The 57671-nt window shown below is 72.0% G+C and carries 49 protein-coding genes (2 of these 49 only partly in view); 30 read left to right on the forward strand and 19 right to left on the reverse strand.

What is annotated here, in order from left to right:
• Positions 1-544 carry the final stretch of a hypothetical protein gene (locus ABUW04_RS23510; RefSeq protein WP_051725596.1) on the forward strand. It extends 683 nt beyond the left edge of the window, so only the last 544 of its 1227 coding nucleotides appear in the window; its start codon lies beyond the left edge, outside the window; the stop codon is at positions 542-544.
• On the forward strand, positions 544-1689 hold the full coding sequence (locus tag ABUW04_RS23515; protein ID WP_380566487.1) for a phosphotransferase family protein: 1146 nt from the start codon (positions 544-546) through the stop codon (positions 1687-1689). The genes ABUW04_RS23510 and ABUW04_RS23515 overlap by 1 nt, the downstream gene beginning before the upstream one ends.
• Here the strand turns inward: ABUW04_RS23515 and ABUW04_RS23520 are convergent.
• The 4 genes from ABUW04_RS23520 to ABUW04_RS23535 form a co-directional block, all read right to left on the reverse strand.
• Positions 1669-3288: a mucoidy inhibitor MuiA family protein gene (locus tag ABUW04_RS23520; protein ID WP_380566488.1), complete on the reverse strand. Its 1620-nt coding sequence runs from the start codon at positions 3286-3288 to the stop codon at positions 1669-1671. The two genes, ABUW04_RS23515 and ABUW04_RS23520, sit on opposite strands and share 21 nt — an antisense overlap.
• A gap of 41 nt (positions 3289-3329) precedes the next feature.
• Positions 3330-5471 carry a DUF4139 domain-containing protein gene (locus tag ABUW04_RS23525; protein WP_380566489.1) on the reverse strand — a complete coding sequence of 714 codons (2142 nt, stop codon included), beginning with the start codon at positions 5469-5471 and terminating at the stop codon, positions 3330-3332.
• A 140-nt stretch (positions 5472-5611) separates the two neighbouring features.
• A complete protein-coding gene (locus ABUW04_RS23530) occupies positions 5612-7306 on the reverse strand; it encodes a DUF885 domain-containing protein (RefSeq protein ID WP_380566490.1) in 1695 nt (564 codons plus the stop codon).
• 4 nt (positions 7307-7310) lie between these two features.
• Complete coding sequence (locus ABUW04_RS23535; protein ID WP_051725599.1) at positions 7311-8045, reverse strand: rhomboid-like protein; 735 nt, start codon at positions 8043-8045, stop codon at positions 7311-7313.
• Between the two features lie 130 nt (positions 8046-8175).
• Between ABUW04_RS23535 and ABUW04_RS23540 the strand changes: the two genes are divergently transcribed.
• Positions 8176-9087: an AurF N-oxygenase family protein gene (locus ABUW04_RS23540; RefSeq protein ID WP_380566491.1), complete on the forward strand. Its 912-nt coding sequence runs from the start codon at positions 8176-8178 to the stop codon at positions 9085-9087.
• A gap of 57 nt (positions 9088-9144) precedes the next feature.
• A complete protein-coding gene (locus tag ABUW04_RS23545; RefSeq protein WP_380566492.1) occupies positions 9145-9906 on the forward strand; it encodes a TetR/AcrR family transcriptional regulator in 762 nt (253 codons plus the stop codon).
• 132 nt (positions 9907-10038) lie between these two features.
• On the opposite strand, the gene ABUW04_RS23550 is transcribed toward ABUW04_RS23545, so the two are convergent.
• From ABUW04_RS23550 to ABUW04_RS23560, 3 genes are all read right to left on the reverse strand, one after another.
• On the reverse strand, positions 10039-10902 hold the full coding sequence (locus ABUW04_RS23550; RefSeq protein ID WP_030257339.1) for a fumarylacetoacetate hydrolase family protein: 864 nt from the start codon (positions 10900-10902) through the stop codon (positions 10039-10041).
• Positions 10903-11029: 127 nt separating this feature from the next.
• A complete protein-coding gene (locus ABUW04_RS23555; protein ID WP_030257342.1) occupies positions 11030-11611 on the reverse strand; it encodes a GNAT family N-acetyltransferase in 582 nt (193 codons plus the stop codon).
• A gap of 29 nt (positions 11612-11640) precedes the next feature.
• Positions 11641-12438, reverse strand: coding sequence for a DUF1684 domain-containing protein (locus ABUW04_RS23560; protein ID WP_380566493.1), 798 nt, complete (start codon positions 12436-12438; stop codon positions 11641-11643).
• Between the two features lie 241 nt (positions 12439-12679).
• Here ABUW04_RS23560 and ABUW04_RS23565 point away from each other — a divergent pair, with 241 nt between their 5' ends.
• The 3 genes from ABUW04_RS23565 to ABUW04_RS23575 all read left to right on the forward strand — a co-directional run bounded on the left by ABUW04_RS23565 (position 12680) and on the right by ABUW04_RS23575 (position 16237).
• On the forward strand, positions 12680-13066 hold the full coding sequence (locus ABUW04_RS23565; protein WP_380566494.1) for a PASTA domain-containing protein: 387 nt from the start codon (positions 12680-12682) through the stop codon (positions 13064-13066).
• 52 nt (positions 13067-13118) lie between these two features.
• Positions 13119-13838, forward strand: a complete 720-nt coding sequence (locus tag ABUW04_RS23570) for an HAD family hydrolase (RefSeq protein ID WP_380566495.1) — start codon at positions 13119-13121, stop codon at positions 13836-13838.
• Between the two features lie 86 nt (positions 13839-13924).
• On the forward strand, positions 13925-16237 hold the full coding sequence (locus ABUW04_RS23575) for an FdhF/YdeP family oxidoreductase (RefSeq protein ID WP_380566496.1): 2313 nt from the start codon (positions 13925-13927) through the stop codon (positions 16235-16237).
• A 13-nt stretch (positions 16238-16250) separates the two neighbouring features.
• Here ABUW04_RS23575 and ABUW04_RS23580 read toward each other — a convergent pair whose 3' ends face one another.
• On the reverse strand, positions 16251-17849 hold the full coding sequence (locus tag ABUW04_RS23580) for a C40 family peptidase (RefSeq protein ID WP_380566497.1): 1599 nt from the start codon (positions 17847-17849) through the stop codon (positions 16251-16253).
• A gap of 345 nt (positions 17850-18194) precedes the next feature.
• Between ABUW04_RS23580 and ABUW04_RS23585 the strand changes: the two genes are divergently transcribed.
• Together ABUW04_RS23585 and ABUW04_RS23590 are read left to right on the forward strand one after the other, a co-directional pair.
• Positions 18195-19367 carry an inorganic phosphate transporter gene (locus ABUW04_RS23585; RefSeq protein ID WP_380566498.1) on the forward strand — a complete coding sequence of 391 codons (1173 nt, stop codon included), beginning with the start codon at positions 18195-18197 and terminating at the stop codon, positions 19365-19367.
• A 13-nt stretch (positions 19368-19380) separates the two neighbouring features.
• A complete protein-coding gene (locus ABUW04_RS23590) occupies positions 19381-19614 on the forward strand; it encodes a hypothetical protein (RefSeq protein ID WP_380566499.1) in 234 nt (77 codons plus the stop codon).
• Positions 19615-19759: 145 nt separating this feature from the next.
• On the opposite strand, the gene ABUW04_RS23595 is transcribed toward ABUW04_RS23590, so the two are convergent.
• The 3 genes from ABUW04_RS23595 to xylB form a co-directional block, all read right to left on the reverse strand.
• Complete coding sequence (locus ABUW04_RS23595) at positions 19760-20797, reverse strand: DUF3533 domain-containing protein (RefSeq protein ID WP_380566500.1); 1038 nt, start codon at positions 20795-20797, stop codon at positions 19760-19762.
• Positions 20798-20891: 94 nt separating this feature from the next.
• Entirely contained in the window at positions 20892-22124 is a 1233-nt protein-coding gene (locus ABUW04_RS23600) for an ROK family transcriptional regulator (protein WP_030257365.1), read from the reverse strand.
• A gap of 55 nt (positions 22125-22179) precedes the next feature.
• Positions 22180-23616, reverse strand: a complete 1437-nt coding sequence (gene xylB / locus ABUW04_RS23605) for a xylulokinase (protein WP_380566501.1) — start codon at positions 23614-23616, stop codon at positions 22180-22182.
• Positions 23617-23726: 110 nt separating this feature from the next.
• Here xylB and xylA point away from each other — a divergent pair, with 110 nt between their 5' ends.
• Entirely contained in the window at positions 23727-24899 is a 1173-nt protein-coding gene (gene xylA / locus ABUW04_RS23610; RefSeq protein ID WP_030257371.1) for a xylose isomerase, read from the forward strand.
• Between the two features lie 93 nt (positions 24900-24992).
• Here the strand turns inward: xylA and ABUW04_RS23615 are convergent, their stop codons facing one another.
• Positions 24993-28733, reverse strand: coding sequence for a S8 family serine peptidase (locus ABUW04_RS23615; protein ID WP_380566502.1), 3741 nt, complete (start codon positions 28731-28733; stop codon positions 24993-24995).
• A 144-nt stretch (positions 28734-28877) separates the two neighbouring features.
• Complete coding sequence (locus ABUW04_RS23620; RefSeq protein ID WP_380566503.1) at positions 28878-29672, reverse strand: enoyl-CoA hydratase/isomerase family protein; 795 nt, start codon at positions 29670-29672, stop codon at positions 28878-28880.
• A gap of 127 nt (positions 29673-29799) precedes the next feature.
• Here ABUW04_RS23620 and ABUW04_RS23625 point away from each other — a divergent pair, with 127 nt between their 5' ends.
• Positions 29800-30618, forward strand: coding sequence for a polysaccharide deacetylase family protein (locus tag ABUW04_RS23625; RefSeq protein WP_380566504.1), 819 nt, complete (start codon positions 29800-29802; stop codon positions 30616-30618).
• Positions 30618-31835, forward strand: coding sequence for a YVTN family beta-propeller repeat protein (locus ABUW04_RS23630; protein WP_380566505.1), 1218 nt, complete (start codon positions 30618-30620; stop codon positions 31833-31835). Before ABUW04_RS23625 ends, ABUW04_RS23630 begins: the two co-directional genes overlap by 1 nt.
• A 151-nt stretch (positions 31836-31986) precedes the next feature.
• On the opposite strand, the gene ABUW04_RS23635 is transcribed toward ABUW04_RS23630, so the two are convergent.
• Entirely contained in the window at positions 31987-33465 is a 1479-nt protein-coding gene (locus tag ABUW04_RS23635) for an FtsW/RodA/SpoVE family cell cycle protein (protein ID WP_051725604.1), read from the reverse strand.
• A gap of 128 nt (positions 33466-33593) precedes the next feature.
• Positions 33594-36038 (reverse strand): endopeptidase La, encoded by a 2445-nt coding sequence (gene lon, locus ABUW04_RS23640; RefSeq protein ID WP_030257384.1) that lies wholly within the window; start codon positions 36036-36038, stop codon positions 33594-33596.
• Between the two features lie 154 nt (positions 36039-36192).
• On the opposite strand from lon, the gene ABUW04_RS23645 reads away from it, so the two are divergent.
• The 11 genes from ABUW04_RS23645 (at position 36193) to ABUW04_RS23695 (ending at position 47905) form a co-directional block, all read left to right on the forward strand.
• The gene (locus ABUW04_RS23645) at positions 36193-36909 is read left to right on the forward strand and encodes a spermine/spermidine synthase domain-containing protein (RefSeq protein WP_380566506.1); all 717 of its coding nucleotides are present in this window, start codon (positions 36193-36195) and stop codon (positions 36907-36909) included.
• A 189-nt stretch (positions 36910-37098) separates the two neighbouring features.
• Positions 37099-37827, forward strand: coding sequence for a response regulator transcription factor (locus tag ABUW04_RS23650; protein WP_030257395.1), 729 nt, complete (start codon positions 37099-37101; stop codon positions 37825-37827).
• Positions 37824-38984 (forward strand): sensor histidine kinase, encoded by a 1161-nt coding sequence (locus ABUW04_RS23655; RefSeq protein WP_051725605.1) that lies wholly within the window; start codon positions 37824-37826, stop codon positions 38982-38984. Before ABUW04_RS23650 ends, ABUW04_RS23655 begins: the two co-directional genes overlap by 4 nt.
• A 260-nt stretch (positions 38985-39244) precedes the next feature.
• A complete protein-coding gene (locus tag ABUW04_RS23660; protein ID WP_030257401.1) occupies positions 39245-43096 on the forward strand; it encodes a multifunctional oxoglutarate decarboxylase/oxoglutarate dehydrogenase thiamine pyrophosphate-binding subunit/dihydrolipoyllysine-residue succinyltransferase subunit in 3852 nt (1283 codons plus the stop codon).
• Positions 43097-43192: 96 nt separating this feature from the next.
• Positions 43193-43549: an SAV_915 family protein gene (locus ABUW04_RS23665; protein ID WP_380566507.1), complete on the forward strand. Its 357-nt coding sequence runs from the start codon at positions 43193-43195 to the stop codon at positions 43547-43549.
• A complete protein-coding gene (locus ABUW04_RS23670) occupies positions 43549-43845 on the forward strand; it encodes a DUF6317 family protein (RefSeq protein WP_380566508.1) in 297 nt (98 codons plus the stop codon). Before ABUW04_RS23665 ends, ABUW04_RS23670 begins: the two co-directional genes overlap by 1 nt.
• Before the next feature lie 12 nt (positions 43846-43857).
• Complete coding sequence (locus ABUW04_RS23675) at positions 43858-45144, forward strand: WXG100 family type VII secretion target (protein ID WP_380566509.1); 1287 nt, start codon at positions 43858-43860, stop codon at positions 45142-45144.
• 142 nt (positions 45145-45286) lie between these two features.
• Positions 45287-45679, forward strand: a complete 393-nt coding sequence (locus tag ABUW04_RS23680; protein ID WP_380566510.1) for a hypothetical protein — start codon at positions 45287-45289, stop codon at positions 45677-45679.
• 78 nt (positions 45680-45757) lie between these two features.
• Positions 45758-45937, forward strand: coding sequence for a DUF6104 family protein (locus ABUW04_RS23685; protein ID WP_030257414.1), 180 nt, complete (start codon positions 45758-45760; stop codon positions 45935-45937).
• 91 nt (positions 45938-46028) lie between these two features.
• Complete coding sequence (locus tag ABUW04_RS23690; protein ID WP_380566511.1) at positions 46029-46919, forward strand: DUF4097 family beta strand repeat-containing protein; 891 nt, start codon at positions 46029-46031, stop codon at positions 46917-46919.
• Complete coding sequence (locus ABUW04_RS23695; RefSeq protein ID WP_380566512.1) at positions 46916-47905, forward strand: helix-turn-helix transcriptional regulator; 990 nt, start codon at positions 46916-46918, stop codon at positions 47903-47905. Before ABUW04_RS23690 ends, ABUW04_RS23695 begins: the two co-directional genes overlap by 4 nt.
• A 76-nt stretch (positions 47906-47981) precedes the next feature.
• On the opposite strand, the gene ABUW04_RS23700 is transcribed toward ABUW04_RS23695, so the two are convergent.
• Complete coding sequence (locus ABUW04_RS23700) at positions 47982-48941, reverse strand: zinc-binding dehydrogenase (protein WP_380566513.1); 960 nt, start codon at positions 48939-48941, stop codon at positions 47982-47984.
• A 116-nt stretch (positions 48942-49057) separates the two neighbouring features.
• A complete protein-coding gene (locus ABUW04_RS23705; protein ID WP_030257423.1) occupies positions 49058-50284 on the reverse strand; it encodes an NAD(P)-dependent malic enzyme in 1227 nt (408 codons plus the stop codon).
• 545 nt (positions 50285-50829) lie between these two features.
• Between ABUW04_RS23705 and ABUW04_RS23710 the strand changes: the two genes are divergently transcribed.
• From ABUW04_RS23710 to ABUW04_RS23725, 4 genes are all read left to right on the forward strand, one after another.
• Positions 50830-51771: an ABC transporter substrate-binding protein gene (locus ABUW04_RS23710; RefSeq protein ID WP_051725608.1), complete on the forward strand. Its 942-nt coding sequence runs from the start codon at positions 50830-50832 to the stop codon at positions 51769-51771.
• A 51-nt stretch (positions 51772-51822) separates the two neighbouring features.
• The gene (locus ABUW04_RS23715) at positions 51823-52791 is read left to right on the forward strand and encodes an amino acid ABC transporter permease (RefSeq protein WP_380566514.1); all 969 of its coding nucleotides are present in this window, start codon (positions 51823-51825) and stop codon (positions 52789-52791) included.
• Between the two features lie 17 nt (positions 52792-52808).
• Positions 52809-53561 (forward strand): amino acid ABC transporter ATP-binding protein, encoded by a 753-nt coding sequence (locus ABUW04_RS23720; protein ID WP_030257428.1) that lies wholly within the window; start codon positions 52809-52811, stop codon positions 53559-53561.
• 131 nt (positions 53562-53692) lie between these two features.
• Positions 53693-54271 carry a CGNR zinc finger domain-containing protein gene (locus ABUW04_RS23725; protein WP_030257430.1) on the forward strand — a complete coding sequence of 193 codons (579 nt, stop codon included), beginning with the start codon at positions 53693-53695 and terminating at the stop codon, positions 54269-54271.
• A 108-nt stretch (positions 54272-54379) separates the two neighbouring features.
• Here ABUW04_RS23725 and sodX read toward each other — a convergent pair whose 3' ends face one another.
• A complete protein-coding gene (sodX, locus tag ABUW04_RS23730) occupies positions 54380-54844 on the reverse strand; it encodes a nickel-type superoxide dismutase maturation protease (protein WP_051725610.1) in 465 nt (154 codons plus the stop codon).
• 191 nt (positions 54845-55035) lie between these two features.
• Between sodX and sodN the strand changes: the two genes are divergently transcribed.
• Positions 55036-55431: a superoxide dismutase, Ni gene (gene sodN, locus ABUW04_RS23735; protein ID WP_030257434.1), complete on the forward strand. Its 396-nt coding sequence runs from the start codon at positions 55036-55038 to the stop codon at positions 55429-55431.
• A gap of 78 nt (positions 55432-55509) precedes the next feature.
• On the opposite strand, the gene ABUW04_RS23740 is transcribed toward sodN, so the two are convergent.
• Positions 55510-57108: a Na+/H+ antiporter gene (locus tag ABUW04_RS23740; protein WP_030257436.1), complete on the reverse strand. Its 1599-nt coding sequence runs from the start codon at positions 57106-57108 to the stop codon at positions 55510-55512.
• 238 nt (positions 57109-57346) lie between these two features.
• Between ABUW04_RS23740 and ABUW04_RS23745 the strand changes: the two genes are divergently transcribed.
• Entirely contained in the window at positions 57347-57607 is a 261-nt protein-coding gene (locus tag ABUW04_RS23745) for a UBP-type zinc finger domain-containing protein (protein WP_380566561.1), read from the forward strand.
• Between the two features lie 38 nt (positions 57608-57645).
• Positions 57646-57671: the 5' end (the start) of a GNAT family N-acetyltransferase gene (locus tag ABUW04_RS23750; RefSeq protein WP_380566515.1), read on the forward strand. The gene runs 457 nt beyond the window's last position; only the first 26 of its 483 coding nucleotides appear in the window; the start codon lies at positions 57646-57648; the stop codon falls past the right edge of the window.

Here is a 57671-nt window from a genome sequence, read left to right on the forward strand (position 1 = left end):
GTTCCGGGACCGGATGCTGATGGTGGTGCTCCAGGAGGACGCCGACGGCTACCGCACCCTGAACGACGCGGTCGCGGTGTACCGGGACGGCAGCGGGCGCAGGGACGAGCAGTTGGGCTGGCCCTACGTCGACATCGCCTACGCGCCCGGCGGCCGGGAGCCGCGCTCGGCGGTGATCCACCTCACCGACGCCGCCCGCAAGCCGCTGGAGGTCCGGGCCGAGGTGCTGCTCGGCAGCCCGCTGGCGGTCGGCGCCGGCTACCCGCCGGCACCGGACTGGCAGCACGGCACCTGGCAGGGCCGGGGCTGGAGCGAGCGCATGGTGTACAACCTCGGCGATCCGAAGGGGTTGGGCCCGGCCGCCTACGGGGTCACCGACCATGCGGCCCGGTTCACCCTGGACGGCGAGGTCGGCCACGGGATCTTCGAGCACGGCAGCTTCGGCCGCCACGACCCCAGCGGCTTCACCGACTTCGGCAGCGTCACGCGCAGCCGCGTCTCCAGCAGCGGCGTCCCGGGCACCCCGGACGGAGGTCCCCGCTGATGCCGGCCGCCCCGCAGGCCCCGCGCCCGCGCACCACCACCCGCGACCCCGCCGAGCTGCAGCGCCGCCTCGCCGCCTGGGTGGCCGGCTGGCTGCCCGGGGCGACCGTGGGCGGGCTGACCGTACCGCCCTCCAACGGGATGTCCAGCGAGACGGTGCTGTTCGACCTGCGGCGGCCGGACGGCACGGTCCAGCCCTGCGTGCTGCGGCTGGCCGCCGACACCAACGCCTACGCGGTGTTCCCGCGCTACGACATGGAGCGGCAGTACCGGGCGATCCGGCTGGTCGCCGAGCGGACCAAGGTGCCGGTGCCCCGGCTGCTGCGACTGGAGACCGACCCGGCCCCGCTGGGCGCCACCGGATTCGTGATGGAACGGCTGGAGGGCCGGGTGCCCCCCGATGTGATGCCCTACACCTACGGCGGCAACTGGCTGTTCGACGCCGCCCCGGCCGAGCGGGCGCATCTGGAGCAGGCCACCCTGGAGGTGCTGGCCGGGCTGCACGCCGTCCCGGCGGAGGACGCCGCCTTCCTGGCTCCGGTTGCCGCGCACGGCTCGTTCCGCAGCCCGCTGCGCCGGCACGTGGACGAACAACGCGAGTACTACGCCTGGGTGGTGGAAGGCCGGCCGCGCTCCCCGCTGATCGAGCGGGCCTTCGCCCGGCTGGAGCAGCTCTGGCCGCAGGACGAGGGCCCGACCGTGCTGAGCTGGGGCGACGCCAGGGTCGGCAACATCGTCTACCAGGGCTTCGACCCGGTCGGGGTGCTCGACTGGGAGATGGCCTCGGTCGGTCCGCGCGAGCTGGACCTGGCCTGGCTGATCTTCCTGCACCGCTTCTTCCAGGACCTGACCGAGGGTTCCGGCCTGCCCGGGATGCCGGACTTCCTGGAACCGGACCGGATCTGCGCCCGCTACGCCGAACTCACCGGCCACACCCCGCGGGACATGGAGTTCCACCTGCTCTACGCGGCGCTGCGGCACGCCGTGGTGATGCTGCGGATCGGCTACCGGCAACTGCACTTCGGCGAGGCCGAGGCCCCGGCCGACCCGGACCGGCTGATCATGCACCGGGCCAGGCTGGAGCAGCTGGTGGAGGCGGCGCAGCCCGGCAGGCGGGAACCCGGTTCAGACGGCCACCGACCGTGACGCCGTGATCTCGTAACCCAGTGTCAGGGTGCGGCGGTCGTCGGCGGCCAGGGTGAGGTCGTAGCGGACGATGCCGTCGGCGTCCACCCCCTCCGGCTGCGGCGAGCTGCGCTCCTTGTCCAGCCGGACGTCGACCGCGGTGATCTCCGAGACCGGGATGCGCTCGCGCACCACCACCGCCAGCGGCGCGGCGTCCGCGGGCGCGAAGCGGGACAGCGCTAGCCGGACGGTACGGGTGATGACGGTCCGTCCGGTGACCGCCGTGGTGTCCCGGGACTCCTCGACCGAGCGGGTCACCCGGAAGGTGTCCTCGCTGCCGAAGGACAGCTCGGCGGGGGCGCCCTCGGCGGTGAAGCGCAGCTCGCCGCGGCCGACGAAGCCGCTGCCCCGGATCAGGTCGACCGGGCCGGAGAGCAGTACCTGGCCGGTGCTGTTGCGGAACCGGGCGACCTGGGTGACCAGGGCGGACAGCTCCGGGGCGGAGCTGTACTCGGCCGTGGCCGGCAGCGTCGCGGAGGCCAGCCCGATCCGGTGCGGCCGACCGTCCGAGGGCAGGTCCACCGGCGCCGGCGCGACCAGCAGCCGGGCCTCGCCGCCGTCGTCCACCCCGGGCAGGGCGAGCGCGGCGGCCGAGGCGGCGGACGGCCCGGCCGGGCCGTCGCCCGCGGGGCCCACGGTCTGGATGTCGACCTCCCGCAGGTCCACCTCGATGGTCTTCCGCTCCTCCGGGGTGCGGTCCACCAGCAGCAGCACGTCCTCGCCCAGCAGCGGCGGTTCGGCGGCCAGCGTGGTCCGGGCGGTGGAGAAGGACAGCGCCGCGCCGGTCCAGTCCTCACCGGTGCGCTGCCAGGCGACCGCGTCGCACTGCAGCGCCAGCGAGGTCCCGTCGGCGGACAGTTCGGCGCGGTAGGCGGGCCGCCAGAGCGCGCAGGGGCTGAGGTGCACCAGCTGCAGCCGGGCCCCCTCCGGCAACGGCTCGCCGGCTTCGATCACCACGTCCACGAAGGCGGACAGCACCAGCGGTTGCTCCTCGGCCGCGTCCAGCGCCTCCCGGGCGCTGCCGAGCTCGGTACGGGTCCTGGCGATGCGGCGCAGCAGCAGCCGCTGCGCCTCGCCGTGCCGGGTGTGCTCGTCGTAGGCCCGGTCCAGCTCGGCCGTCCAGCGCTGCGGGTCGGCCGCACCGGCGCCCGCGCTCTCGGCGATGTCCCGGCGCAGCTCGTCCAGCAGCTGTTCCAGCACCGCGACCCGAGCCCCGGTGCGGTCCCGGTCCGCCTCCAACCGGCGCATCAGCTCGCCGAGTTCGTGCACCCGGTGGCGCAGCGCCGAGGCGTCCGGGCCCGGGGCGCCCTCCGGCGGAGGGGTGTAGAGCCGGACCAGGCGCACGTCGCGGATGTCCGCCCCGGCCCCCGGCGCCTCCAGTTCGGCGCGCAGCGACCGGTCCACGGCCAGCGGGCCCACCGGGCCCAGCCGCAGCCGGTGGGTGCCGGCCGGCAGCCCGCCGTCGAGCACGGCGGTGCGCGAGAGCTCGGCCCGGTCCTCCAGCAGGGTCACCGCGGTGACCGGGCAGGGGATCGCACCGTCCTCGGTCTTCTCGGCCATGCTCCTCAGCTCCTCCTGTCGGCCGTTCCTCCTGTCGGCCACTAGAGCCTCCGGTTGCCGTCGACCACGGCCTTGGCCGCCGGGATCCTGACCGCGTAGCCGCCGTTCAACTGCTGCTTGGCGTGCGGCTCCAGGGTGACCCGCCAGACCCTCATCCCGCGCTGGTGCTGCTCGTCCTGCTCCGGTGGGACCACCGTCCAGGGCGGGTTCGCCTGCTGCTCCTCGACCTTGACGTCCTTGTCGCCGCCGACCGGGACCCGCTCGCGGACCTCCACGGTGACCGGACGCCCGAGCCGGTTGACGAGTTCGATCTCGACCGAGTGCTCCAGCACGACGGTGCCGCCGCGCAGCCCGGCGGTCGACTCCCGCATCCGGGTGTGCCGGGCCACCTGCACGCTCTCGACCACCCCGATGCCGACCCGGCGGTGCTGCCCGGGGGCGAGCGTCGGCAGCTGAACCGTCATCAGATAGGCCCCGTCCACGGTGACCTCGGCCGCGCCGGCCAGCAGCGCGTGCGGACTGGTGTTGCCCAGCCGCACGGCCGCGTAGACCCGGGGGTCGACGGCCGGGACGCAGATGTGCTCGGCGGCCAGTTCCACCGGGAACTCCAGCACCGGCACCGTGTGCCAGGCGCCGTCGGCGGGGACGTCCACGGTGGCCGCGGTGTCGTAGCGGTGGTCGAAGGATCCGGCGGAGCTGCGGACCGGCACGGAGCGCGGCGGCAGCGCCAGCCGCGCGACGGACTCGGCGCGCCGGCGGTACTCGGTCGCCACCGCGCCGGAGCCGGCCGCGCCGGGGCGCAGCAGCCCGCGCTCGGCGGCCGGTTCGTCCGGTCCGGCCAGGGCGAGCTGGACGAGGTCGCGCAGGGCCTGGTCGGGCTCGGGCTGCTGGGCGGCCGCCGCCCCGAAGGCCTTCTTGGCCTCGCGCGGCGGTCCGCCGTAGCCGCCGGAGGGGGCCATGGGAGCGCGCATGGCCTGCATCGGCTGCGCGTACGCCGGCCCGCCGGGCGCGGGCGCCGGGGGCGCCGCCATGGCCGGCGGGAAGGGCACCGGGCCGCCGGTGGGGCCGGCCGAGCCCACCGACCGGGTCCGCACCGACTTCACGCTGAAGGTGTCCATGGCCAGGTCCGCGTCCTCCTCCAGCAGGCCCGCCGCGGCTCCGCCCGCCATCGCCGCGGAGGCCTGCGCCTCGGCGGCGGCCGGCTTGGGGAAGGCGTCGTACCCGGTGAACAGCTCGGCGAGGCCGGACGGGGGCTCGCGCCGGAACATCGGTGCCACCTCGGCCTGCCGGCGGCCCAGCCGCAGCGAGCGGAGCTCGGGCAGTTCGGTGCGGCGGCGCAGGTCGGCGGTGGACAGGCCGAGCCGGACGCCGGTCCAGTCCTCGCCGGTGCGCTGGGCGACCACGGCGCGCATCGCCAGGCTGCCGCCGGGGGTGTCGCTGTGGATGCCGTCCAGCCGCAGGTGGTAGGTCGGCGTCCAGGTCGCGCCCGGGACCCCGTACTCCAGCTCCAGCTCGATCTCCGGTTCCGGCTGGTCCGGCTGCCCTGACGGCCCCTCCTCGGGCCCGGCGGTCCCGGCCTGATCGAGCGTCAGCACCACCGTGGTGCTCGGGCTGACCTGCTCGGTCGGCAGCGCCCCCGAGGCGGCGCGCAGCCGGCGCCGGGCGATCTCGGCCTCGCGCCGGGCCTCGCGCTCGGCGTCCTCGGCCGCGAGCAGCCGCTGCTGCAGCTCCCCCAGCCGGGTGTCGACGAAGTCGGCCAGCGCCAGCAGCGCGTCCGCCGGCGCGTGCCGAGGCGGGTCGCCCCGGCGCGGGGCGGGCGGGACGGCACGCAACGCGGCGGTGTGCTCCACCTGGGCGGCCAGCGCCGCCCGGGCCGCCCCGGCCGCGTCCGCCGCCTCCTCCGCCTCGTCGCAGGCGCTCTTCAGCGGCGACAGGTCCTCGACCGAGGGCAGCGCTGCCTCGACCTCCCGCCGCACATCGAGCACCCGCAGCCGCTGCGGACCGCTGACCACAGCGGCCCGCAGACTGTGCGGGTCCAGCGCGAGCGGCAGCCCGCCGAGGGCGATCCGGAACGGACCCGGGCCGCTCCGGGCCCGGATCAGGGCACGGCGACGGCAGACCGCGCCCGAGGCGTACACCACCACGGAGACGAGTCGACTGTCCTCGGAAGAGATGTCGGACATCGTGCATGACCTCCTCGCCGGAACCTGCGTGCGAGCCACGTTAGAGGCTGGCACCGACAAAGTCCGCGCTGTCCCCGAAATGGGACCGGCTCCGGAGGCCGGCTCCGCAGACCGGGTCCGGACGAGCGGGTCCGGACGGATCAGAGCCCGGACAGTTGCTCCGTCAGGTCGGCCAGCCCGAACGCCCCCTGGGACAGCGCCTCCATGTGCCAGGCCTTCAGGTCGAAGCCGGCCCCGTGCCGGGCCCTGGCCTGCTCCCGGCCGGCCCGCCAGGCGCGCTCGCCGAGCTTGTACCCGATGGCCTGGCCCGGCCAGCCCAGGTAGCGGACGATCTCGCTCTCCCGCATCTCGGCCGGGCTGCCGTTGTAGGCCGCGAAGAAGGCCGCGCCCAGCTCCGGCGTCCAGCGCTCGCCGGGGTGGAACGGGGAGTCGGCCGGGATCACCAGCTCCAGGTGCATCCCGATGTCGATGATCACCCGGATGGTGCGCAGCATCTGCTCGTCCAGGAAGCCCAGCCGGCGGCCCGGGTCGGTGAAGAAGCCGAGTTCGTCCATCAGCCGCTCGGAGTACAGCGCCCAGCCCTCGGTCTCGGCGCTGACGCTGCCGAGGGTCATCTGGAACGTGGAGAGGCGGTCGGCGCAGCGCATCCGCTGGGTCAGGTGCAGGTGGTGGCCCGGAACGCCCTCGTGGTACCAGGTGCTGACGAGCTGCCAGGTCGGGAAGGTCTCCCGGTCCTGGACGGGCAGCCAGGTCCGGCCCGGACGGGAGAAGTCCAGGCTGGGCCGGGTGTAGTAGGGCGCGGCCGCGCTGCCGGCCGGGGCGATCATCGCCTCGACCTGGCGCAGCGGTCCGTCCAGGTCGAAGTGGGTGCCGTCGAGCGCGGCGACGGCCTCGTCCATCAGCTGCTGCAGCCAGCTGCGGATGCCCTCGACGCCCTTGACCGCGTGCCCGTGCGCCTCCAGGTGCTCGACGGCCTCCAGCGGCGCGGCCCCGGGGCGGACCCGGTCGGCCTCCACCCGCATCTCGGCGTCCAGGCGGTGGAACTCGGTCCAGGCCCAGGCGTAGGCCTCGTCCAGGTCGAGGTCGGCGCCGGTGCAGTAGCGGGCGGCCCGCAGGTAGTACTCGCGTCCGGCGATGTCGGGCGCGCCCGCGGCGGCGGGGGCGTAGCCGTCCCGGAGCCAGTCGCGGAAGTCGGCGGTGGCGGCGGTGGCCGCGGCGGCGGCGCGGTCGAGCCCGGGGCGCAGGGCCTCGGGGCCCCCGGCCACGAAGTCGGCGAACCAGCTGCTGCCCGCGTCCGCGCCGAGCCATCCGTCGAACTGTCCGATCAGCGTCTCCACCTGGCGCGGCCCGGAGTACAGCCCGCGCCGCAGGCCCTCGGTCAGGGTCGCCCGGTATCCCTGGAGCGCGGCCGGGGTGTTGCGCAACTTCCCGGCGACCACCGACCAGTCCTGCTCGGTCGCGGTCGGCAGCATGGTGAAGATCTGCCGGACCTGGTGCAGCGGCGAGGAGATGTTCCGCAGCGAGCGGAGGTGGTCCCCGGCCGCGTGGACCGCCCGGCGGGCACCGAGGCGCTCGGTGAGCAGCCGGGCGCAGGCCGCCTCGGCGGGGTCGGCGCGGATGTCCGCGGGGAGTGCGGCGAGCGCCTCCAGGGTGCGGCGGTCCAGCTCGTCGGCGGCGTCGAAGCCCGCCGGGGAGAGGTCGGGCTGGCGCTCGTCGTCCAGGTTGACGCCGAGGCCGGCGGCGACCCCGGGGTCCAGGGCGGCGTAGGCGTCGACATAGGCGTCGGCGAGCTGACGGGGGGTACGGGGGGCGCTGGCTGCAGATGAGTCGGACATGCCGTCATCCTGTCGCACCACTGCGCAGTGGTGACAGACCGTCGGCGTCCGAACCGGCCCGCGGACGCCGGTGCGGGCGCCAGTTCCCGCCGGGGACGTCCCGGGTGATCGGGTAGCAGGCGACGCCCAGCAGGAAGGCGGTGAGGTGCCCGAGGTTGGTGAAGTCCCAGGCGACAGCGAACAGCACGGCGAAGAAGGCCGTGGTCGCGCCCAGGTACCACCAGCGCAGCGGGCGGGCGAAGAACCAGGTCAGCACGCCGACCGAGCCGGAGAGGCCGTAGCTGACGCCGATGTCGATGGTGTGCCTGGTGCTGAGCGGCAGCCGGCCCATGTTGATCAGCACGGCCACGGTGCCCTCGCTGACCAGGGTCGCCAGGATGTGCGCGATGGCGACCACGGCGAGCCAGCGCAGGGTGCCGAGCCAGCGCTCGACCGGGACGTGGAACAGCAGGAAGAGCGGCAGCCAGTAGGCGAAGCTCGGGGTCGCGGTCCAGAAGGCGCTGCTGACCAGCACCTTGATCGGATGGTGCCGCAGCTCGATCAGATTGGTGCTGTGGCTGAACAGGAAGTACCGCCGGAACCTCGGTGACATCTGCACCAGGGCGAAGGTGTTGGCGCCGAGGATCAGCAGGTAGAGGCAGGTGCCGGGGGCGGCCCTGACGAAGCGCCAGACGGCTGCGCCGCACCGACGGATCCAGGAGGTCCGGGCCGTTGCTGTGCTGCTCCCCTCCGACGTCATGCCGCCATTGTCGCGGTTCGCGCCACCCCGGCGGCACGGACGCGCCCGCGTCCGGGGTCAGGGGATTGACGCTCTTGCTGACATGCAGTCTCATAAGAGCGAAGGAGTCGTACCGAGGGAGGGCGTCGTGATGGCGGAGAAGAGCGGGTCTGCACTGCTGACCGACCGCGAACAGGTGGCGGAGCGGCTGCTGGAGGCGTCGGCGAAGCACTCCCACGACCCCGAGACCGAGCTCGACTGGGACGCGCCGCTGGAACCCGGCAAGTGGTTCCTGCCCGAGCGGATGGTCTCGCTCTACGGCACGCCGATCTGGAACCGGCTCTCCGAGGAGCGCCGGATCGAGCTCTCCCGGCACGAGGCGGCCAGCCTCGCCTCCGCCGGCGTCTGGTTCGAGGTCATCCTGATGCAGCTGCTGGCCCGGCACATCTACGACATGGACCCGCGCAGCCGCCATGTCACCTACGCGCTCACCGAGATGGCGGACGAGTGCCGGCACTCCAAGATGTTCGCGCGCATGGTGACCAAGCTGGGCACCCCCTACTACGGCCCCGGCGGCACCACCCGCTTCCTGGGCCGGGTGCTGAAGACCACCGCGACCACCCCGGGCGCCTTCACCGCCACCCTGCTGGTGGAGGAGATCCTGGACCGGATCCAGCGGCAGACCTTCCCGGACGAGACCGTGCAGCCGCTGGTCCGCGGGATCACCCGGATCCACGTGGTGGAGGAGGCCCGGCACGTCCGCTACGCCCGCGAGGAACTGCGCCGGCAGATGGCGACCTGCCCGGCCTGGGAGCGGCAGTTCACCCGCACCGTCTCCGGCGAGGCCTCGGTCGTGGTGGCCCGGGCCCTGGTGCACCCGGGGGTGTACGCGGCGGTCGGGCTCGATGTGGAGGAGGCGCAGCGCCAGGCGCGCGAGAGCGCGCACCGCAGGGAGACCATGCGCTGGTCCGCCGAGAAGCTGGTCTCGTTCCTGGAGGAGATCGGCGTGATCCACAGCGCGCTGGACCGTGCCGCGTGGCGCCGGTCCGGCCTGCTGGGCTGACGGCTGCCCCGGTCCGGCCCGCACCGGCGGATCGGGTGGGACGCATAGGGTGGGGCCATGGACGCCCCCGCAGCCGTGGAACCGGCGCAGCCCCGACCGCCCCGGGCGAAGCGGGCCCCGTACCGGCGGCTGCCGGTGGAGCAGCGGCGCGAGCAGCTGATCGCGGTGGCGCTGGAGCTGTTCAGCCGGCACGCCCCGGAGGAGGTATCGCTCGACGACGTGGCCGCCGCGGCGCAGGCCTCCCGACCGCTGGTCTACCGCTACTTCCCCGGCGGGAAGCAGCAGTTGTACGAGGCGGCACTGCGCACCGCCGCCGACGAGCTCTCGGCGCGGTTCACCTCGCACACCCACGGCGGGCCGACCGAGCGGCTCGGGCACGTGCTGGACCAGTACTTCGGCTTCGTCGGCGACCACGCCGCGGGGTACGGCGCGCTGCTGCGCGGCGGATCGGCCACCGAGACCGAGCGCACCACCGCGATCGTGGACGAGGTGCGCCGGGCCGCCTACCGCAGCATCGTCGAGCAGTTGCCGGTGGAGCAGCCCGGACCCCGGCTGGCGCTGCTGCTGCGCTGCTGGATCTCGGTGGTCGAGACGACCGCGCTGACCTGGCTGGACGGCAGCAGCCGCGAGGACCCGGGGGCGGCCGGACTGGGCTCGGCGACGGAACTGCGGGACTGGCTGGTGGACGAGTTCATGGCGATGTTCGCGGTGTCGGCGCTGCATGATGCGCAGTGTGCGGAGGTGTTGCGGGGGGTGGGGGGTAACGCAGGGTCGGATCTTGTGGCGCGACTCGCTGCGGGGGGTTCTGACGGCCCCTAGCTGCGGCATCTGCCTGGTTTGTCGCGCAGGTCCCCCCGCCCCTAGGCGTGTGCAACTGAGCCAGTTGCAAACGTCAGGGGCGCGGGGAACTGCGCGCCCAGCCTGCTACGGTCTGCAGCCCGAGGTCCTGCCTCAGGCCTTGCCGAGCGTCTGCCGCATCGTGCCGAGGCCGTCGATGGAGAGTTCCATGACGTCGCCCGGCCGCAGGTACGGCTTGTCGGGGCGGCCCATGGCCACCCCCGCCGGGGTGCCGGTGTTGATCACGTCGCCGGGCTCCAGCACCATGAACTGGCTGATGTACCAGACCACATGACGCACCGAAAAGATCATGTCCGCGGTGCTGCCCTGCTGCCGCAACTCCCCGTTCACGGTGGTGCGCAGCCCCAGCCGCTGTACGTCGGCGATCTCGTCCGGGGTCACCAGCCAGGGGCCGAGCGGGTTGAAGGTCTCGCAGGACTTGCCCTTGTCCCAGGTGCCGCCGCGCTCGATCTGGAACTCGCGCTCGGAGACGTCGTTGCTGAGCGCATAGCCCGCGATCACCGCGTCGGCGTCCTCGGGCGCGTCCAGGTAGCGGGCGGTGCGGCCGATCACGATCGCCAGCTCGACCTCGTAGTCGGTCTTCTCGCTGCGGCGCGGCACCAGCACCTCGTCGTCGGGGCCGACGACGGTGCTGCTCGCCTTCATGAAGAGCACCGGCTCGGCCGGCAGCTCCGCGCCGGTCTCGGCCGCGTGGTCGCGGTAGTTCAGGCCGACGCAGACCACCTTGGGCGGACGGGCCACGGGCGCGCCGATCCGCTGCCCGGCGGTCTCCAGCACCGGCAGTCCGCCCTGCTCGGCCAGCGCCGCCAGCTCCGCGGCGCCGCCGTCCAGCAGCCGTCCGAGGAAGCGTCCGTCGATGTCCGGCGTGATGCCGGACAGGTCGTACGCCGTCGTGCCGTCGCTGCCCAGGAGTGCGGGTCGTTCCGCGCCCGAGGGTCCTACACGCAGGAATCGCACCTGCACCACCACCTTTGCGATCAGGACGGTCCGGTCGCCCACCGTCGCCAGGAGGTCCGATCTATATCAACATCCGGAACGCCCCGTCCAGCCACCGGCCACCATCCGGACGCGCGGGCCACCCGCGTCAGCTGCTCCCCCACTCCCCCGCCAGCGCCGACATCACCACCGCGTCCACCCACGCACCGTCCCACCGCAGCGCGTCCCGCAGCACGCCCTCGGCCCGGAAGCCGGCCTTCTCGTAGGCCCGCCGGGCGCGCGGATTGAAGGCGTACACCTCCAGCGAGATCCGGTGCAGCCCCAGCTTCTCGAAGCCGTAGCCGCAGATCAGCCGGGTGGCCTCGGTGCCCAGGCCGCGGCCGTGGGCGCCGGGGGCGAGGGCGATGCGGAAGTTGCAGCTCTCGTTGGGGCCGTCCCACTGGTTCAGCACCGCCTCGCCCACGCACTGCCCGGTCGACCGCTCCACCACGGCCAGGTCCAGCCGGTCGTCCTGCCCGATCCTGGTCCGGTACCAGGCCTGGAGCCGCTCCTCCTCCGGCGCACCGCTCTGGCTGCCGGTCAGCCGGGCGATCTCCGGGTCCGCCAGCATCGGCCGCAGCGCGGGCAGGTCCAGCTCGGTCACGGCCCGCAGCAGGACCAGGTCGCCGCTGAGGACCGGCTTGGTGAGGAAGTCGGGGCGGGGGCGGGCTTCGTGCTGATCGTCGTCCATCCCCGCATCCTGCCCACCCCGGGCGCCACTCAGTGCTTCAGCACCCGCTTCTCCCCCGCCGGGACCGCGAAGGGCAGCGTGTTGCCGGGCGGCGGGAAGGGGCAGATGAAGTGGTCGGCGAAGGCGCAGGGCGGCAGGTAGGCCCGGTTGAGGTCGAGCACGGTCGCGCCGTCGGCGCCGGAGGGGGCGGCCAGGGAGACGAAGCGGAAGCGGAAGGCGCCGTCCCGGCCGCTGCCCGCGTCGGCGAAGACCGCGCTCAGCTCCCCGTCCCCGTCCTGGCCGACCTGCAGCGTGAACGTCCGGTCCTCCGCCGCGCCGGGCGCGGCGAAGGCGACCGTGCCGGCCAGGGCGAGGCCGCGCTCGCGGCCGTCCGCGTTGCCGACGGCGACCGTACGCGGCTCCGGGTACGGGGTGAAGCGGGCCGGCAGCGACCACTCCGGCGCGAAGGGGTGCGCGTCGATGCCGGCGAAGGAGGTCCGGGTCTCGGAGGCCGGGTCGTAGACCCGGACCGCGTACTCGCCCTCGCGCAGGATCAGCAGCAGCAGTCGACCGCCGTGGGTGACCAGCGACGGCTTGGGCGCGCTGTCCGGACAGAGCCGGACCGAGCCGTCCAGCGGGGTGTTGTCGACCTCCAGGCCGTCGTGGCGGGTGGCCGTGAGGATCACGCAGCTGCCCTGGAGCTCCCAGCGTCCCGGCACCCCGGGCACGCCCTCGCGCAGATCGGCCAGCCAGTACGTTCCGGTGAGGGCGAGCGGGCCATGCGGGGCGCGCGCCGTCACCACGCGGTCGTCGCGCCAGCGCTTCCATGCGTCCAGGCTGCTGCTCACAGGTGTACCTCCGGGTACAGATCGAGACGAACGAGTAGGGACGAACGTACGAATGCCCGGCGGTCGTCCTGCATTCCCGCCATCCCCCATCGACGGCCGGGACGGGCTACCCCGAGTCGTACCCACCACGCTCCGCGCCGCACACCTGCCGGCCCGTCGACAACCGTCCGGACTGCCTGCGCCGGCGCTCTCTCTGACGATCCGACTGACTCCCGCCGACGGCGGTCCTACCCTGGGACGCATGGCGTCCAGTCCCGGCCCGCAGCCCTACCTGGTGACCGTCCCCGACCTGATCGGCCTGTCCGCCCAGCAGGCCCGCGACTTCGCACGCCGTGCCCAGCTGATCGCGGTGGGCCCGGATCCCGACGCCCTGCCGTCGGTGCACGGCGTGGTCTCCGGGCAGTCGCCGGCCGCGGGATCGCTGGCGGCCCGCTGGTCGAGCGTGGTGATCTGGACGCTCCGCGGTGGCGGCGGCCCCGGCGACGCCGGGGTGCGCGAGCCGCGCAACCCCAACCCGCCACCGCTGGCGGTCTCGGTGCACGACCCCGAGCCGCTGCCGGACCCGCCGATGGGCCATGTCACCGTCGAGGTCGCCGTTGAGCCGGTGGAGGAGCCGGCCGGCGAGTAGCGGGGAGAGGGCCACTTGATCCCCGGCCCCGGCGCACGGCACCATCGCGGACATGATCGACGACCTGGCCACCGCGGTGATGTTCGACTTCTCCGGCACGCTCTTCCGGATCGAGTCCGTCGAGGACTGGTTCGACAGCCTGGGCCTGGACGGCCTGCCGGCGGCCGAGCGCGAGGCCTGCGTGCGGCGCCTCACCGAGGCCGGCGCCCTGCCCGGCGGCCCGCAACCGGTCCAGGCACCAGCGGGTTGGGACGAGCGCGACACCAGTGCGGAGCAGCACCGCGCCGCCTACACCGGACAGACCCGGGCCGCCCTGCTGCCGACGGTCGGTGCCGACCGGGCCGACGCGCTCGCCGACGCCCTCTACCGGCGCCACATGGACCCGGAGACCTGGCAGCCCTACCCCGACGCCGAGGCGGTGCTCAAGGAGCTGCGCCGCCGGGGCGTCCCGGTCGCCGTGGTCAGCAACATCGGCTGGGACCTGCGCCCGGTCTTCGTCGCCCACGGCCTGGACCAGCTCGTCGACGCCTTCGTGCTCTCCTACGAGCTGGGCGTCCAGAAGCCGGACCCGCGGATCTTCGGGGCCGCCTGCGAGCTGCTGGGAACGGAGCCGGTGCGGACCCTGATGGTCGGCGACAGCCCGCCCGCCGACGGCGGTGCCACCGCACTGGGCTGCCGGTTCCTGGAGGTCCCGCCGCTCCCCGCGGCGGAGCGCCCGGCCGACCTGCTGCCTGTGCTGGACCTCACCGTTCCGAACACCCGCGGGCAGTGAAAGACTGGAGCGATTAAGTAGTGGATTGAGTAGCAGTGGTGGCAGCGAGGGCGGCAGCGGCGGCCCGCGACCCGAGGTAGGACGACATGGCCGGCAAGGCTCCCGCTCAGGACCCGGCGCAGGACAGCCCCGAGGTCTCGGCCCCCAAGCACGCGGCGGCCGGTCTCCCCGCCCTGTTCCACACCACGAAGATCGCCAACGCCCAGATGGGCGCCACCCGCGCGGTCCGCACCCTGCTGAAGCTGAACCAGCCGGACGGCTTCGACTGCCCCGGCTGCGCCTGGCCCGAGCCCGACCACACCCACACCGCCGAGTTCTGCGAGAACGGCGCCAAGGCGGTCGCCGAGGAGGCGACGCTGCGCACGGTCGGCCCGGAGTTCTTCGCCGAGCACCCGGTCGCCGACCTCGCCGGGCGCTCCGGCTACTGGCTCGGCCAGCAGGGCCGGCTGACCACGCCGATGCTGCTGGACGAGGGGGCGACGCACTACACCCCGATCGGCTGGGAGGACGCCCTCGCCCTGGTCGCCGACGAGCTGAAGGCGCTCGACAGCCCCGACGGCGCCGCCTTCTACACCTCCGGCCGCACCAGCAACGAGGCCGCGTTCACCTTCCAGCTGCTGGCCCGTCAGTTCGGCACCAACAACCTGCCGGACTGCTCCAACATGTGCCACGAGTCCTCGGGTTCGGCGCTCACCGAGACCATCGGCATCGGCAAGGGCAGCGTCCACCTCAAGGACCTCTACCAGGCCGACCTGATCATCGTGGCCGGGCAGAACCCGGGCACCAACCATCCCCGGATGCTCTCCGCGCTGGAGCGCGCCAAGCGCGCCGGCGCCAAGGTGGTCAGCGTCAACCCGCTGCCCGAGGCCGGCCTGGAGCGCTTCAAGAACCCGCAGAACGCCCGCGGCCTGGTCGGCAACGGCACCAAGCTCACCGACCTGTTCCTGCAGATCCGGCTCGGCGGCGACCTGGCCCTGTTCCGCGCGCTCAACCTGCTGCTGCTGGAGGCCGAGGAGAAGGCCCCGGGCACCGTCCTGGACCACGCCTTCATCGAGGAGCACTGCCACGGCTTCGAAGCATGGGCCGAGGACGCCCGCAGCACCGACTGGGACCAGGTGCTGGCCGCCACCGGGCTGCCCGAGCAGCAGATCCGCGAGCTGGCCGAGCTGACCCTGGCGTCGGAGAAGGTCATCGTCTGCTGGGCGATGGGCCTGACCCAGCACAAGCACTCGGTGCCGACCATCCGCGAGGTCGTCAACTACCTGCTGCTGCGCGGCAACATCGGCCGCCCCGGGGCCGGGGTCTGCCCGGTGCGCGGGCACAGCAACGTCCAGGGCGACCGGACCATGGGCATCTTCGAACGCCCGAGCGCGGCCTTCCTGGACTCGCTGGGCAAGGAGTTCGGCTTCGAGCCGCCCCGCGAGCACGGCCTGGACGTGGTCGACACCATCCGCGGGATGCGCGACGGCAAGGTCAGGGTCTTCTTCGCGATGGGCGGCAACTTCGTCTCGGCCACCCCGGACACCGAGGTGACCGAGGACGCGATGCGCAGCTGCCGGCTCACCGTCCACGTCTCCACCAAGCTCAACCGCTCGCACGTGGTCACCGGGGCCAGGGCGCTGATCCTGCCGACCCTGGGCCGCACCGACCGGGACGTTCGCGAGACCGGGCCGCAGCAGGTCACCGTCGAGGACTCGATGGGCATGGTGCACGCCTCGCGCGGCGCGCTGAAGCCGCCCGCCGCCGACCTGCTCTCCGAGACCGCGATCGTCTGCCGGCTGGCCCGGCTCACCCTGGGCCCGCAGAACCCGGTCCCCTGGGAGGAGTTCGCCGCCGACTACGGAACCGTCCGGGAGCGGATCGCCCGGGTGATCCCCGGCTTCGAGGACTTCAACGAGAAGATCGAGCACCCCGGCGGCTTCGCCCTGCCGCACGCCCCCCGGGACCGGCGAGCCTTCCCCACCGCGACCGGCAAGGCCAACTTCACCGTCAACACGCTGACCGCGCCCGAGGTCCCCGAGGGCCGGCTGCTGCTGCAGACGCTGCGCTCGCACGACCAGTACAACACCACGATCTACGGCCTGGACGACCGCTACCGCGGCATCAAGGACGGCCGCAGGGTGGTGCTGCTGCACCCCGAGGACGCCGCCGAGCACGGTCTCGCCGAGGGCGCCCTGGTCGACCTGGTGAGCGAGTGGGCGGACGGCGTGGAGCGCCGGGCGCCGCACTTCCGGGTGGTGCTCTACCCGACCGTGCGCGGCTGCGCGGCCGCCTACTACCCCGAGACCAATGTGCTGGTGCCGCTGGACAGCACCGCCGACACCAGCAACACCCCGACCTCCAAGTCCGTGGTCATCCGCTTCGCGGAGGACTCGGGCCCGGAGGCCGTCCGCGGCTGAGCCGGGTGCCGCCTCAGCTGGCGGCGGCTCCGGACGGCGATTCCGAGGCGGTGCCCGCCGCGGCCGACGACGCGTCCGCCGACGGGGTGACCGAGGGCGACGGGCTGTCGGAGGCGCCGGCGCTGGCGCCGGCCGACGTGGAGGCACTGGCCGAAGCACTGGCCGAGGCCGTCGCGGACGCACTCGGCGCCGCACTCCCGGAGGCCGGGGCCGAACCCGACGGCTTGGCCGAACTGCTCGCGGACGCCGTGCTGCTGGGCGCGGTCGTCGGCGTGCCGGAACTCCCCGACGAACCGCCGGAGGACGACGAACCGCCGCTCTGCGTGCCGGTGACCGGTCCCGGGCCTATCGGCTGCGCCCCGGTCGCGCCCTTCGGGATGGTCGGCGCCTTGTAGGAGCCGAGCGAGGGGCTGTCCGGGTCGGGCCGGACCGCGCCGAGGATCGGGTTCTGCGCCATCGGCGTCACATGCACCACGGCGCCGGTGTGCGGCGCCTGGATCACCAGTCCGCCGCCGATGTAGATGGCGACATGGCTGGCGCCGCTGAAGTAGACGATCAGGTCGCCGGGGCGCAGCGCGTCCAGCGGCACATGGGTCAGCTGCGCCCACTGCATCTCGCTGGTGCGCGGAATGGCCACGCCGGCGTGCAGCCAGGCCTGCGAGGTGAGCCCGGAGCAGTCGAACCCGGCCGCGTACGGGCCGCTGCCGCCCCAGACGTACTCGGCGCCGATCTGCTGGAAGGCGTAGGCGACGGCCGCGGCCCCCGCGGCGGAGGGCTTCAGGTTGTCCTTGCCCAGCACGCCCGAGGCCAGCAGCGCGGTCTGGGCGGCGTCGGCGTCCTTCTGCTCCAGCTGGGACAGCTCCTGCTGCTGGACGCCGGTGAGCGAGGCGACCTGCTTGCGGATCTGGTCCAGCTTCTTGTTGATGGTGTCCCGCTGCACGCCCTGGGCGGCGACCAGTTGCGCGGCGTGCGCCTTGGCCTCGACCGCGGCGGCCTTCGCCTGCACCAGTCCGGCCTGGTCGGCCTTGAGCTGGGCGATGAAGGCAGCCTGGGACTTGCCGGCCATCGCCAGCAGCTCGCCGGTGTGCAGGGCCTGCTCCGGGTCCTGGGCCGTGAGCAGCTGGCCCAGTTGGGAGAGTTCGCTGTTGCGGTACTGGGCCGTGGCCAGCTGTCCGGCGATGGTGGTGCCGTTGTCCACGGAGGTCTGCGCGTTGTCGACCAGGACCTGGAGCTCGGCGTCGTCGGCCTGCGCCTGGGTGAGCTGCTCGGTGAGCTGGTCGTAGGTCTGCGTCGCCGCCTCGGCCTGCTGGTAGGTGGCGTGCAGCTGGTCCAGGATCGGCTGCAGCGTCTTCTCGGCCTGGGTGAGCGCGTCCACCGACCCGTTGGTCGCGGTGGCGGTCGCGGTGGCGGTCGAGCCGGCGGCGAAGGAGGCACCGGCCGTAGGCACGACCACCAGCGACGCGGCGACCAGCAGCAGCCCGCAGCGCAGCACGCCTCTGAGCCACGGCCTGGTGTCGGCGCTCAGCGCGCCCGCACCCCCCGCCGTGCCCTGGATCCTGCTCCGTGCCCCGCCACCGACCCTGCCCCTGCTGCCGCCACCTGTGCCCCGCACCGACAATCCCCTCGCTCCCCGTGCACTGCCTCGGAGATCCTTCCACGCCGCACCGACATGTGGCAGAGGCCGTCACGCTTTCTCACCCGGATCTCAGCCGCCGCCGGTCCCCGGGCCGCGAGCCGTAGCCAGCGAACCAGCCGCACGTGAATGTGACACAGCTCTCTCCGGAAGGCCCGCTGAACGAATCCACCCTTCCACTTCCCAGACGCCGCATGGTGATGCGTCCCGATTCGCCCCGCTTCAGCTGTCACAGCAACTTCAGATCGGCCGTCAGTTCACTTTCCGTTCACCCGATGTCCCTACGGTCGGCCACGACGATTCCGCTGAGACGATTGTTTGGTAATGGAACACATCTCGTTCCTGGTGACCGTCGTGATCATCACGGCCCTCGCCTTCGACTTCACCAATGGCTTCCACGACACCGCCAACGCGATGGCCACCTCCATCGCCACCGGCGCGCTGAGGCCGAAGGTCGCGGTCGCGATCTCCGGTGTGCTCAACCTGGCCGGCGCGTTCCTGTCGGTGGCCGTCGCCAAGACGATCTCCGGCGGACTCGTCGACGAGAAGGCGGGCATCCAGCCCGCGGTCGTCTTCGCGGCACTGATCGGGGCCATCATCTGGAACCTGGTCACCTGGCTCCGGGGGATCCCGTCCAGCTCCTCGCACGCCCTGTACGGCGGGCTGATCGGCGCCACCCTGGTCGCGGTCGGGATGCACGGCGTGCACTTCGACGTCGTGGTCACCAAGATCCTGATCCCCGCCGCCGCCTCGCCGATCGTGGCCGGGGTCGCCGCCTGGGGGGCGACGAAGATCGCCTACCGGACCACGGCCAAGGGCAGCGCGTCCGTCAACAGCAAGGGCTTCAAGGTCGGCCAGATCGCCTCGGCCTCGCTGGTCTCACTGGCCCACGGCACCAACGACGCCCAGAAGACCATGGGCGTGATCACCCTGACCCTGGTCACCGCCGGGGCCGTCGCCCCCGGCTCCAACCCTCCCACCTGGGTCATCGTCAGCTCCGGCCTGGCCATCGCGCTCGGCACCTACCTGGGCGGCTGGAGGATCATCAGGACCCTGGGCAAGGGCATCGCCGAGATCGAGGCCCCGCAGGGCTTCGCCGCGCAGACCGCGTCGGCCACCGTCATCCTCACCTCGTCGCACATGGGCTTCGGCCTGTCCACCACCCAGGTCTGCTCCGGCGGCATCATGGGCGCGGGCAAGGCCGGCCCCACCGGCCGGGTCAACTGGTCCACCGCGCGGCGGATGGCGTACGCCTGGGGCCTCACCCTTCCCGCGGCGGCGCTGCTGGGCGGCGGCGGGGCACTGCTGGTCGACCGCGGCGCGGTCGGCGAGGTGCTGCTGGCACTGATCGGCGTGGGCGCCAGCGCCTGGATCTACGTCCTCTCCCGGCGGCAGCGGATCGACGCCGGCAATGTCGTGGACGTCCCCGCGGTCGGCGAGGGACCCGCCGCCCCACTCACCCCCGTACCGGCCGCCAGCGGCCCCATCGCGGCCTAGGAGGTTGCACACCATGTCGATTCACTGGGCCGCACTCGGCAACACCTTCGGCGTCAGTCTCCTGATCACCCTCGGCGTGGTCACTGCGTTCTGCCTCGGCGTGTCGGCGCTGTCGCGCCGCGAGGCCGTCCTCGCGGACGGCGGGTCAGCGGTGCGGGGCGGCGGGGCGCTGGTGGTGGCCGTGGTCGCGTTCGCCGCGTGCGCGGCTGCTGTCGGCTACGGGCTCTACCTGATCGCGGGGGCCTGAGGGATTTTCGGCTGCGGACCGTAGCTGGTTGATCGCGCAGTTCCCCGCGCCCCTAGGTGGGTGCAACTGACCCACAGTGGTTCAGTTGCAGTCCCCCAGGGGCGCGGGGAACTGCGCGGTCAACCATGCACGGCCCGCACCAGCCCTACTCCCCCACCATCTCCCGCCCCTTCCCCGGGCGGATCCCGGTGACGACCAGGGAGACCACCAGCCCCACCACCGCCCACACCACCAGCACCAGCAGCGGCTTGGTGATCGCGGTCCCGTCGAAGTAGGCGATCGAGCGGGCCAGGCTGGTCCCCGCGCCGTTGGGGAGCCAGGGGCCGATCGCGCGCCAGAACGGCGGCATCAGCGGCGGCGGGAAGACCCCGCCCGCGCTGGGGTTGCCCAGGACCACGAAGAGCAGCACCGCCACCCCGATGCCGACCACGTCGAAGAGGCATTCGAAGGCCATGGTGGCGGCGCCGACCGCGAAGACCACCAGCGCGCCGACCCCCCACAGCGCCACGATGCTCCCCGGCAGCGCGTTGAGGACCGGTCCGACCACCACCGCACCGCCGATCCCGGCCGCGATCGAGTACAGCGCCAGCACCGCGAGCCGGATCACCGCCCGCTCCCGGTTCGCGGGGCGCGAGCCCGCGCTGATCCCGAGGATCGAGGCGACCAGGTAGCCGCCCACGCACAGGCCCACCGCCAGGTAGAACGAGGACAGCCCCTCGGCGTCCCCCGCTGCCAGCGGCACCAGGTCCTCGGTGGTGAAGGTCCGGCCCTGCTGCTGTTCCACCCCGGTCATGGTCGTCTCGATCGCGGTGGCCAGGGCCGGGCCGGAGGCATTGGCCACCAGCAGCTTGTCCTCGGTGCCGGTCGCGTTGAACAGCAGCGCCGAGTAGACCTTCTGGTCCAGGATCTGCTGACGGGCCGTCGCCTCGTCCGCGACCGCCCTGGCGTCGAGGACGTCCTTGGGGAGCGCGTTCAGCTGTGCCACCAGCTTGTCGCCGACCTGGGCCGGGGCGACCACCGCCATCGACGCCCGGTGCGGATAGGGGTGATGCAGCGCCCCCACATAGGAGACGATGAAGCCGAGCTGCAGCCCCAGCACCCCGACGACCAGCAGAAACGCCCGAGTGGTGACCGCGTCCCGCAGTTCCGCGCCGAAACCGCGGCGCGCCCCTGTCCCGCTCATGCCACTGGCCATGGTGACCGTCCGTCCATGTGTCGCACCGTCAGGAACGTCTACAAATCAGATAATTCGTAGCAGTTCTTCGGCGCCGACCCGGTCACCCCACGCCGTACGCGCCCGAGGGATCCTCGATGATCCGACGCACCGTCACCAGTGCGGCCCCCAGCAGCGCCCCGGCCCGTCCCAGGCCGGAGGCCGACAGCGCTCCCGGCTCCCACGGACGGACCGTCACCCTGGCCGCCAGCTCCGCCCGCATCGCGGGCAGCAGCCACTCGCCCAGCTCGGCGTAGGCGCCGCCGAGCACCACCGCCTCCGGGTCGACCAGGTTCACCGCGCCGGCCAGCGCGGTGCCCAGGGCCGCGCCGGCCTGCTCCAGCGCCCGCCGCACCGGGGCCGACCCCTCCGCGGCCCGCTTGGCCAGCAGGGCGACCCAGTCGCCTGCGGCCTCGGGCAGCCCGGCCGAGGCCAGTACGGCCCGCTCGCCCGCGTACTGCTCCAGGCAGCCGTGGGCCCCGCAGGGGCAGAGCGGTCCGTCCGGGTGCACCGGCACATGGCCCAGCTCGCCCGCGAATCCGCGCGCCCCCCGGAACAGCCGCCCGCCGACGACCAGTGCCGCACCGATACCGGCCTCGGCCGACACATGGACGAAGTCCACCGGGGCCGGCCCCTCGGCCTCACCGGCCGTGCGCCACAGCTCGGCCAGTGCGCCCAGGTTGGCCTCGTTCTCCACCGACAGCGGCAGCCCGAGCAGCTCGGGCGGCAGCCGCAGCTCGCGCCAGCCCAAGTTGGCCGCGTGCACGACCGTCCCGGCCGCCGCGTCCACCAGCCCGGGGACCGCCAGTACCGCGCCCACCGGGCGCAGCTTCAGCGCCTCCGCCTCGGCCAGCAGTTCGGCAGCCAGCCCGCCGAGATCGGCCAGCACCTCGTCGGCCGGGCGGCCCCGGTTGGCCGAGGCGACCCGGCGCTGCACCCGGACCTCCCCGCTCAGGTCGACCACGCAGGCGGCGAGGTGCTCCACCCCGACCTCCAGGCCCAGGCCGGCCGGGCCCTCGCTGCTGAGCACCAGGGCGTTGCCAGGCCGCCCGACCCGCCCGCTCGGCGCCGGGCCCAGCTCGCTGACCAGGCCGGCCTCGTGCAGCGTCACCACCAGGGTGGACACCGCCGCCCTGGTCAGCCCGGTGCGGGCGGCGACATCGGCACGCGACAGCGGCGCGTGCGCGGCGACGGCGCCCAGCACCACGGCCAGGTTCTGCCGGCGCATGCCCTGCTGGGACGCGGGACGGCGCTGCCCGCTCCCGGTCGGGCTCGGGCTCTGGCTGTGGCTCGGCATGGGACCCCTGTGCTCTCAGCGGTGCAGCGCTCTCAGCGGTGCGTCGTTCCGTCGCTCATACGGTGGGCTGGTCAAACAGACTTCCGGATCGGTGCAGCGTATCCGCGATCCGTTCCAGCGCCGCGTCGTCCTTGGGCAGCGGCTCCAGCAGCCGGCCCGCGGAGGTGCCCCAGCGCCGGGCGACCTCGTCCGCGCGCTCGCCGGTGAGCAGCGCCGCGGCCTGCGCCGCCGCGCCCAGCGCCACCAGCTCGCCCGCGGCCGGGATCCGCACCGGCCGCCCGGACAGCCGGCGCACCGTGTCCTGCCAGGCCTTCCCCTGCGCGCCGCCGCCGATGAGCAGCAGTTCGGTCCCGGGGTCGATCTGCTCGCCACCGGCGACCAGCACCTGGTCCAGCGCCGCCAGCAGCGAGTAGGCGGCGCCGTCGTAGGCCGCCTGCAGCAGCTGGCCGCCGGTGGTGTCGTGGCGCAGCCCGTGTATCAGCCCGGAGGCGTAGGGCAGGTCGGGCGTGCGCTCCCCGTCGAAGTACGGCAGCACCACCGCCGTGCCGCCGGGCTCCACGGCCTGCCGGTCCAGACCGAGCAGGGCCGCGGTGCGGTCCACGGCCAGGGTGCAGTTGAGCGTGCAGGCCAGCGGCAGCCAGTGGTCCAGCGCGTCGGCGAAGCCGCAGACGGTGCCGGACGGGTCGGCCGGACGGCCCCGGGTCACCGCGTAGACCGTCCCGGAGGTGCCCAGGCTGAGCACCGGACGGCCCGGGGCCAGGCCGAGGCCCAGCGCCGCGGCCATGTTGTCGCCGGTGCCGGCCGCGACCAGGGTGCCCGGACGCAGCCCGGTGCCGGTGCCGGCCAGCACCTCGCCGGCGGCCTTGCCGGCCTCCACCACGGTCGGCAGCATCGCGGCGTCGAGGCCCAGCCGGGCCAGCAGGTCGAGGTCGTACCCCTCCGGGGTCCACCAGCCGGTGCCGGAGGCGTCGCCGCGGTCGGTGGCGGCGGCCCCGCTCAGCCGAGCGGTCAGATAGTCGTGCGGCAGCCGCACCGCAGCGGTGCGGGCGGCGGCCTCGGGCTCGTTCTCGCGCAGCCAGGCCCACTTCGCGGCGGTGAACGAGGCCCCCGGGACGCTCCCGGCGCGCTGCGCCCAGGTGTCCCGGCCGAGCTCGGCCACCAGCGCAGCGGCCTGCGGCGCCGAGCGCACGTCGTTCCAGAGCAGGGCCGGGCGGACCGGCTCGCCGTCCGTGTCCAAGGTCACAAGGCCGTGCTGCTGGCCACCGACCGAGACCGCGGCCGCCCGCTCGGCGTACCTGGTCGCGGCCACCGCCTGACCCAGCGCCCGCCACCACTCCCGCGGGTCGCTCTCCCGTGCCGCGCCACCGCTCACGGTGTGCGCGGCCCGGCCCTCGCCCAGCACCGTCCCCGTCGCCACATCCACCGCCACCGCCTTGGTCGACTGCGTGGAACTGTCGATCCCGATGACGACTTCATTACTGCCGACCTGCACGAATCCTCCTTGGTGGGGGTCGGGGGCTTCCGCTCCCGACGAGCTGATACTAATTTGTTTATCGCGATGACGAATAGTCTCCCCGCCCCGCATCTTCTGGAGTCGTACACATGACCGACCTCACACCCACCCCCGCAGACCGCTTCACCTTCGGCCTCTGGACCGTCGGCTGGCAGGGCCGCGACCCCTTCGGCGACGCCACCCGCCCCGCCCTGGACCCGGTCGAGACCGTGACCCGGCTCGCCGAGCTCGGCGCCTACGGCGTGACCTTCCACGACGACGACCTGATCCCCTTCGGCTCCTCGGACAGCGAGCGCGAGGGCCACATCAAGCGCTTCCGCCAGGCCCTGGACGCCACCGGCATGACCGTCCCGATGGCCACCACCAACCTGTTCACCCACCCGGTGTTCAAGGACGGCGGCTTCACCACCAACGACCGCGACGTCCGCCGCTACGCGCTGCGCAAGACCATGCGCAACATCGACCTCGCCGCCGAGCTGGGCGCCACCACCTACGTCGCCTGGGGCGGCCGCGAGGGCGCCGAGTCCGGCGCCGCCAAGGACGTCCGGGTCGCGCTGGACCGCCTGAAGGAGGCCTTCGACCTCCTCGGCGACTACGTCGTCTCGCAGGGCTACGACATCCGCTTCGCCATCGAGCCCAAGCCCAACGAGCCCCGCGGCGACATCCTGCTGCCGACCATCGGCCACGCCCTGGCGTTCATCAACTCGCTGGAGCACGCCGACCGCGTCGGCCTCAACCCCGAGGTCGGCCACGAGCAGATGGCGGGCCTTAACTTCCCGCACGGCATCGCCCAGGCGCTGTGGCACGGCAAGCTGTTCCACATCGACCTGAACGGCCAGTCCGGCATCAAGTACGACCAGGACCTGCGCTTCGGCGCCGGCGACCTGCGCCAGGCCTTCTGGCTGGTCGACCTGCTGGAGTCGTCCGACTACGCGGGCCCGCGCCACTTCGACTTCAAGCCCCCGCGCACCGAGGACATCGACGGCGTCTGGGCCTCGGCCGCCGGCAACATGCGCAACTACCTGGCCCTCAAGGCCAAGGCCGCCGCGTTCCGCGCCGACCCGGCCGTGCAGGAGGCGCTCCGCGCCGCCCGCCTGGACGAGCTGGCCCAGCCCACCCTGGCCGAGGGCGAGTCCCTGGCCGACCTGCTCGCCGACGACTCCGCCTTCGAGGCCTTCGACGTCGAGGCCGCCGCCGAGCGCGGCATGGCCTTCGAGCAGCTCGACCAGCTGGCCCTGGACCACCTGCTCGGCATCGCCTGACAGCAGGTTCCGTCCGCATGAGCCGCGGCGGCGGTCCGTCTCCCCCGAGAACGGACCGCCTCCGCACCACTCCCCCGCTGCTTCAGCTCCCCGCTACTTCAGCCCGAACGCCTCCAGCACGGTCTGCGTCACCGTGTTGCCGTTCGCGTCCCGGGCGGTGGCCCGCAGCGACGCCACCAGCGCCGACCTGGGCGCCGTGAGCCGGGCCGTCCAACTGCCCGTCGCCGTCCTGGTCAGCTTCAGCGCCTTCCAGCTGCTGCCGTCGTCGTAGGAGACCTCCAGCGTGCCGCCGGTGATCCTCGACGTGCGCGACATCTCGGCCAGTTCGGACGCCGTCAGCGTCAGCGTGGTCGACCGCGAGGCCCTGCCGGTCAGGTCCGTGGCCACGCCGTAGTCCAGCTGGATCAGCGGCAGGGTGTCCACCACGGACGGGTCGGTGGTCCCCGAGGTGAAGGTCCACTCGGTCCGGCTGCCCGGGGTGTACGGGAACGCCCCCACCTGGTTGGTCGCCGCGACCAGCCGGTACGGCACCGGGGTCGCGCTCGCCGGCACGTCCGTGTAGATCGCCTGGTAGTTGGACTTCTTGATCAGGGTGCTGCCCTGGTAGAGCCACAGCGTCTCGTTCAACTGCCCGTTGCCCTGGTCGAATCCGCTGTCACCGGGCATGGCGTCGCCCCAGCCGGGGATGTTGACCGTCATCCAGTCGGCGTTGCGCTGCGGCAGCCAGGTCGAGGTGTTCAGCCTCGGGTGCAGCACCGGCGAGAACCAGTCGTACGGCTGCCGGCTGCCCGCCGTGAAGGCCTGCAGCGGGGCACGCTCCTGCACCGTCTGGCTGCTCGCCTCGTCGTACCAGGTGAACCCGGCGCCCGGGGTGACCCAGTCGGTACGGGTCGCCGGCAGCTGCTGGACCAGGTCGAAGCCGGTCCCGTAGGAGTCAAAGTCCTGCATGTCGTAGCGGCCCTCACTGCCGGTCTGCGCCCCCGACGGGGAGGCGAACCGGTTGTCGACCTCAGCCAGCTGCGAGGCCTTCGGACGGTACGTCAACTGGGCCGGGACTGCGCCGTCATGACGCTCCACCAGGTCGTACGCGTAGGACGGGACCGGCTGCGACCCCACCGACAGCGTCGTCGCCCGCGTCCCCGCGGTGATCGCCGCCTCCAGCGCCCTGCCCTCGGTCGTGGTCACCGAGGCCACCGCGATCGGGCTGTTCGCCGAGTAGTCCGCTGCGCCGTACCAGTTGCTGACCCGTCCCGGCGCCCCTGAGACGACCAGCAGCAGCTTGGCCCCGGCCGCGACGGCGGCCGCCGCCTGGTCGGTGGGGGCGACCGTGGTGTTGTCGTCCACCACCACGGCCTTGCCCCTGGCGTCCAGGCCCGCGTAGTCCGCGGTCGCGCCCTGTCCGGCGTACACCGCGGCCAGCCTGCTCGACCCGGCCGGGAGCGGGGTCGCCCCGATCTGCTGCAGCAGGTCGGTGAAGGACTGGCCCGCACCGCTGACCGTCAGCATCGGCTCGGCGTCGCGCCAGCGTGCCACGAAGGAGAACGAGCCGTCCGTCACCGGGGCCGTGGTCTGCGCCCACAGGCTGGTGTACTTGACCGGGATCATGTCGCTCTCGTCGAAGCTGGTCCCGCCCGCCGAGCGGTACCACTCCAGCCGGGTCTCCTGGCTCTCGCTGCGCTTCGGCGTCACCGCCGAGACCCGCTGCGCCTGCCGCGCGTCCAGGGCGACCGTGCGGTCCGCCGTCAGCTGGATCTGCGGCGCCGACAGCATCGCCAGGCCCAGGTCGGCGGGGCCCGCCGCGCCGGGCAGGTCGGCCTCCAGCAGCAGCGAGTACTCGCCCTTGGGCAGACGCAGCGTCAGCTTCCCGCTGTCCGGGACGGTGACGATCTGCGCGTCCTGCGAGCCCGCCTCGAAGAGCACCGCGCTGCCGCCCAGCGGGGCACCGGCCCGGTCGGTGGCGTCCACCGTCAGGTTGTACATCTCCGCTTCGTTGTCGATGCCGATCAGCGTGTGCGCGACCACCGCGCCGCTGCTCGCATCGGTGGCGACCAGTTGGCCGTCGGTGTTGCCGTAGGGCGCCTTGGCGGGATCGCCGGAGACGGTGACCTGCGCGGTCCCGTTCGCCGGGACGGTCACCGAGGACGCCGAGAGGGTGAAGGCCCCGGCCGGCGCGGTCACGTCGGCCGCCAGGTCCAAGGTCATCGGCGCGCTGCCGGTGTTGCTGTAGGTGACGGTCCTGACGCCGGGTTTGTCGTCGGTGTGCGGCCACGCGTAGTAGCCGGACCAGGCGCTGGCGCTGGCGTGCACCGTTCCCAGCACCGCCGCCCTGGCGTCCACCCGTCCGCTGCCGCCGTCGCCGACCGCGATCTGCGGGGTCAGCGCGGCCGTGCTGACCAGGTCGTCCTTGATCTGCTGCCCGGTCCAGTCCGGATGCTCCTCGGCCACCAGCGCCGCCGCGCCGGCGACGTGCGGGGTGGCCATGGAGGTGCCGCTCATCGTGGTGTAGTAGCCGCTGCCGTCGGTCATGTACTGGGAGCGCGCCGCGAGGATGTCCACGCCCGGGGCGGTGATCTCCGGCTTGGGGTCGCCGTCGATCGCCCGCGGCCCGGTGCTGGAGAAGTACGCCAGGTTGTCGGCCGAGTCGACCGCGCCGACGGTCAGCGCCGAGCTCGCCGAGCCCGGCGAGCTGACCCCGGCCGATCCGCTGTTGCCCGCCGCGATCACGAACAGCGCGCCGGTGGAGGCGCTGAGGCTGTCCACGGCCTGGCTCATCGGATCGCTGCCGTCGCCGACCACGCTCGGGTCGCCCAGGCTCATGCTGATGACCTTGGCGTGCTCGGTCTGCGCGGCCCACTGCATCCCGGCCAGCACCCAGGAGTCCTGGCCGTACCCGGTGTCGTCGAGCACCTTGCCGACCAGCAGGTGCGCTCCGGGGGCGACGCCCTTCTCCTTGCCGGCCGAGGCCGCGCCGGTACCCGCGATGGTCGAGGCGGTGTGGGTGCCGTGGCCGACGCGGTCCTCGATGTCCTCGCCCGGGACGAAGCTCTGGCTCGCGTCCACCTGCCCCACCAGGTCCGGGTGCTGGGTGTCGATCCCGGTGTCCAGCACGGCGACGTCCACACCCTTGCCGTCGGTCCCGGCCGCCCACGCGTCCGGGGCGCCGATCTGCGCGGTGCTGTCCGCGAGGGTGGCCTTCACCCTGCCGTCCAGCCAGATGTGGGTCACCCCGTCGGCGAAGACCGCCGGAGCCGACAGCGAACGTGCCTGGGCCGAGGCCCCGGTGCCGGCCGGCGCCAGCGACTGCCACATCCCGGCCGCCCCGGCATGGCTGACGGTCGCCGCCGCGCCGCGGATGGAGGACAGCTGCCGGGTCGCCGTCAGCCCGGGCACGGCCGGGGCGGCCGACTTCGCCGCCACCGCCGTGCCGTACTGCACGATCAGCGGCAGCGTGCCGGTGTGCGCGTCGTCGTAGCCGTCCGCGATCAGCGCGGTGACGTCGAACAGCCGCTGGTCCAGCACGCCCGCGGCCACGTAGGGCAGCGCCTCGTCGGGGTAGACGTACAGCTCCTTGCCCACGGTCCGGGTCCGCACGCCGCCGGTGAGCCCGTGCGGGCGCTGCACCGTGGCGACGCTGCGCCCGTCGCTGAGGGTCTTCACGGTGACGGTGTCGCCGGTGATCAGGGTGACCGTGCGGGTGACCGCCGTACCGGCGCCGGTCGCGGCGGCGGCCCCGGTCGGGCTGCTCGCGCGGGCGCCGTACGGGGTGACCGCCAGCAGCGCCAGAGCGGCGGCGGCGGATATCAGTCCGCGGCGCCGGAAGAGAGAGGGTGGCACAGGGGTGTCCTCCTGGATCTGCGAGACAGCAGAGGTTGGAAGACATCCTTGGTATGAACATCATCAAAAATAGCCGCCGGGAATGGCGGATAACCGCCCTGGCAGCTATACGCCGGACCGGTCGCCCCACTATCCGGCGAACTGTCAGAACTTGGGCTGCCGACGCTCGATGAACGCTGCGAGCCCCTCCGCCACATCCGGCGCGGTCCGCGACGCCCGCTCCCACCCGGCCACCGCGGCCCGCGGGTCCCCGCCGCCGAGCTCGGCCGCGATCACCGCCTTCACCGCGCCCTGGGTCTGCGCCGAACGCGAGGCGAGGATCCGGGCGAACTCCAGCGCCCTGGCCTCCACGTCCTCGGCGACCTCCTCGACCAGCCCGAAGACCAGCGCCGTCGCCGCCGGTACCAGCTCACCCGAACAGAGCAGATAGGTCGCCCGGGCCGGGCCGACCAGCCGGGTCAGCCGCACCGTCGGCACCGCCGGATAGACGATCCCGAGCTTGGCCGGGGTGATGCCGAGCCGGGCGTCCGGCGCGGCGAAGCGCAGGTCGCAGGCGACCGCGAGCTGGCAGCCGCCGCCCACACAGGCGCCCCTGAGCACGGCCAGGGTCGGATGCGGAAAGGCCGTCAGCGCCTCCTCGGCCCGGACGTTGACGGCGTGGTAGTCGTCCGCCGTCGCCGGGTCCGCGTACACCTCGCGCAGCTCGGCGATGTCGGCCCCGGCGCTGAAGTTCCCGCCGGCGCCGCGCACCAGCAGCACCCGCAGCCCGGGCTCCTCGGCCAGCTCCCGCAACAGCCCCGGCAGCGCCTGCCACATCGCCCGGGTGAGCGCGTTCCGCTTCTCCGGGCGGTCCAGCGTCAGCACGGCGATGCCGTCCTCACCCAGGGCGACCCGGAGCCCGGGTACCCCGTACGGCAGCTCCTGGCGATCCTTCAGCACTGCCCGTACCTCCACCGCCCGGACCTGGACAGGTCCCGTGAACACCATGCTGACCAGGCGCCACTCTACGGTCGGCGCCCGATCGTTCACCGCGCGGGACCGATCCGCCGACCCTAGAGTTCGACGGGTGACCCCACTCGACCGTCGCGGCCTGCTGCGGATCGCGGCCCTCGGCGCCGCGGGTTCGCTGACCGCCGCCTGCTCGGCCAACTCGGGCAGCGTGCACACCGACGCGGCCGCCGGCACCGCCCCGTCCAGCGTCCCGCCGTCGGCCCGTGCCACCGCCCTCGCGTCGGCGGCACCGAGCACCGGCGGCGCCTCCGCCCTGCCCGCTCTCGCCGCCGGGCTGCCGTTCGAGATCACCTCGGGCCCGCGCACCCGCCCGGAGGCCGCGCTCACCTTCCACGGCCAGGGCGATCCGGCGATCGCCGCGGCGGTGCTGGCCGAGGCCGAGCGGGCCGACGCCAGGGTCACCGTGATGGCCGTGGGCAGCTGGCTGGACGAGTACCCCGAGATGGCCACCCGGATCCTGGACGGCGGCCACGAACTGGGCAACCACACCCAGAACCACGGCCCGATCTCCACCATGACCGCCGAACAGGCCTACACCGAGATCGCCCGCTGCGCCGCCCGGCTGAAACAGCTCACCGGCAGCCCCGGACGCTGGTTCCGCCCCTCGCAGGCCCAGGACTGCACCGCGACGGTGGCCGCGCAGGCCCGCCGGGCCGGCTACCGGCACTGCCTCAGCTACGACCTGGACTCCCTCGACTACACCGACCCCGGCTCGGCCGCGGTGACCCGGACCGTCCTCGACGCGGTACGCCCGGGCTCCCTGGTCAGCCTGCACTTCGGGCACAGCGGCACGGTCAGTGCGATGCCCGGAATCCTCGACGGCCTGCACCGGCGCGGACTGCGCGCGGTCACAACCTCGGAGCTGCTCAGCTGATGCGATCCTCGCCGCTCTCCCGAACCAGGATGCTCCCGCTGTCGGCCTGCGCCGCGCTCGCCGCCGGCAGCCTGCTGCTCGCCTCGGCCTGCTCGGCCGACCACGGCGACCGGACCGCCGCCGTCAACGCCAGGCCCGCGGCCGGGACCGCGGCGGCCTCCGGCGCCGCGGCGCCCGGCAGCACCGACGCCCTCCCCGGGATGCCGCCGCTGCTCTCCCCCACCGACATCTACGCGGCGGACCGTCCCAACGCGCTCTCCCCGGTGGTCAAGGACTTCCCGTCCCGGGTCTACGTCCCCAACACCCTCTCGGACACGGTCAGCGTCATCGACCCGGCCACCTACAAGGTGATCCAGACACTGCATGTGGGCCACCAGCCCCAGCACGTGGTGCCCTCCTGGGACCTGAAGACGCTGTGGGTCAACAACGACCTCGGCAACAGCCTCACCCCGATCGACCCGGCCACCGGCCGGATGGGCGCCGAGGTCGACGTGCACGACCCCTACAACCTCTACTTCACCCCGGACGGCAAGCACGCGATCGTGATGGCCTCGGCCGACCACGCCCTGGTGTTCCGGGACGCGCACACCATGAAGGTGGTCAAGTCGGTCCCGGCGGGCTGCGAAGGCGTGAACCACGCCGACTTCTCGCCGGACGGGAAGTACTTCATCGTCTCCTGCGAGTTCTCCGGCGACCTGCTCAAGGTCGACACCGCCAGGATGGCGATCATCGCCAGGCAGCGGATCCCCTACGACGGCTCCATGCCGCAGGACGTCAAGATCTCCCCGGACGGCCGGGTCTGGTACGTCGCCGACATGATGGCCAACGGCGTCTGGGAGCTGAACGGCGACACCTTCTCGGTGCCCACCCTGCTCAGGACCGGCGCCGGCGCGCACGGCCTCTACGTCAGCCGGGACTCGAAGTACCTCTACATCTCCAACCGCGGCGAGGGCTCGGTCTCGGTCCTGGACTTCGCCACCGGCAAGCTGGTGCACAAGTGGCAGATCCCCGGCGGCGGCAGCCCGGACATGGGCGGGGTCTCCGCCGACGGCAAGGTGCTGTGGCTCTCCGGCCGCTACAACTCCGAGGTCTACGCGATGTCCACCACCGACGGACACCTCATCGCCCGCATCCCCGTCGGCGACGGACCACACGGCCTGGCCGTCTACCCCCAACCCGGCCGCTACTCCCTCGGCCACACGGGCGTCTTCCGCTGACGGTTCTTCGACTGCGGCATGTGCATGGCTGGTCGCGCAGTTCCCCGCGCCCCTGGGGGGCTGCAACTGGCCCACAGCGGTTCAGTTGCAGCTAGATGGGGGCGCGGGGAACTGCGCGACAAGCCACCAACGACCCGCACCCGAAAACGGCCTACGCCGCCCCGAACTCCGCCCGCGCAGCCGCAATCTCCTCGGCCGAAATCGTCAGCGTCTCAGCCGGATCCTGCGGAGCAGTCAGTTCCGCCTGCCCCGCCGCATCGCTGAGCTTGATCAGCAGCGCCACCATGATCCAGTTCGCCACCGTCGACGACCCGCCCTGCGCCAGGAACGGCAGCGCCTTACCCGTCTGCGGGATGAGCCCGATGACCCCCCCGGACACCACGAACACCTGCAGGATCAGCGTGGCCGCCAGCCCGGAGGCCAGCAGCTTGCCGAACGGGTCGGTGAGCCGGATCGCGGTGTGCATCCCGCGCTGGGCCAGCAGCATGTACAGCAGCAGCACCGCCATCAGCCCGGCGGTCCCCAGCTCCTCGCCGACCGTGGCCAGGATCCAGTCGCTGCGCGAGGCGAAGCCGATCAGGATGGAGTGGCCCAGACCCAGCCCGGTGCCGGTGAACCCGCCGTTGGCCAGCGCGAACAGCGACTGGGCCAGCTGCGGCGAGCTCCCCAGCGGCGGCTGCCCGTTGACCACGTGGGTGTAGTAGTCCATCGGGTCCAGCCAGTTGTTGACCCGGTAGGTGACGTGCGAGACCAGCGTGCCCGCCGCCACCGCCCCGGCCAGCGCCATCCCGCAGCCCAGCACCAGCCACCCGGTGCGCTCGGTGGCGATGTACAGCATCACGATGAAGGCACCGAAGAAGATCATCGAGGTGCCCAGGTCGGACTCGGCGACCAGGACCACCAGGCTGACCGCCCAGATCACCAGCACCGGCCCCATGTTCCGGCCGCGCGGCAGACTTATCCCCATGATCTTCCGGCCGACCAGCGCCAGCGCGTCCCGGTTGGCCATCAGATAGCTGGCGAAGAAGACGATGATGGCCAGCTTGGTGAACTCGCCGGGCTGGAAGGACAGCGGTCCCAGCCGGATCCAGCGCCGCGCACCGTAGGTGTCCCCGGAGAAGAAGGCCGGGGCCACCAGCATCACCAGCGACACCGCCATCACCAGATAGGTGTAGCGCTGCAGCACCCGGTGGTGCTTGACCCAGACCACGAACCCGGCGAAGACCGCGATGGCGATCACCGTCCACATGATCTGGCCGGAGGCCATGGTCACGTTGTGCGGGTTCTGCTTGACGGTGGCCTCGTCCAGGCGGTGGATCAGCGTCAGGCCCAGCCCGGTGAGCAGGATCGAGATCGGCAGGATCAGCGGATCGGCGTAGGCCGCCCACTGCCGCACTACCAGGTGCGCCACCAGCGCCAGCACCGCGAGACCGCCGACCATGGTGGCGAAGCTGCTCGGCAGCTTGTCGTTGATCGCCAGCTCGACGCTGGCCTCGGCGAAGCCGCAGATCGCGATCGCGAAGAGGATCAGCAGCAGTTCCAGGTTCCGCTTCTTCGCCGGGGGCCCGGTGAACCCGGAGGCCCTGGCAGCGGCACCGGGGAGGCTCCCCGCTGCTCGTCGTCCGCCCATCGCGCGCACCCACCCAACCAACTCGCCGTCAGAACCGTCGCATTCTCGCAGGTCTCGTCCCGAACAGGGACGGCCCCCTCGAAGCGACGGTTCCGACGGCGGGTGTTTCGGTCACGCAGGTACCGTGATCAGGCTGCGAGCACGCTCTTGGTGAGCGTCACCGCGGGCTCCAGGGCCAGTTCCAGCACCTGGCGGACGTCCGAGACCGGGTGCACCGTCAGCCGCTCCAGCACCTCGGCCGGGACGTCGTCCAGGTCGGCCTCGTTGCGGGATGGGATGAGCACCGTGGTGATCCCGGCCCGGTCGGCGGCCAGCAGCTTCTGCTTGACCCCGCCGATCGGCAGCACCCGACCGGTCAGCGAGACCTCACCGGTCATCGCCACCTCGGTCCTGACCTTGCGCCCGGAGAGCAGCGAGGCCAGCGCGGTGGTCATGGTGACACCCGCGCTCGGACCGTCCTTGGGCACGGCCCCGGCCGGGACGTGCACATGGACGCCGCGCTCGCGCAGCGTGGTGACCGGCAGCTCCAGCTCGGCCCCGTGCGAGCGCAGGAAGGAGAGCGCGATCTGCACCGACTCCTTCATCACGTCGCCCAGCTGGCCGGTGAGGGTCAGCCCGGTGGAGCCGGTCTCCGGGTCGGCCAGCGACGCCTCGATGTAGAGGACGTCACCGCCCGCCCCGGTGACGGCCAGTCCGGTCGCCACGCCGGGCACCGAGGTACGGCGCTCGCCGGGCTCCTGGGCGGCCTCCGGGGTGTGGTGCGGACGGCCGATCAGTCCGCGCAGGTCACCCGCGGTGACCGTGCGGGGCAGCTCGGCGCCCTCGGCGCCCAGCTCCTGCTGGGCCGCGACCTTGCGCAGGATCCGGGCGACGGCCCGCTCCAGGCTGCGGACGCCCGCCTCGCGGGTGTACTCGCCGGCCAGGCTGCGCAGCGCGTCCTCGGCCACCACGACCTCGTCGGCGCCCAGGCCGGCCCGCTCCAGCTGACGCGGCAGCAGGTGGTCCCTGGCGATGACGACCTTCTCGTCCTCGGTGTAGCCGTCCAGCCGGACCAGCTCCATCCGGTCCAGCAGCGCCTCCGGGATGGCCTCCAGCACGTTGGCCGTGGCCAGGAAGACCACGTCGGACAGGTCCAGCTCGACCTCCAGGTAGTGGTCCCTGAAGGTGTGGTTCTGCGCCGGGTCCAGCACCTCCAGCAGCGCCGCCGCCGGGTCGCCCCGGTAGTCCGAGCCGACCTTGTCGATCTCGTCCAGCAGCACGACCGGGTTCATCGAACCGGCCTCCTTGATCGCCCTGACGATCCGTCCGGGCAGCGCGCCGACGTAGGTGCGCCGGTGTCCGCGGATCTCCGCCTCGTCCCGGACGCCGCCCAGCGCGACCCGGACGAACGACCGGCCCATGGCCCGCGCCACAGACTCGCCCAGCGAGGTCTTGCCGACCCCGGGCGGGCCGACCAGCGCCAGCACCGCGCCTCCGCGACGGCCGCCGACCTGGCCCAGGCCCTTGTCCGCGCGGCGCTTGCGCACCGCCAGGTACTCGACGATCCGGTCCTTGACGTCGTCCAGGCCGAAGTGGTCGGCGTCCAGCACCGCCCGGGCGCCGGCGATGTCGTACTCGTCCTCGCTGCGCTCGTTCCAGGGCAGCTCCAGGACGGTGTCCAGCCAGGTGCGGATCCAGCTGCCCTCGGGGGAGGCGTCGGAGGAGCGCTCCAGCTTGTCGACCTCCTTGAGCGCGGCCTCGCGGACCTTCTCGGGCAGGTCGGCGGCCTCCACCCGGGCCCGGTAGTCCTCCTCCTCGGAGTCCGGGTCGCCGTTGAGGTCGGACAGCTCCTTGCGGACCGCCTCCAGCTGCCGGCGCAGCAGGAACTCCTTCTGCTGCTTCTCCATGCCCTCCTGGACGTCCTTGCGGATGGTCTCCGCGACATCCGCCTCGGCCAGGTGGTCGCGCAGCAGCTGCAGCGACAGCTTCAGCCGGGCGACCGGGTCCAGCTCCTCCAGGACCTGCACCTTCTCGGCGCCGGTCAGGAACGGCGCGTAGCCGATGTTGTCGGCCAGGTCGGAGACGTCCTCGATGGCGGCGACCCGGTCGACGATCTGCCAGGCACCGCGCTTCTGCAGCCAGGTGGTGGTCAGCGCCTTGTAGTCGCGCACCAGCTCGGCGACGGCGCCGGGCAGCGGGTCCGGCACGGAGGACTCGATCGGCTCGGCCTCGACCCACAGGGCCGCGCCGGGACCGGTGGTGCCGGCGCCGATCCGCACCCGTCGCACGCCCCTGACCAGGGCGGCCGGGTCGCCGTCGGCCAGCCGGCCGACCTGCTCGACCGTCGCCAGGGTGCCGATCGCACCGTAGGAGCCGTCGATCCGCGGAACCAGCAGCACCCGCGCCTTGCGGGCGCTCGCGACGGTACGGATACCGGGGGCGTGCGCCCCGCTGTCCCGCACCGCTGCCTGCGCGGCCTCGACGGCGGATCGCACGTCGGGGTCGGACAGGTCGAGCGGGACGACCATGCCGGGGAGCACCGCCTCGTCATCGAGCGGCAGTACCGGCAGGGTCAATGAAGAGGCGTTCGCCATGATCTCTCCCCAGTAATCAAAGTTGAGTTACATGGACTAAAGGACATTGACCCCCCTGGTGTTCCCCAACGCTGTTCGCCGTGAGCGATCGGCCTGCTGGGGCAGAATGGCGAGGGCCCGACAGACCTCAGCAACACCGGAGAGAGCCCCTGCCATGCCCGTCCCGCTTGACCTCCCCGACGTGCCCAACCTCCCCGAAGTCCTCGACCGCCGCGACGGCCCCTACGGCGAAGCCGTGCTGCGCCGCCGTGGCGAGCACTTCGAGATCATCGCCAACGGCTGCTTCCTGATGGACACCTCGGACGGCCGCTCCGAGCGCCTGCTGGTCACCGCCGCGCTGGACGCGCTGGCCGAACCCCGGGGCGCGAGCCTGCTGATCGGCGGCCTGGGGGTCGGCTTCTCGCTGGCCGAGGCCTCGGCCGACCCCCGCCCCGGCCGGATCACCGTCCTGGAGCGCGAGCAGGCCGTGATCGACTGGCACACCGCGGCCGGCGCGCCGCTCGCGCCCTTCGCCGGCGGCGGCCACGACGACCCGCGCACCCGGATCGTCCACGACGACCTGCTGCGGCACCTCCGCACCACCGACCAGCGCTACGACGCGCTCTGCCTGGACATCGACAACGGTCCGGACTGGACCGTCACCGAGTCCAACGACACCCTCTACACCGAGTCCGGCCTGGACCTGGTGCAGCGGGTACTGGCCCCGAACGGCGTGCTGGCCTTCTGGAGCGCGGCCCCCTCCCCCGCCTTCGAGGAGCGCTTGCGGAGCCGCTTCCCGGTGGTCAGCACCATCCCGGTGGGCGTCCAGGTGGAGCGCGGTCTACCAGATGTCGTGTACCTTGCGATTTCTGTTCCCACGAACGGCGGGTAGGGTCTACGCCCATGCCGCCCCCCGAAAGACCGGTTTGTAGAAGACTGGGCTTCGGGGGACCGCACCGGTCCGTAGGCTTCGGCCGGTGGGAGCGGCGGCAACGGACAAGTACGGACGAGACGATGCGAGCTGGGGCGCCCCCACAGGCGTTCCGAGATACCCGCAAGCCCTGGGGGCGGTGGCGTGACCGTGACGGATGCACAGCAGCAGGAGACCAACGGGACCGGTGGTCAGCGACGGGTCCTGGTCGTGGAGGACGAGCCGACCATCGCCGAGTCCATCGCCGCCCGGCTGGGCGCCGAGGGCTTCCGGGTGGCGATCTCCCATGACGGGCCCACCGCCGTGGACTGCTTCCAGACCTGGCAGCCCGACCTGGTGGTGCTGGACGTGATGCTGCCCGGCTTCGACGGCCTGGAGGTGTGCCGCCGGATCCAGGCGCACCGCCCGGTCCCGGTGCTGATGCTGACCGCACGCGACGACGAGACCGACATGCTGGTCGGGCTCGGGGTCGGCGCCGACGACTACATGACCAAGCCGTTCTCCATGCGCGAGCTGGCGGCGCGGGTCAACGTCCTGCTGCGCCGGGTGGAGCGGGCCCAGCTGGCGGCCCGCACGCCGATGGGCGGCACCCTGCGCCTCGGCGAGCTGGAGATCGACAACGTCCAGCGCCGGGTCCGGGTGGCCGGCGGCGACATCCACCTGACGCCCACCGAGTTCGACCTGCTGGCCTGCCTGGCCCAGCAGCCCCGGGCGGTACTGACCCGCGAGCAGCTGCTCGCCGAGGTCTGGGACTGGACCGACGCCTCCGGCACCCGCACCGTCGACAGCCACGTCAAGGCGCTGCGCCGCAAGATCGGAGCCAACTGGATCCGCACCGTGCACGGCGTCGGCTACGCCCTGGAGGCCCCGACGCCATGAGCGCCACCAGGGGGGCGAGGAGCAGCGTCCAGCAGGAAGCCGCGCGTCCCGGCCCGCTGCGCCGCGCCGCGCAGCGGGTCTGGGCGGATCTGCGCCCGCTGGACCCGCTCCGCTCGATCAAGGCCAAGCTCGCGGTCCTGGTGATCACCTCGGTGTGCATCTCCACCCTGATGGTGGTGCTGGCGCTGAACTCGGACACCCAGATCCGCATTGTGATGATCTTCTCCGTGGTGGCCTCGCTGCTGATCACCCAGCTGCTGGCGCACGGGATGACCGCGCCGCTGCGGGAGATGACCGCGGCCGCCCGGGCCATGGCCGCCGGCGACTACAGCCGCGAGGTGCGGGCCACCTCGCGCGACGAGGTGGGCGAGCTGGCCACCGCCTTCAACACCATGGCCGCCGACCTGGAGGCCGCCGACCGGCAGCGCCGCGAGCTGATCGCCAATGTGTCGCACGAGCTGCGCACCCCGATCGCCGCGCTGCGCGCCGTGCTGGAGAACGTGGTCGACGGGGTGGTCCGGCCGGAGCCGGCCACCATGGCGGCGGCCCTGGAGCAGACCGAGCGCCTGGGCCGGCTGGTCGCCCATCTGCTCGACCTCTCCAAGATCGCGGACGGGGTCACCTCCCTGGACACCCGGGAGTTCGGCGTCGAGCCCTTCCTCTCCGGGGTGCTCCGCGGTCTGAGCATGGACGGCTCCACCTCCGGCGGGGCCAGCCGCAGGCGCCACGACGTCTCGCTCTCGCTGGACGTCTCCCCCGGGCTCACCGCCGTCGCCGACCCGGAGCGGCTGCACCAGGTGGTCGCCAACCTGGTCGACAACTCCTGCCGGCACAGCCCCAGGGACGGCACCGTCACCGTCCGCGCCCGGGCGCTGGGCAGCGGCGGCCACGAGGGCCTGCTGCTGGAGGTCGCCGACCAGGGCCCGGGCATCCGCCCCGAGGACCGGCACCGGGTCTTCGAACGCTTCAGCCGCGGCAGCGGCGCCTCCGCCCAGGGCCCCGGCAGCGACGGCGGCACCGGTCTGGGCCTCGCCATCGCCCGCTGGGCGGTGGACCTGCACGGCGGGACCATCGCGGTCGCGGACTCCCCGGTGGGCTGCCTGATCCGGATCACCCTGCCGGGGCAACGCTCGCCTGTCCGTTTGGGACAGACCTGAGACAATTGCCCGAAGTGCGGTCGGCAGCTCGGTGAAATCGACCTGAATGTCGTGATTTTCCGACCGGTCCGGACCGAACAGCCAATCGTTATCCCCGATCACGACCGACTTCACACATCGATTTCGCGCCAAAACCGACGGCCGGACTGTGATCTGCGCGACGGCCGGGGGGCGGGACCTGCGCGGACAGGTGTCGGGGGCGTAGCCTTGGCATCCGCTGTCCACCATTCTTAAGGAAGCGGAAGAGGGCGGTTGCCGCCGTGTCGCCAGAGTCCCCCCATACCTCGAACAGCTCTACCAGCACCGACCCGGGCTTCGGCCCGAACGAGTGGCTGGTCGACGAGATCTACCAGCAGTACCTCCAGGACCCGAACTCCGTCGACCGGGCCTGGTGGGATTTCTTCGCCGACTACAAGGCCGGTGAGAAGGCGGGCCAGTCGGGTGCCCCCGCCGGAGCCGAGGTGACGGCGGCAGCACAGACCGCCGCGGCCCCCTCGACCCCGGCAGCGGCCCCCGCGCCGCCGCCGACGCCCGCGCCGGTACCGGCTCCCACGCCGGCCGCCGCCCCCGCACCGCCGGTCGCCACTCCGGTCGCAACTCCGGTCACCACCCCTGCCGCACCGGCCGTCGCCGTGCCGCCGAAGCCCCCGGCTCCGCCCGCACCCGCGCCCCGGTCCGCCTCCACCCCGGCCGATGTGGCCGACACCCCTAAGGACAGCAAGAACGTGACGTCCCCCGTCGCCCCCACCGGTCCCGAGCTGATCGCCCTCAAGGGCCCCTCTGCACGGATCGTGGCGAACATGGACGCCTCGCTCTCGATGCCGACCGCGACCAGCGTGCGTGCCGTCCCCGCGAAGCTGCTGATCGACAACCGCATCGTCATCAACAACCACCTCAAGCGCGCCCGCGGTGGGAAGGTCTCCTTCACCCACATCATCGGGTACGCCATGGTGCAGGCCATCAAGGCGATGCCGGCCATGAACCAGGGCTTCCAGGAGAAGGACGGCAAGCCCTTCCTGGTCAAGCCCGAGCACGTCAACCTCGGTCTGGCGATCGACCTCACCAAGCCCAACGGCGACCGCCAGCTGGTCGTGGCCGCCATCAAGAAGGCCGAGACCCTCGACTTCTTCGGCTTCTGGCAGGCCTACGAGGACATCGTCCGCCGGGCCCGCCAGAACAAGCTGACGGTGGACGACTTCTCCGGCGTCACCGCGTCGCTGACCAACCCCGGCGGCATCGGCACGGTCCACTCCGTCCCCCGCCTGATGCCCGGTCAGGGCACCATCCTGGGCGTCGGCGCGATGGAGTACCCCGCCGAGTTCCAGGGATCGTCCCAGGAGACCCTCTCCCGCCTGGGCGTCTCCAAGGTCATGACGCTGACCTCGACCTACGACCACCGGGTCATCCAGGGCGCGCAGTCCGGCGAGTTCCTGCGCACCATGCACCAGCTGCTGCTCGGCCAGGCCGACTTCTACGACCAGATCTTCGAGTCGCTGCGGATCCCCTACGAGCCGGTCCGCTGGGCCACCGACGTGGACAACAGCCACGACAACGAGGTCAACAAGACCGCCCGGGTCATGGAGCTGATCCACAGCTACCGGGTCCGCGGCCACCTCATGGCCGACACCGACCCGCTGGAGTACAAGCAGCGCAAGCACCCCGACCTGGACGTCCAGGCGCACGACCTGACGCTGTGGGACCTGGAGCGCGAGTTCGCCGTCGGCGGCTTCGCCGGCCGGGCGACCATGAAGCTGCGCGACATCCTCGGCGTGCTGCGCGACTCGTACTGCCGCACCATCGGCATCGAGTACATGCACATCCAGGACCCCAAGCAGCGCCGCTGGATCCAGGCCCGGGTCGAGCGCGGCCACGACAAGCCCGAGCGCGAGGAGCAGCTGCGCATCCTGCGCCGACTCAACGCCGCCGAGGCGTTCGAGACCTTCCTGCAGACCAAGTACGTCGGCCAGAAGCGCTTCTCGCTGGAGGGCGGCGAGTCCGTCATCCCGCTGCTGGACGCGGTGCTGGACTCGGCCGCCGAGGCCAAGCTGGACGAGGCCGTGATCGGGATGGCCCACCGCGGCCGCCTGAACGTGCTGGCGAACATCGTCGGCAAGTCCTACGCCCAGATCTTCCGCGAGTTCCAGGGCAACCTGGACCCCAAGTCGATGCACGGCTCCGGCGACGTCAAGTACCACCTGGGCTCCGAGGGCACCTTCACCGGCATCGACGGCGAGAGCCTCAAGGTCTCGCTGGCCGCCAACCCCTCCCACCTCGAAGCGGTGGACCCGGTCGTCGAGGGCATCGTCCGCGCCAAGCAGGACATCCTGGACAAGGCCGGCAACTCCTTCGACGTGCTCGCCGTGCAGATCCACGGGGACGCGGCCTTCGCGGGCCAGGGCGTGGTCGCCGAGACCCTGAACATGTCGCAGCTGCGCGGCTACCGCACCGGCGGCACCGTGCACGTGGTGATCAACAACCAGGTCGGCTTCACCGCCGCCCCGGCCGCCTCCCGCTCGTCCACGTACTGCACCGACGTGGCGCGCATGATCGAGGCCCCGATCTTCCACGTCAACGGCGACGACCCGGAGGCCGTGGTCCGGGTGGCCCGGCTGGCCTTCGAGTTCCGCCAGGCGTTCGGCAAGGACGTGGTCATCGACCTCATCTGCTACCGCCGCCGCGGCCACAACGAGGCCGACAACCCCTCGTTCACCCAGCCGCTGATGTACGACCTGATCGACAAGAAGCGCTCAGTGCGCAAGCTCTACACCGAGGGCCTGATCGGTCGCGGCGACATCACCGTCGAGGAGGCCGAGCAGGCGCTCAAGGACTACCAGGACCAGCTGGAGAAGGTCTTCGTGGAGGTCCGCGAGGCCAACGCCAGCCCGGCCCCGGCCACCAGCGAGCGTCCGCAGGCCACCTTCCCGGTGCGGGTGCAGACCGGCATCTCCCAGGAGATGGTCAAGCGCATCGCCGAGTCCCAGGTCGCCCTGCCGGACTGGCTCACCGTGCACCCGCGGCTGCTCCCGCAGCTGCAGCGCCGCGCCGCCAGCATCGACGACGGCACCATCGACTGGGCCATGGGCGAGACCCTCGCCATCGGCTCGCTGCTGATGGAGGGCCACCCGGTCCGGCTCGCCGGCCAGGACAGCCGCCGCGGCACCTTCGGCACCCGGCACGCGGTGCTGGTCGACCGGGTCACCGGCGAGGACTACACCCCGCTGCTCTACCTGACCGAGGACCAGGCCCGCTACACCGTCTACGACAGCCTGCTCTCCGAGTACGCCGCCATGGGCTTCGAGTACGGCTACTCCCTCGCCCGGAAGAACGCGCTGGTCGCGTGGGAGGCCCAGTTCGGCGACTTCGTCAACGGCGCCTCCACCATCGTCGACGAGTTCATCACCTCCGCCGAGGCCAAGTGGGGCCAGACCTCCGGGGTCACCCTGCTGCTGCCGCACGGCTACGAGGGCCAGGGACCGGACCACTCGTCCGCGCGCATCGAGCGCTTCCTGCAGATGTGCGCCGACAACAACATGACGGTGGCTCAGCCGACGCTCCCGTCCAACTACTTCCACCTGCTGCGGTGGCAGGTGCACAACCCGCACCACAAGCCGCTGATCGTCTTCACCCCGAAGTCGATGCTGCGGCTGAAGGCCGCGGCCTCCAAGGCGGAGGAGTTCACCGGCGGAGCGTTCCGCCCGGTGATCGGCGACTCCACGGTCGACCCGGCCAACGTCCGCAAGGTCGTCATCACCGCCGGGAAGTTCTACTACGACCTGGAGGCGGCCCGCACCGAGCGCGGCATCACCGACACGGCACTGGTCCGCGTCGAGCGGCTCTACCCGCTGCCGATCGCCGAGCTCCAGGAGGAGCTGCAGCGCTACGGCGACGACGTCCAGTACGTCTGGGCCCAGGAGGAGCCGGCCAACCAGGGCGCCTGGCCGTTCATCGCGCTCAACCTGGTGGACCACCTGGACGTGGTCGTCGGCCGCAACGCCAACGGCTCCCGCCTGCGCCGCGTCGCCCGCCCGGCCTCCTCGGCCCCCGCCGTCGGCTCCGCCAAGCGCCACGCCGCCGAACAGCACCAACTCGTCGAGGACGTCTTCGCCATCTGACCCCCGACCCGACGGGCCCGGCACCCATGGTGCTGGGCCCGTCGGCATGCCCCCCGCGCTACCATCGGACGGCCGTACACAAACAACGGGGGTGGTATGTCCCGGATCGACCGCGCGCTCAACCCAGGCCGCTACGACGGGGCCGCTGCGCCGCCCGCCGACACCGTGCTCTGCGTGCCCGCGCACCCGCAGTACCCGCCCGACCTGCAGCCGCGGATCGTCTTCGAGCTGCTGGAAGGCCCCACCGGACCGGTACCCGTCGCCTTCACCTCACCGCGGTTGCTGGTGGAGCGGCTCGGCGCGGCCCAGCCCTGGGTGGCCGCCTCCGCCGAATGGTTCGTCGGACTGATGCGGCGCGCCGGTCTCGGCGCCGTCCACCTGGATCCGCAGACCGACCCGACCGCCCGACGCTGGACGTCCACGGACCTCGCCGAGTACCGGAAGGAAGCGTGATGGGCGCCGGATACCAGGTCGTCCTCGGCGACCTCTCCAGCATGGCCGGGACCTTCCACGCCGAGGCGGAGAACTACCGTGGCCTCAAACCCAAGGTCACCCCACCGGTGGCGGACGGCGGCGACCCGGGCCTCAACCAGGCCATGCGGATACTGCTGGACGCCATCGACGGCCTGCACACCAAGATGGCCGACCGGATCGACGAGCACGGCGACAAGTTGACGTACGCCCACGACTCGTACCAGCGCAATGACGTGGACGTCCACGGGGTCTTCGAAGACCTCATGGCGGAATAGGCGGACGGCGACATGTCAGAGAGCTGGATCGGCGGCGACATCAGCGGCATCCAGGCGATGGGCACGACCCTCACCGGTGCCAGGGAGGATCTGGACGGCGTGGTGAAGCCGCTCAGCGGGAAGGTCGACTCGCTCGTGGGCGACGCCGGCTGGCAGGGCGACTCCGCCGAGGAGTTCCGGGGAAAGTGGAGCGAGGACGCGATCACCGCAGGCGGGCTCGCCGACCTGATCGGCTCGGTCGGCTCCGTCCTCACCGAGTTGGGCGGCCAACTCGCCGCCGCGGAAAGCGCCCTCTACAACGCCGCCGACGCGGCCAGGGGCAAGGGTGTCGCAGTGGGACCGCGGGGCGAACCCCTCGAAATGGTGACCGCCAACCCGCCCAGCCCCAAGGAACGGCAGGCGATCACCGAGCTGAACTCCTACGGCGAGGTCTACCGACAGATCACGTACACCGCCCAGCAGGCCCGGGTCCAGGCGGCGGAACAGCTGAAGCGGCTCTTCGACGACATAGACCCCAACAGCCCGATGAAGACCGCCGACAAGGCCACCGCCTCCGCCTTCCTGCGCGACCTCTATGCCGCGAAGGACGATCGCGGCACCGCCCAGGCGGAGGAGGCCAGGAGCAAGCTCGACTCAGCGTCCAAAGGCACCCAGGACGCCTGGGGCAGGCTCAACTCCGAGCGCCAGTCGCTCAAGGCCGCAGGCAAGGACATTCCCCATGACCTTCCCGAGGACGCGGCCTATCGTGCCTCCATCAAACAGGTCAAAGCCCTGAACAGCGAACTCGAAGCCGCCGAGGCCAACCGCGGTACCTTCGACAGGACACTCAACTACAAGCTCGCCGACGCCGCCCGCGACCTGAAGATGTTCGAAGGCCTCGACCGCCTCCCGGAGTTCCTCCGCGACATCCCGGTCCTCGACATCGCCGCCGCCGGCGTGGTCGGCGTCACCGAGGCCCAGGAAGACCACGACAAGGGCTGGTCCTGGACCCACTCCGCCCTCGTCGACGGCGGAGCAGCACTCGGAGGGTTGGCCGCGGGGGCGGCAGTCGTTGCATTGGCTCCCGAGGTGGCAACAGCGGCTGGTGCCGCCGCTGTCGGTGCTGCTGCAGCCGGTACGGTCATGCTGGGCGCCTACGCCATTGACCACGCCTTGCACGAGCACTGGAGCGAGGACATCCACGACCACGGCGTACTGGGCGGCATTGCGCATGGCACATCTGACGTCGTAACCGGGACATTCAAGAGCGTCGGCGACGATGCGGCAGGAGTGTGGCATGGCATCACGAGCCTCTTCTGAGCGGCCGTACCCCAGGGTTCTGCCTTCGAATGTCCGCCCGCAGCCGGTGAGGCTCTTGGGCACCACTTGGGTGGAGCGCGGTGCAGCCTACAAATGGCGGCGCGTAGGCATCCTGATCGGTCGCCTCTGGATCGTCCTCCTCATGGCCATCTTCGCCGTCGGGGGCGTACAGCTCATCGTCGACACATTGCACTCGCCGAGTTGGCGTGACGCCGCACTTGCAGGGGCCAGCCTGTGTGCAGTTCTCGGCCTCGCCTGGGGCATCCGGGAAGTGCGGCGCCTGGCCACGCTCGATCTCACGCCCGAGCAGTGGGCCGAACACCAGAGGGCCTTCAAGCTGCGATTCCCCTGGCTACGGTCACCTGCCCTGCTCTACTTCCTCCTGATCCTGCTACTGCCGGCTTCGGGTCCGTTCCTGTTCGGCTTCATCGCCTCTTACTTCATCGGCGCCAGTTGCGGCCGCGAACTGGCGGCCGAGCGTGGGGCGCGACTCCAGTTCGAGGCCGAGCTTCGCGCGCACGGCAAGCCCGGGTGAGATCCGCAGGCCGAGTCACCTTCCGTGGGTAAGTAGGCTCGTGCCTACCCGTTACCGCCCCCACCAGGAGATCCATCCGTGTACTTCACTGACCGAGGCATCGAGGAGTTGCAGAGTCGCCGTGGCGAGGAGGAGGTCAGTTTTGACTGGCTGGCCGATCGGCTGCAGGAGTTCGTGGATCTGAATCCGGAGTTCGAGGTTCCGGTCGAGCGGTTGGCGACCTGGCTGGCGCGGTTGGACGACGAAGACGACGAGTAGAACTGCTTGACTTCCCAGCAACACGATATATCGTGAATAGCAGAGGACGCGATACATAGCGCGTCCTCGCCAACCTATTCGGGGAGTCGGCATGGCCGAGCAGTGGACTGTCAGCACACCTACGACGCTCACCTTCGACGCCGAGGTCACCCGCCTCCGCGTGCGTACCGTCGCCGGCGCCGTGAATGTCGTCGCCGCCGACGGGCCGGCCAGGCTCGAAGTCACGGAGCTCGAGGGGCCACCCCTCCAGATCACCCTCGACAAGGGCGAGTTGGTCGTCACCTACGAGGACCTGACCTGGAAGGACTTCTCCTGGAAGTCCCTGGCCACGTTCATCGGCACGTGGCGGGAGAGCACCCGCCGCCGTGCCGTGGTCTCCCTCGCGGTACCCCACCTGACCCGGATCGAGCTCGGTTCGGCCTCCTCCGACACGGTGATCTCCGGCATCGCCGCCCCGGTCACCGTGCACAGCGCCAGCGGCTCGACCACCCTGGTCGGCGTGTCCGGACCGGTGGACGCCAACACCGTCTCCGGCAGCGTCCACGCCCAGTCCGTCTCCGGCGACCTCAAGGTCAACACCGTCTCCGGCGAGCTGACCGTGGTCGAGGGCGCCAGCCGCAACCTCAAGGCCAACTCGGTCAGCGGCCCGGTCACGGTCGACCTCGCCCGCGACAACACCACCGACGTCAGCCTCACCAACGTCTCCGGCGAGGTCGCTCTCCGCATCCCGGCGCCCGCCAACGCGCAGATCCACGCCAACACCACCAGCGGCGACGTCTCCAGCGCCTTCGACGAGCTCCGGGTCGGCGGCACCTGGGGCGCCAAGCAGCTGACCGGCACCCTCGGCAACGGCTCCGGCAAGGTGAAGATCACCACCGTCTCCGGCTCCGTCGCCCTGCTCCGGCGTCCCGCCCCGGAGGACGGCGGGCTTGATGTCACAGCCCCCAAGGCCCTCGACTTCAGCAAGGAGGACGAGGCATGAGCCCCGTTTTCGCCCATGGCCGTCTCCGTCTCTACCTCCTCAAGCTGCTGGACGAGTCCCCTCGTCACGGCTACGAGGTGATCCGCCTCCTGGAGGAGCGCTTCCACGGGCTCTACGCGCCCTCGGCCGGCACGGTCTACCCCCGCCTGGCCAAGCTCGAACAGGAGGGCCTGGTCTCGCACACCGTCGAGGGCGGCCGCAAGGTCTACCGCATCACCGACGCCGGCAAGGCCGAACTGGCCGACCGCGCCCCGGAGATCGACGCCCTCGAAGCGGAGATCCACGAGTCGGTGACGCACCTGGCCGACCAGATCCGCGAGGACGTCCGCGACTCCGCGAAGGACCTCCGCGAGGAGATGCGGCGCGCGGCCAAGGAGTCCCGCCGCCAGACCAAGAGCGACTCCAAGGGCTGGGGCCCGGACCCGGTCTGGGGCGACGGACCCTGGCCCGGCATGGACAAGGAGTCCTGGCAGCGCACCAAGGAGGAGTGGCGCGTCGCCAAGGAGCAGGCCAGGGAGCAGGCCCGGCAGGCCAAGGAACAGGCCCGCAACGCCCGTGAGGAGGCCCGCGCCACCCGCGAGCAGACCAAGGCGCTCCGGGACCAGGTCAGGGCCGAAGCGCACCGCATCGGCGAGCAGATGAAGGCCGGCGACTGGCCCTCCGGCCTGGGCGAGGGCCTCGCCGAGCTCACCCGCACCCTCACCCGCCTCTCCGACCCCACCCGCTGGGCGCCGCCGGCCCAGAGCGAACCGGCCCAGAGCGAGCCGGTCGACAGCGAACCGATCGACCTGGGCAAGGAGACCGACCTCCCGCCCTGGACGATCACCAACCCCTCCAACGACCCGCTGCGCGAGTTCAGCAGCCTGCTGGACCGCTTCCGCGACGAAGCCCGCGACGCCGCGCGGGACGGCGGGTTCGCCGCTGGGGATCTGGCCCGGGCGCGGGCCGTCCTGGCGGCGGCGGCCAAGCGGTTGCGGGGGGAGTAACCACTCGGGGCGCGGGGTTCCGTCTGTGGGGAGCGGCTCGGCGCCGTTTCACGCAGTTCCCCGCGCCCCTGAAAGCTCAGGGCGTCAGCACCAACTTGCCGAAGAGGTCGCCCTTTTCCATTCGTTCGAACGCCTCGCGGGCGTCTCCCAGTGCCAGGACCGAGTCGATGATCGGTCGGATGCCGGTCGTCGCGCACATGGACAGCAGCCCGGCCAGCTCCTCCTTGGTCCCCATCGTCGAACCGACGACCTTCAGTTCCAGGAAGAAGATCCGGGTCAGCTCGGCAGCAGGGTTCGGCCCGCTCGTCGCACCGGAGATGACGATCGTCCCGCCCGGCCGCAGCGACTTCACCGAGTGCGACCAGGTGGCCGCGCCCACGGTCTCCATGACCGCGTCCACCCGCTCCGGCAGCCGCGCCCCGTTGGCGAAGGCCGCGTCGGCGCCGAGTTCCACGGCCCGCGCGCCCTTGGCCTCGTCCCGGCTGGTGACCCACACCCGCAGCCCGGCCGCCTTGCCCAGCACCACCAGCGCCGTGGCGACTCCGCCGCCCGCACCCTGCACCAGCACGGTGTCCCCCGGCCGGACCCCGGCATTGGTGAACAGCATCCGATAGGCCGTCAGCCAGGCCGTCGGCAGGCACGCCGCCTGCTCGAACGAGAGCTCCTTGGGCTTCGGCAGCAGATTCCAGGTCGGCACCGCCACCTTCTCCGCGAAGGTCCCCTGGTACCGCTCGGTCAGGATCGACCGCGGCTCGCCCACCCGGACCCCGTACCCGCTCTGGCCGATCACCGAGTGCAGCACCACCTCGTTGCCGTCCTCGTCGATCCCGGCCGCGTCGCACCCGAGGATCATCGGCAGCCGCTCCCCCGGCAGCCCGACCCCCCGCAGCGACCACAGGTCATGGTGGTTCAGGCTCGCGGCCCTGACCGTGACGACGCTCCACCCCTCCCTCGCCTCCGGCTCGGGGAGCTCGCCCAACTCAAGACCGCTCAGCGGGTCATCGGCATCAGTACGCGCAGCGTAGGCAGCAAACATGGCACCGACCCTAGCCGTCACGGGGTGTCCCCAGGCGGCGCGGAAACGTGGCTTTTTTCACCCCCGCCCCACTGCACAACCCGCGCCGCAGGCACACCCCCGCCGAAGGCGAGACCTCAGCGCCGCGCCACCCCTTCGGCCCGAGCCGCCGCCGCCACCGCCTTCGTCACAGCGTCAGCAACCCTCGGGTCGAACGGACTCGGAATGACCTCCTCCGCCGACAGATCGTCACCCACCAGATCCGCCAGCGCATCCGCCGCCGCGATCTTCATCCCCTCGGTGATCCGCGACGCCCGCACCTGCAGCGCCCCGGCAAAGATCCCGGGGAAGGCCAGCACGTTGTTGATCTGGTTCGGGAAGTCGCTCCGCCCGGTGGCGACCACCGCCGCGTACCGGTGCGCCACCTCCGGGTGCACCTCCGGGTCGGGGTTGGCCATCGCGAAGATGAAGCAGTCCTTGGCCATGGTGGCGACAGCCGCCTCGGGCACCGTCCCCCCGGAGACCCCGATGAACACATCGGCCCCGGACAGCACCTCCACCAGCGTCCCGCTCAACCCGCCCCGGTTGGTCAGCTCCGCGATCTCCCGCTTCACATCGGTGAGGTCGGACCGCCCGACATGCACCGCGCCCTGCCGGTCGCACAGCACCACGTCCCCGATCCCGGCCCCCACCAGGATCTTGGCGATGGCGATCCCCGCCGCCCCGGCCCCGGAGATGACGGCCCGCAGATCGCCCAGCCCCCGCCCGGTCAGCTTCGCCGCGTTCCGCAGCGCCGCCAGCGTCACCACCGCGGTCCCGTGCTGGTCGTCGTGGAAGATCGGGATGTCCAGGGCCTCCTGCAGCCGCCGCTCGATCTCGAAGCAGCGCGGCGCGGAGATGTCCTCCAGGTTGACCCCGCCGAAGGACGGCGCCAGCCGGATCACCGTCTCGACGATCTCGTCCACGTCCTTGGTGTCCAACGCGATCGGCACCGCGTCGACCCCGCCGAACTGCTTGAACAGGATCGCCTTGCCCTCCATCACCGGCAGCGACGCCTCGGGCCCGATGTCCCCGAGCCCCAGCACGGCGGTCCCGTCCGTCACCACAGCAACGACATTGGACTTCCAGGTGTAGTCGTTGACCAGCTCGGGCTGCTCCGCGATGGCGGTGCACACCCGGGCCACCCCGGGGGTGTAGGCCAGGGACAGGTCGTCGGCGTCGCGCACCGGCACAGTCGCACTGATCTCCATCTTCCCGCCGCGGTGCAGCGCGAAGGCGGGATCGATCGACTCCAGCCTTTCGGGGGTCCCCGACCCCTTGTCCTGCTCGTCCAGGGGGCGGGGGGTGATGATCTCGGCTGCCACGATGACCTCTTCGTCGTCGTACGGGGAGGTCGGTCGGCCGCCGCGCGCACGAGTGGCGGGGCCGCCGGCCTCCATGAGGGTTGGGGGGAACGTCCGGGAAACGGCAGAGCGTCCGGTCGGTGCCTCTCCCGACACTAGCCGGGCAGCTACCTCCGCACCTCTGTCTTTTCGTCCGCGTAACCGGGCCGGCAACGGCCGTCCCATCGTTCGATCCGCCCGCACAGGCGGCACTACTGCACTCGAACGAGGGACGCTCAAACAACCGGGTCACCACGGAACCGAGGAGCCGACCAAGGCGACGAAGCGCTTCGGCTCCGGAGCCTGCGTCGTCGGCTTCCGGTCCTCGCGCCTCCCGGATCGGTCCCGATCCGGTGGCCTGCTCCTGCAACGGGGGTCACCCGTTATGCGATTTTGACACAGGTAGTGACCCGAATGGCAGTGCAGGAGTGGCAAGATTCGATCTCATTCACTGGTCGCGGCGCCGCATAAAGGTGTGCACCCCGCTGTGACGACCGCGTTTCCCTCGCCCCACAGGAGGAACCCTCATGGCCAGCTCGATAGCCAAGCGCATCATCGCGACCGGTGCCGTAGTCGCAGCCAGTTCCCTGGTGCTGACCGCCTGCGGCAGCTCCAAGATCAGCGGTAACTCCGGCGCCGCCCCCAACGCCTCGCAGAGCGTCAACGCGGCCGGACCCGACGCCGCCCTGGTGGCCATGGTCCCCGCCGATCTCAAGACCAAGGGCACCCTCACGGTGGCCACCGACTCGACCTATGCGCCCGACGAGTTCAAGGACGCCAGCGGCAACGTCGTCGGCATGGACATCGACATGGGCAACGCCATCCTGGCCAAGCTGGGCCTGAAGGCGGACTGGCAGAGCGCCGGATTCGACAGCATCCTCGGCGGCATCACCGCCAAGAAGTACGACCTCAGCCTCTCCTCCTTCACCGACACCCAGGAGCGCGAGAAGCAGGTCGACCTGGTCCACTACTTCACCGCCGGCGAGGCCGTCGCCGTGCTGACCGGCAACCCGGACAAGATCGGCACCACCGCCGCCGACCTCTGCGGCTTCAAGGTCGCCGTCCAGTCGGCCACCACCGAGGCCGACGAGATCAAGAACACCATCAACCCCGCCTGCAAGGCCGCCGGCAAGAAGAGCATCCCCAACAACGGCGACCAGTTCGAGGCCCAGACCGACGCCACCACCGCGCTCACCTCCAAGCGCGACCAGGCGATGATGGCCGACTCCCCGGTCATTGACTACGCCATCAAGCAGAGCAACGGCGCGCTGCAGAAGCTGGGCGACAACTACAACGTCGCCCCCTACGGCATCGTCGTCCCCAAGGGCAGCGGCCTCGGCCCGGCCATCCAGGGCGCCATCAAGGACCTGATCAAGGACGGCACCTACGGCCAGATCCTCAGCAAGTGGGGCGTCGCCTCCGGCGCGCTGACGGCCGACCAGATCACCCTCAACGGCGCCACCAGCTGACCGCCGCCCGGGCCAGCTGCAGACCACGGTCGAGAGAACGAGAGCGCTGACGTGACTACTCCTCAGGACACCACTCCTGGGGTGCCCCCGACCAGGGAACGGCCCGAGGACATTCGGGCCGTTCCGGTCAGGCACCCCGGACGCTGGGTCGCCATCGCCTGCATCGCCGTGCTCGCGGCGATGTTCCTGCACGCGATGATCACCAATCCGGTCCTGCACTGGGACGTCGTCGGACAGGTCTTCACCTATCCGACGGTGATCCAGGGCATGGAGAAGACGCTGCTGCTGACGCTGTGCGCGATGGTGCTCGGCATCGTCGGCGGCATCCTGCTGGCGGTGATGCGGCTGTCCCGCAACCCGGTGCTGAGCGGGGTCTCCTGGCTCTACATCTGGGTGTTCCGGGGCACCCCCGTACTGGTCCAGCTGTTCTTCTGGAACTTCATGGGGGCGATCTTCCCCAGGATCGGTCTGGGCATCCCGTTCGGCCCGACCTGGGTGTCCTGGGACTACAACTCCCTGGTGCCGCTGTTCATGGTCTGCGTGCTGGGCCTGGGCCTGAACGAGGCCGCGTACTTCGCGGAGATCGTCCGGGCCGGCATCCTCTCGGTGGACGAGGGCCAGGCCGAGGCCGCCGCCTCGCTGGGGCTGACGCACGCGCAGACCCTGCGCCGGATCGTGCTGCCGCAGGCCATGCGGGTGATCATCCCCCCGGCCGGCAACGAGACCATCTCCATGCTGAAGACGACCTCGCTGGTCAGCGCGATCGCCTTCGAGGAGCTGACCCGCGCCGGGCAGGACATCGGGGCGCGCACCCTCTACATCATCCCCTCGCTGATCGCGGTCAGCTTCTGGTACCTGCTGTTCACCTCGGTCCTGTCGATCGGCCAGTTCTACATCGAGCGCCACTACGGCCGCGGCACCAACCGTGCGCTGCCCTCGACCCCCTGGCAGAAGGTCAAGGCCAACGTGCTGACCCTCAGCCTGCGCAACCCCGGCGGCACCACCGGAGGCACCCTGTGACCACCCCCCTCCAGCCCATGGTCCGCGCCGAGCAGGTGCACAAGTCCTACGGCCAGCTCGAAGTCCTCAAGGGCATCGACCTGGAGGTCCAACCCGGCGAGGTGTTCTGCCTGGTCGGCCCGTCCGGCTCGGGCAAGTCCACCTTCCTGCGCTGCATCAACCACCTGGAGCAGATCAACGCCGGAAGGCTCTACGTCGACGGCGACCTGATCGGCTACCGGGAGAAGAACGGCAAGCTGCACGAGCTCAAGGACCGCGAGGTCGCCCTCAAGCGGCGCGACATCGGCATGGTGTTCCAGCGCTTCAACCTGTTCCCGCACCTCACCGCGCTGGAGAACGTGATGGAGGCGCCGGTCCGGGTCAAGGGCGAGCCCAAGCAGGCCGCCCGGGAGCGGGCCGAGGCCCGGCTCGCCCAGGTCGGCCTCGCCGACAAGGGGGCCAGCTACCCCTCCCAGCTCTCCGGCGGCCAGCAGCAGCGGGTGGCCATCGCCCGCGCCCTGGCCATGGAACCCAAGCTGATGCTCTTCGACGAGCCCACCTCGGCGCTCGACCCCGAGCTGGTCGGCGACGTCCTGGACTGCATGCGGGAACTGGCCGAGCAGGGCATGACCATGATCGTGGTCACCCATGAGATGGGCTTCGCCCGCGAGGTCGGCGACGCCCTGGTCTTCATGGACGGCGGCGTCGTGGTCGAATCCGGCCACCCCCGTGAGGTTCTGACCAACCCCCAGCACGAGCGCACCCGCGCGTTCCTCTCCAAGGTGCTGTGAGTACGCTCGGTCCGGAACCTCGCGGCCCCGGCGCCGGTCCCGCCCCAGGGGGGACCGGCGCCGGGGCCGCAAGGCTGTGAATCGTAATAGGCTGGTACCGAGCCCAGCCATTACTAACGAGGAGCGACACCGTGGAGCTCGCCTCCTACGCGGAGCTGGCCGTACGGCTGGTCAACACCGAGGAACCCGCCCGCGGCAGGGACGGGCTGACCACGGTGGAGGCCGTGCGCCGGCTGTTCAGCGGCAGCAGCAGGGGCGGCCGGCTGGCCGACGAGGGGGACCTGCCCAAGCTCAGGTCGGTGCGGGTACGGCTGCGGGCGGTCTTCGAGTCGGCGGCCGAGGGCGACGAGACCCGCGCGGTGAACCTGCTCAACGAGCTGCTGACGGAGTACCCGGTCAGCCCGGTGGTCTCCGGGCACGGGTTCCTGGACGAGAACGGCCGCCCGCAGTGGCACATGCACCTGGCCGAGAACGCCGGCACCGCCACCGCGCTGTTCGCCGCCGGCGCCAGCATGGGCCTGGCGGTCCACCTCACCCAGCACGGGGTGGACCGGCTCGGCATCTGCCAGGCGGCCCCCTGCCGCAACGCCTATCTGGACACCTCCACCAACCGCTCCCGGCGCTACTGCTCCGACCGGTGCGCGACCCGCGCCAATGTCGCGGCCTACCGGGCCCGCAAGCGGGAGGCGGCGGCAGGGGCAGGGGCCTAGCGGGCGGGTGCGGACCGTAGCTGGTCGGTCGCGCAGTTCCCCGCGCCCCTACGAAGCTGCAACTCACCCGCAGAGGTTCAGTTGCCGCACCCGAAAACGATCAGAACCTCACTGGCTGACGACACGCCGGAACGCCCCGAACCGCCGGGCCAGTGCATACGGCACCCGGTCCAGCAACCGCTCCAGCGGCCGCGGCGGTGCCAGCAGCGACGGCCTGGGCACGATCCGGAACAGCACCCGCCCCAGCACCAGCTCGTCCGGCACCGGACCGAAGTCCCGGCTGTCCCCCTCGACCTGGCTGTTGTCCGACAGCAGCCACCAGCCGCCGCGACGCCGCTCCACCGCCCGCTTGACCACGAACAGCTCCTGCCGCAGCGGATGCCGGGCCACCACGATCGCCCCGGCCCTGATCCGCCCGCCGTAGCGGCAGAACAGCCGGTCGCCGTGGGCCAGCGTGGGCGCCATCGACGGTCCGTCAACATCGAGCACCCCGTACCGCCCAGGGGTGCCCCCGCCCTCCGGGGGTTCCTGGGGAAGGGTGGCCGGGAGCGGGTCGTGCTTCTGCTCAGCCATGCCGTTCCGTTCCTCGCTGCTCGTCCCGCGCCGCGGTGCCCCACTGCTGCCGCGACTCCATCTTCTCCCACCGCGCCGGGAAGTCCACGTCCCGTACGGCTTTTGTCCTAGGACCGGGCCCTGGACGCGATTCGACGGACGATCCGGAGTAATCTCGTGCGCGGGAAGACGATCACAGGAAAGGGACCTCCATGTTCTCTCGGCTGTTTGCACCGCGGATCACTGTCCACGCCCACTGCGACCTGCCCTGCGGTGTCTACGACCCCGCCCAGGCCCGCATCGAGGCGGAGTCGGTCAAGGCCACCCAGGAGAAGTACCAGGCCAACGACGACCCGCACTTCCGCGCGCGTGCCATCGTCATCAAGGAGGAGCGCGCGGAGCTGGCCAAGCACCACGTCTCGGTGCTGTGGTCCGACTACTTCAAGGCCCCGCACTTCGAGAAGTACCCCGAGCTGCACACCCTGGTCAACGACACCCTGAAGGCGCTCAGCGCGGCCAAGGCGTCCACCGACCCGGCGACCGGCCAGAAGGCCCTCGACCTGATCGCCGAGATCGACAAGATCTTCTGGGAGACCAAGAAGGCCTGACCTTCCTGGACTGCCGGACAGCAGGGGCCGGACGGGGCAACCCGTCCGGCCCCTGCTGCATGCCCGGCGGGCCCGGGCTCACTCCTCCGCGTGGTCCACCAGGGCCTCCTCGTAGTCGAGTTGGCGGATCAGCCGGCGCAGCAGTTCGTCGTCGATGCGGTCGCTGTCCCGCAGTTCGACGAAGACGTCGCGCTCGGCGGCGATGGTCGCCTTCCCCAGCCGCCGATAGACCGCGTCGGCGGACTCCCCGGTCTCCTCGTCCACCGCCGCGCCCAGCCGCTCCCAGACGCCGTTCTGGCGGCGTTCCAGCACCCGCCGCAGCCGCTGCTCCAGCGCCTCGGGGAGCTGGTTGCGCGGATCGGTGAGGAGCTGGTCGAGCCGGTCCACGGCGGCCAGCGAGGCGTCGTTCTGCGCCTGGGCCTGGATCAGCACCCGCCGCTGCGGATCGACCTCGGGCAGCGGCAGCAGCCGCACCAGCTTGGGCAGCGTCAGGCCCTGCAGCAGCAGCGTGCCGATGACCACCACGAAGGTCAGATAGAGGATCAGTTCCCGCCCCGGGAAGGGGCTGCCGTCGTCCACCGTCTCCGGGATGGAGAAGGCGACGGCCAGCGAGACCACCCCGCGCATCCCGGCCCAGGCGATGACGAACGGCCTGGTCCATTCGGGGACGCCCTCCCGCTCCCGGATCCGGGAGCTCAGCAGGATCGGCAGGTAGGTGGCCGGCCAGCACCAGACGAACCGCACCACGATCACCGCTCCCAGCACCAGCAGGGCCCAGCCCAGCAGCTCCGCCGAGGAGTACCCGCGCAGCGCCCGCAGCACCACCGGGAGCTGCAGTCCGATCAGGGCGAAGACCGTGGACTCCAGGATGAAGGCGACCATCCTCCAGACCGAGTCCTCCTGCAGCCGCAGCGCGAAGTCCACGGTGTGGGCGTGGTGGCCCAGGTAGAGGCCGACCACCACCACCGCGATCACCCCGGAGGCGTGGAAGGCCTCCGCCGCCGCGTAGGCCGCGAAGGGCACCAGCAGCGAGAAGGTGTTGAGCAGCAGCGGGTCCTGCAGCCGCTGCCGGGCCCACTGCAGCGGCACCATCAGCACCAGGCCGACGGCGGTGCCGCCGAGCGCGGCGAGCAGGAACTCGCCGAAGGCGGTCCCCCAGGAGAAGCCCTCGCCGAGGGCGGCGGCGACGGCGACCCGGTAGGCGGTGATCGCGGTGGCGTCGTTGACCAGGCTCTCGCCCTGCAGGATGGTGACGACCCGGGCCGGCAGGCCGACCCGGCGGGCGATCGCGGTGGCGGCCACGGCGTCGGGCGGGGCGACCACCGCGCCGAGGACGAAGGCCGCGGCGATGGGCAGTCCGGGGATGGCCGCGTAGACGATCAGGCCGACGACCACCGTGCTGAACAGCACGAAGCCGATGGAGAGCATCGCCACCGGGCGCACATTGGCCCGCAGGCTGCGGTAGGAGCTGTCCAGCGCCGCCGTGTACAGCAGCGGCGGCAGGACCAGCGGCAGGACCAGTCCGGGATCGAGGGTGTAGGTCGGGACGCCGGGGACGTAGGCGGCGGCCAGACCGACGGCGACGAGCAGCAGCGGGGCCGAGAAGCGCAGCCGCCGGGCCACGCCGGCGACGGCGGCGCTGCCCGCGATGAGCGGCAGCAGAGCGCTTGAGGACATGGTTGCAACTTTCGAAGAATGGGGTCTTCGCGAAGCTTCCGAAGGGGACCGGGGCAGGGGGCGGGACGGGGCGGGAAAGGGTGCCGGCGACGGGGGCTGGCAGGATGGGGTCGGGGAGAGGGGGCGGCAGGTGTTCCAGGGTTACCGCAGGAAACGGAAGCACAGCGATGCGCAGGAGCGCGAACGGCGCGCTGTGAGCCCGGCGGCGGGCTCCCGTAGTCTGGTCGCTATGTCTGGAATGCACGGTTGTCCGCACAGCGCCGCCCTGCCCGACCCGGAGCCCGAGGCGCTCGCCGAGACCTGTCCGGAGTGTGTGGTGCTCCGCCAGCACCCGGTCCAGCTGCGCAAGTGCCTGGTCTGCGGGCACATCGCCTGCTGCGACTCCTCCCCCAGCCGGCACGCCACCGCGCACTTCCACGCCACCGGCCATCCGGTGATGCGCTCCTTCGAGCCGGGCGAGTCCTGGCGCTGGTGCTACGAGGACCGCTCCCTGGTCTGAATCCCTGGCCTGAGCAGCGCCCCAGTAGGCTCAACGCCATGATCCGTGAAGCGCGCCCCGACGA

The organism is Streptacidiphilus jeojiensis (assembly GCF_042510965.1).
GTDB classification, from domain to species: domain Bacteria; phylum Actinomycetota; class Actinomycetes; order Streptomycetales; family Streptomycetaceae; genus Streptacidiphilus; species Streptacidiphilus jeojiensis.

Bases quoted from the DNA above. Each gene is read 5' to 3' on its own strand.
- ABUW04_RS23515 (WP_380566487.1), top strand. From the start codon at position 544: ATGCCGGCCGCCCCGCAGGCCCCGCGCCCGCGCACCACCACCCGCGAC.
- ABUW04_RS23520 (WP_380566488.1), bottom strand. From the start codon at position 3,288: ATGGCCGAGAAGACCGAGGACGGTGCGATCCCCTGCCCGGTCACCGCG.
- ABUW04_RS23525 (WP_380566489.1), bottom strand. From the start codon at position 5,471: ATGTCCGACATCTCTTCCGAGGACAGTCGACTCGTCTCCGTGGTGGTG.
- ABUW04_RS23530 (WP_380566490.1), bottom strand. From the start codon at position 7,306: ATGTCCGACTCATCTGCAGCCAGCGCCCCCCGTACCCCCCGTCAGCTC.
- ABUW04_RS23535 (WP_051725599.1), bottom strand. From the start codon at position 8,045: ATGACGTCGGAGGGGAGCAGCACAGCAACGGCCCGGACCTCCTGGATC.
- ABUW04_RS23540 (WP_380566491.1), top strand. From the start codon at position 8,176: ATGGCGGAGAAGAGCGGGTCTGCACTGCTGACCGACCGCGAACAGGTG.
- ABUW04_RS23545 (WP_380566492.1), top strand. From the start codon at position 9,145: ATGGACGCCCCCGCAGCCGTGGAACCGGCGCAGCCCCGACCGCCCCGG.
- ABUW04_RS23555 (WP_030257342.1), bottom strand. From the start codon at position 11,611: ATGGACGACGATCAGCACGAAGCCCGCCCCCGCCCCGACTTCCTCACC.
- ABUW04_RS23565 (WP_380566494.1), top strand. From the start codon at position 12,680: ATGGCGTCCAGTCCCGGCCCGCAGCCCTACCTGGTGACCGTCCCCGAC.
- ABUW04_RS23570 (WP_380566495.1), top strand. From the start codon at position 13,119: ATGATCGACGACCTGGCCACCGCGGTGATGTTCGACTTCTCCGGCACG.
- ABUW04_RS23575 (WP_380566496.1), top strand. From the start codon at position 13,925: ATGGCCGGCAAGGCTCCCGCTCAGGACCCGGCGCAGGACAGCCCCGAG.
- ABUW04_RS23585 (WP_380566498.1), top strand. From the start codon at position 18,195: ATGGAACACATCTCGTTCCTGGTGACCGTCGTGATCATCACGGCCCTC.
- ABUW04_RS23590 (WP_380566499.1), top strand. From the start codon at position 19,381: ATGTCGATTCACTGGGCCGCACTCGGCAACACCTTCGGCGTCAGTCTC.
- ABUW04_RS23595 (WP_380566500.1), bottom strand. From the start codon at position 20,797: ATGAGCGGGACAGGGGCGCGCCGCGGTTTCGGCGCGGAACTGCGGGAC.
- ABUW04_RS23600 (WP_030257365.1), bottom strand. From the start codon at position 22,124: ATGCCGAGCCACAGCCAGAGCCCGAGCCCGACCGGGAGCGGGCAGCGC.
- xylA (WP_030257371.1), top strand. From the start codon at position 23,727: ATGACCGACCTCACACCCACCCCCGCAGACCGCTTCACCTTCGGCCTC.
- ABUW04_RS23630 (WP_380566505.1), top strand. From the start codon at position 30,618: ATGCGATCCTCGCCGCTCTCCCGAACCAGGATGCTCCCGCTGTCGGCC.
- ABUW04_RS23635 (WP_051725604.1), bottom strand. From the start codon at position 33,465: ATGGGCGGACGACGAGCAGCGGGGAGCCTCCCCGGTGCCGCTGCCAGG.
- lon (WP_030257384.1), bottom strand. From the start codon at position 36,038: ATGGCGAACGCCTCTTCATTGACCCTGCCGGTACTGCCGCTCGATGAC.
- ABUW04_RS23645 (WP_380566506.1), top strand. From the start codon at position 36,193: ATGCCCGTCCCGCTTGACCTCCCCGACGTGCCCAACCTCCCCGAAGTC.
- ABUW04_RS23655 (WP_051725605.1), top strand. From the start codon at position 37,824: ATGAGCGCCACCAGGGGGGCGAGGAGCAGCGTCCAGCAGGAAGCCGCG.
- ABUW04_RS23665 (WP_380566507.1), top strand. From the start codon at position 43,193: ATGTCCCGGATCGACCGCGCGCTCAACCCAGGCCGCTACGACGGGGCC.
- ABUW04_RS23670 (WP_380566508.1), top strand. From the start codon at position 43,549: ATGGGCGCCGGATACCAGGTCGTCCTCGGCGACCTCTCCAGCATGGCC.
- ABUW04_RS23675 (WP_380566509.1), top strand. From the start codon at position 43,858: ATGTCAGAGAGCTGGATCGGCGGCGACATCAGCGGCATCCAGGCGATG.
- ABUW04_RS23680 (WP_380566510.1), top strand. From the start codon at position 45,287: ATGGCCATCTTCGCCGTCGGGGGCGTACAGCTCATCGTCGACACATTG.
- ABUW04_RS23690 (WP_380566511.1), top strand. From the start codon at position 46,029: ATGGCCGAGCAGTGGACTGTCAGCACACCTACGACGCTCACCTTCGAC.
- ABUW04_RS23695 (WP_380566512.1), top strand. From the start codon at position 46,916: ATGAGCCCCGTTTTCGCCCATGGCCGTCTCCGTCTCTACCTCCTCAAG.
- ABUW04_RS23700 (WP_380566513.1), bottom strand. From the start codon at position 48,941: ATGTTTGCTGCCTACGCTGCGCGTACTGATGCCGATGACCCGCTGAGC.
- ABUW04_RS23710 (WP_051725608.1), top strand. From the start codon at position 50,830: ATGGCCAGCTCGATAGCCAAGCGCATCATCGCGACCGGTGCCGTAGTC.
- ABUW04_RS23720 (WP_030257428.1), top strand. From the start codon at position 52,809: ATGGTCCGCGCCGAGCAGGTGCACAAGTCCTACGGCCAGCTCGAAGTC.
- sodX (WP_051725610.1), bottom strand. From the start codon at position 54,844: ATGGCTGAGCAGAAGCACGACCCGCTCCCGGCCACCCTTCCCCAGGAA.
- sodN (WP_030257434.1), top strand. From the start codon at position 55,036: ATGTTCTCTCGGCTGTTTGCACCGCGGATCACTGTCCACGCCCACTGC.
- ABUW04_RS23740 (WP_030257436.1), bottom strand. From the start codon at position 57,108: ATGTCCTCAAGCGCTCTGCTGCCGCTCATCGCGGGCAGCGCCGCCGTC.
- ABUW04_RS23745 (WP_380566561.1), top strand. From the start codon at position 57,347: ATGCACGGTTGTCCGCACAGCGCCGCCCTGCCCGACCCGGAGCCCGAG.